55 protein-coding genes and 1 tRNA gene (1 of these 56 running past the window's edge) are annotated in these 55490 nt (G+C 64.2%); 19 read left to right on the top strand and 37 right to left on the bottom strand.

The annotated features are described in order from the left end of the window. A protein-coding gene (locus AV929_RS16660; RefSeq protein WP_196220005.1) for a class I SAM-dependent methyltransferase crosses the window boundary here: on the bottom strand, nt 1-687 show its 5' portion. The gene continues 42 nt to the left of window position 1, outside the view; 687 of the gene's 729 nt are visible here — the first part of the coding sequence; the start codon lies at nt 685-687; the stop codon falls past the left edge of the window. Next, a complete protein-coding gene (locus AV929_RS16665) occupies nt 684-1568 on the bottom strand; it encodes an aldo/keto reductase (protein ID WP_064288779.1) in 885 nt (294 codons plus the stop codon). Before AV929_RS16665 ends, AV929_RS16660 begins: the two co-directional genes overlap by 4 nt. A 127-nt stretch (nt 1569-1695) precedes the next feature. Between AV929_RS16665 and AV929_RS16670 the strand changes: the two genes are divergently transcribed. Further along, a complete protein-coding gene (locus tag AV929_RS16670) occupies nt 1696-2655 on the top strand; it encodes a S49 family peptidase (RefSeq protein ID WP_014041222.1) in 960 nt (319 codons plus the stop codon). After that, nucleotides 2648-3691 carry a DUF4350 domain-containing protein gene (locus AV929_RS16675; protein ID WP_064288780.1) on the top strand — a complete coding sequence of 348 codons (1044 nt, stop codon included), beginning with the start codon at nt 2648-2650 and terminating at the stop codon, nt 3689-3691. Before AV929_RS16670 ends, AV929_RS16675 begins: the two co-directional genes overlap by 8 nt. A gap of 33 nt (nt 3692-3724) precedes the next feature. On the opposite strand, the gene AV929_RS16680 is transcribed toward AV929_RS16675, so the two are convergent. The 6 genes from AV929_RS16680 to AV929_RS16705 are packed head-to-tail and all read right to left on the bottom strand — an operon-like array spanning nt 3725 to nt 10732. Then, a complete protein-coding gene (locus AV929_RS16680) occupies nt 3725-4255 on the bottom strand; it encodes a hypothetical protein (RefSeq protein ID WP_014041220.1) in 531 nt (176 codons plus the stop codon). Between the two features lie 42 nt (nt 4256-4297). Next, the gene (locus AV929_RS16685; RefSeq protein ID WP_064288931.1) at nt 4298-5614 is read right to left on the bottom strand and encodes an ABC transporter ATP-binding protein; all 1317 of its coding nucleotides are present in this window, start codon (nt 5612-5614) and stop codon (nt 4298-4300) included. Then, the gene (locus AV929_RS16690) at nt 5607-6785 is read right to left on the bottom strand and encodes an ABC transporter ATP-binding protein (protein WP_064288781.1); all 1179 of its coding nucleotides are present in this window, start codon (nt 6783-6785) and stop codon (nt 5607-5609) included. The genes AV929_RS16685 and AV929_RS16690 overlap by 8 nt, the downstream gene beginning before the upstream one ends. Continuing rightward, nucleotides 6785-7822 (bottom strand): ABC transporter permease, encoded by a 1038-nt coding sequence (locus tag AV929_RS16695; protein ID WP_064288782.1) that lies wholly within the window; start codon nt 7820-7822, stop codon nt 6785-6787. Before AV929_RS16695 ends, AV929_RS16690 begins: the two co-directional genes overlap by 1 nt. A gap of 3 nt (nt 7823-7825) precedes the next feature. Then, complete coding sequence (locus AV929_RS16700) at nt 7826-8779, bottom strand: ABC transporter permease (protein ID WP_008308066.1); 954 nt, start codon at nt 8777-8779, stop codon at nt 7826-7828. Between the two features lie 3 nt (nt 8780-8782). Further along, nucleotides 8783-10732, bottom strand: coding sequence for an ABC transporter substrate-binding protein (locus AV929_RS16705; RefSeq protein ID WP_064288783.1), 1950 nt, complete (start codon nt 10730-10732; stop codon nt 8783-8785). 210 nt (nt 10733-10942) lie between these two features. Here AV929_RS16705 and AV929_RS16710 point away from each other — a divergent pair, with 210 nt between their 5' ends. After that, a complete protein-coding gene (locus AV929_RS16710; protein WP_064288784.1) occupies nt 10943-12604 on the top strand; it encodes an aldehyde ferredoxin oxidoreductase family protein in 1662 nt (553 codons plus the stop codon). Nucleotides 12605-12778: 174 nt separating this feature from the next. On the opposite strand, the gene AV929_RS16715 is transcribed toward AV929_RS16710, so the two are convergent. The 3 genes from AV929_RS16715 to AV929_RS16725 all read right to left on the bottom strand — a co-directional run bounded on the left by AV929_RS16715 (nt 12779) and on the right by AV929_RS16725 (nt 15302). Continuing rightward, complete coding sequence (locus AV929_RS16715) at nt 12779-13105, bottom strand: NifU family protein (RefSeq protein WP_014041215.1); 327 nt, start codon at nt 13103-13105, stop codon at nt 12779-12781. 170 nt (nt 13106-13275) lie between these two features. Continuing rightward, nucleotides 13276-13698, bottom strand: a complete 423-nt coding sequence (locus AV929_RS16720) for a metal-dependent transcriptional regulator (RefSeq protein ID WP_064288785.1) — start codon at nt 13696-13698, stop codon at nt 13276-13278. 695 nt (nt 13699-14393) lie between these two features. Then, nucleotides 14394-15302, bottom strand: a complete 909-nt coding sequence (locus tag AV929_RS16725; RefSeq protein WP_008308075.1) for a serine/threonine-protein kinase RIO2 — start codon at nt 15300-15302, stop codon at nt 14394-14396. Nucleotides 15303-15963: 661 nt separating this feature from the next. On the opposite strand from AV929_RS16725, the gene AV929_RS16730 reads away from it, so the two are divergent. Further along, entirely contained in the window at nt 15964-17196 is a 1233-nt protein-coding gene (locus tag AV929_RS16730) for a DolP-mannose mannosyltransferase (protein ID WP_050007078.1), read from the top strand. Nucleotides 17197-17200: 4 nt separating this feature from the next. Here AV929_RS16730 and AV929_RS16735 read toward each other — a convergent pair whose 3' ends face one another. From AV929_RS16735 to AV929_RS16750, 4 genes are all read right to left on the bottom strand, one after another. After that, nucleotides 17201-18385, bottom strand: coding sequence for an AI-2E family transporter (locus tag AV929_RS16735; protein ID WP_064288786.1), 1185 nt, complete (start codon nt 18383-18385; stop codon nt 17201-17203). A gap of 103 nt (nt 18386-18488) precedes the next feature. Beyond that, the gene (locus AV929_RS16740) at nt 18489-18908 is read right to left on the bottom strand and encodes a thioesterase family protein (protein ID WP_014041210.1); all 420 of its coding nucleotides are present in this window, start codon (nt 18906-18908) and stop codon (nt 18489-18491) included. Continuing rightward, nucleotides 18905-19429, bottom strand: a complete 525-nt coding sequence (msrA, locus tag AV929_RS16745; RefSeq protein WP_023843406.1) for a peptide-methionine (S)-S-oxide reductase MsrA — start codon at nt 19427-19429, stop codon at nt 18905-18907. Before msrA ends, AV929_RS16740 begins: the two co-directional genes overlap by 4 nt. 64 nt (nt 19430-19493) lie before the next feature. Further along, entirely contained in the window at nt 19494-21131 is a 1638-nt protein-coding gene (locus tag AV929_RS16750; protein ID WP_064288787.1) for an NADH-quinone oxidoreductase subunit D, read from the bottom strand. Between the two features lie 88 nt (nt 21132-21219). On the opposite strand from AV929_RS16750, the gene AV929_RS16755 reads away from it, so the two are divergent. The 3 genes from AV929_RS16755 (at nt 21220) to AV929_RS16765 (ending at nt 23764) form a co-directional block, all read left to right on the top strand. Next, nucleotides 21220-21897 carry a helix-turn-helix domain-containing protein gene (locus AV929_RS16755; protein WP_064288788.1) on the top strand — a complete coding sequence of 226 codons (678 nt, stop codon included), beginning with the start codon at nt 21220-21222 and terminating at the stop codon, nt 21895-21897. Between the two features lie 145 nt (nt 21898-22042). Continuing rightward, nucleotides 22043-22519, top strand: a complete 477-nt coding sequence (locus tag AV929_RS16760; protein ID WP_050037027.1) for a cupin domain-containing protein — start codon at nt 22043-22045, stop codon at nt 22517-22519. 450 nt (nt 22520-22969) lie between these two features. After that, nucleotides 22970-23764: a biotin/lipoate A/B protein ligase family protein gene (locus AV929_RS16765; protein ID WP_014041205.1), complete on the top strand. Its 795-nt coding sequence runs from the start codon at nt 22970-22972 to the stop codon at nt 23762-23764. 75 nt (nt 23765-23839) lie between these two features. Here the strand turns inward: AV929_RS16765 and AV929_RS16770 are convergent, their stop codons facing one another. Beyond that, nucleotides 23840-24589 (bottom strand): helix-turn-helix domain-containing protein, encoded by a 750-nt coding sequence (locus AV929_RS16770; RefSeq protein WP_064288789.1) that lies wholly within the window; start codon nt 24587-24589, stop codon nt 23840-23842. A gap of 241 nt (nt 24590-24830) precedes the next feature. On the opposite strand from AV929_RS16770, the gene AV929_RS16775 reads away from it, so the two are divergent. From AV929_RS16775 to AV929_RS16785, 3 genes are all read left to right on the top strand, one after another. After that, a complete protein-coding gene (locus AV929_RS16775; protein WP_008308090.1) occupies nt 24831-25145 on the top strand; it encodes a hypothetical protein in 315 nt (104 codons plus the stop codon). 118 nt (nt 25146-25263) lie between these two features. Then, on the top strand, nt 25264-26097 hold the full coding sequence (locus tag AV929_RS16780) for a deoxyribonuclease IV (protein ID WP_064288790.1): 834 nt from the start codon (nt 25264-25266) through the stop codon (nt 26095-26097). 148 nt (nt 26098-26245) lie between these two features. Beyond that, entirely contained in the window at nt 26246-26992 is a 747-nt protein-coding gene (locus AV929_RS16785) for a class I SAM-dependent methyltransferase (protein ID WP_064288932.1), read from the top strand. On the opposite strand, the gene AV929_RS16790 is transcribed toward AV929_RS16785, so the two are convergent. From AV929_RS16790 to AV929_RS16810, 6 genes are all read right to left on the bottom strand, one after another. Next, nucleotides 26970-27560, bottom strand: a complete 591-nt coding sequence (locus AV929_RS16790) for a hypothetical protein (protein WP_014041201.1) — start codon at nt 27558-27560, stop codon at nt 26970-26972. The two genes, AV929_RS16785 and AV929_RS16790, sit on opposite strands and share 23 nt — an antisense overlap. After that, nucleotides 27553-27984: a CopD family protein gene (locus AV929_RS16795; RefSeq protein WP_064288791.1), complete on the bottom strand. Its 432-nt coding sequence runs from the start codon at nt 27982-27984 to the stop codon at nt 27553-27555. The genes AV929_RS16790 and AV929_RS16795 overlap by 8 nt, the downstream gene beginning before the upstream one ends. Nucleotides 27985-28023: 39 nt before the next feature. Continuing rightward, nucleotides 28024-28854, bottom strand: a complete 831-nt coding sequence (locus AV929_RS16800; protein WP_064288792.1) for a hypothetical protein — start codon at nt 28852-28854, stop codon at nt 28024-28026. A 138-nt stretch (nt 28855-28992) separates the two neighbouring features. Beyond that, a complete protein-coding gene (locus tag AV929_RS21970) occupies nt 28993-29148 on the bottom strand; it encodes a hypothetical protein (RefSeq protein ID WP_155120760.1) in 156 nt (51 codons plus the stop codon). 64 nt (nt 29149-29212) lie between these two features. Then, nucleotides 29213-29863, bottom strand: a complete 651-nt coding sequence (locus AV929_RS16805) for a hypothetical protein (RefSeq protein ID WP_196220002.1) — start codon at nt 29861-29863, stop codon at nt 29213-29215. Between the two features lie 82 nt (nt 29864-29945). After that, nucleotides 29946-31424, bottom strand: a complete 1479-nt coding sequence (locus AV929_RS16810; protein ID WP_064288793.1) for an NAD(P)/FAD-dependent oxidoreductase — start codon at nt 31422-31424, stop codon at nt 29946-29948. A gap of 170 nt (nt 31425-31594) precedes the next feature. Between AV929_RS16810 and AV929_RS16815 the strand changes: the two genes are divergently transcribed. From AV929_RS16815 to AV929_RS16825, 3 genes are all read left to right on the top strand, one after another. Then, nucleotides 31595-32620 (top strand): DUF2332 domain-containing protein, encoded by a 1026-nt coding sequence (locus tag AV929_RS16815; RefSeq protein WP_064288794.1) that lies wholly within the window; start codon nt 31595-31597, stop codon nt 32618-32620. 90 nt (nt 32621-32710) lie between these two features. After that, complete coding sequence (locus AV929_RS16820) at nt 32711-33409, top strand: alpha/beta hydrolase (RefSeq protein ID WP_014041195.1); 699 nt, start codon at nt 32711-32713, stop codon at nt 33407-33409. 87 nt (nt 33410-33496) lie between these two features. Continuing rightward, on the top strand, nt 33497-34492 hold the full coding sequence (locus AV929_RS16825; protein ID WP_014041194.1) for a TIGR00269 family protein: 996 nt from the start codon (nt 33497-33499) through the stop codon (nt 34490-34492). A gap of 104 nt (nt 34493-34596) precedes the next feature. Here AV929_RS16825 and ftsZ read toward each other — a convergent pair whose 3' ends face one another. The 3 genes from ftsZ to AV929_RS16840 form a co-directional block, all read right to left on the bottom strand. Then, nucleotides 34597-35835: a cell division protein FtsZ gene (ftsZ, locus tag AV929_RS16830; protein WP_005537569.1), complete on the bottom strand. Its 1239-nt coding sequence runs from the start codon at nt 35833-35835 to the stop codon at nt 34597-34599. A 2-nt stretch (nt 35836-35837) separates the two neighbouring features. Then, nucleotides 35838-36014: a ribbon-helix-helix domain-containing protein gene (locus AV929_RS16835; RefSeq protein ID WP_004515010.1), complete on the bottom strand. Its 177-nt coding sequence runs from the start codon at nt 36012-36014 to the stop codon at nt 35838-35840. 237 nt (nt 36015-36251) lie between these two features. Beyond that, nucleotides 36252-36878, bottom strand: coding sequence for a zinc ribbon domain-containing protein (locus AV929_RS16840; RefSeq protein ID WP_050037019.1), 627 nt, complete (start codon nt 36876-36878; stop codon nt 36252-36254). Nucleotides 36879-37144: 266 nt separating this feature from the next. On the opposite strand from AV929_RS16840, the gene AV929_RS16845 reads away from it, so the two are divergent. Continuing rightward, a tRNA-Tyr gene (locus AV929_RS16845) sits at nt 37145-37218 on the top strand. A gap of 137 nt (nt 37219-37355) precedes the next feature. Here the strand turns inward: AV929_RS16845 and AV929_RS16850 are convergent. After that, nucleotides 37356-38537, bottom strand: coding sequence for an alanine--glyoxylate aminotransferase family protein (locus tag AV929_RS16850; RefSeq protein ID WP_064288795.1), 1182 nt, complete (start codon nt 38535-38537; stop codon nt 37356-37358). Between the two features lie 257 nt (nt 38538-38794). Here AV929_RS16850 and AV929_RS22455 point away from each other — a divergent pair, with 257 nt between their 5' ends. Next, the gene (locus AV929_RS22455) at nt 38795-38944 is read left to right on the top strand and encodes a hypothetical protein (protein WP_023843402.1); all 150 of its coding nucleotides are present in this window, start codon (nt 38795-38797) and stop codon (nt 38942-38944) included. 118 nt (nt 38945-39062) lie between these two features. Further along, nucleotides 39063-40052 carry an aldo/keto reductase gene (locus AV929_RS16855; RefSeq protein ID WP_050007065.1) on the top strand — a complete coding sequence of 330 codons (990 nt, stop codon included), beginning with the start codon at nt 39063-39065 and terminating at the stop codon, nt 40050-40052. A 376-nt stretch (nt 40053-40428) separates the two neighbouring features. Here the strand turns inward: AV929_RS16855 and AV929_RS16860 are convergent, their stop codons facing one another. The 6 genes from AV929_RS16860 to AV929_RS16885 form a co-directional block, all read right to left on the bottom strand. Continuing rightward, nucleotides 40429-40764, bottom strand: a complete 336-nt coding sequence (locus tag AV929_RS16860) for a hypothetical protein (RefSeq protein ID WP_014041184.1) — start codon at nt 40762-40764, stop codon at nt 40429-40431. Between the two features lie 875 nt (nt 40765-41639). Then, nucleotides 41640-42356: an ABC transporter ATP-binding protein gene (locus AV929_RS16865; protein ID WP_050007063.1), complete on the bottom strand. Its 717-nt coding sequence runs from the start codon at nt 42354-42356 to the stop codon at nt 41640-41642. Continuing rightward, entirely contained in the window at nt 42353-43090 is a 738-nt protein-coding gene (locus AV929_RS16870; RefSeq protein WP_064288796.1) for an ABC transporter ATP-binding protein, read from the bottom strand. The genes AV929_RS16865 and AV929_RS16870 overlap by 4 nt, the downstream gene beginning before the upstream one ends. Next, complete coding sequence (locus tag AV929_RS16875; protein WP_050007062.1) at nt 43087-44208, bottom strand: branched-chain amino acid ABC transporter permease; 1122 nt, start codon at nt 44206-44208, stop codon at nt 43087-43089. Before AV929_RS16875 ends, AV929_RS16870 begins: the two co-directional genes overlap by 4 nt. Next, on the bottom strand, nt 44201-45088 hold the full coding sequence (locus tag AV929_RS16880) for a branched-chain amino acid ABC transporter permease (protein ID WP_011223971.1): 888 nt from the start codon (nt 45086-45088) through the stop codon (nt 44201-44203). Before AV929_RS16880 ends, AV929_RS16875 begins: the two co-directional genes overlap by 8 nt. Nucleotides 45089-45091: 3 nt before the next feature. Then, nucleotides 45092-46462, bottom strand: a complete 1371-nt coding sequence (locus AV929_RS16885; protein ID WP_064288797.1) for an ABC transporter substrate-binding protein — start codon at nt 46460-46462, stop codon at nt 45092-45094. A gap of 101 nt (nt 46463-46563) precedes the next feature. Between AV929_RS16885 and AV929_RS16890 the strand changes: the two genes are divergently transcribed. Further along, on the top strand, nt 46564-47703 hold the full coding sequence (locus AV929_RS16890; protein WP_064288798.1) for an acyl-CoA dehydrogenase family protein: 1140 nt from the start codon (nt 46564-46566) through the stop codon (nt 47701-47703). A gap of 30 nt (nt 47704-47733) precedes the next feature. Here AV929_RS16890 and AV929_RS16895 read toward each other — a convergent pair whose 3' ends face one another. Further along, nucleotides 47734-48177, bottom strand: a complete 444-nt coding sequence (locus AV929_RS16895; RefSeq protein ID WP_064288799.1) for a MaoC/PaaZ C-terminal domain-containing protein — start codon at nt 48175-48177, stop codon at nt 47734-47736. A gap of 276 nt (nt 48178-48453) precedes the next feature. Here AV929_RS16895 and AV929_RS16900 point away from each other — a divergent pair, with 276 nt between their 5' ends. Beyond that, a complete protein-coding gene (locus AV929_RS16900) occupies nt 48454-49263 on the top strand; it encodes an SDR family NAD(P)-dependent oxidoreductase (RefSeq protein ID WP_044952010.1) in 810 nt (269 codons plus the stop codon). Nucleotides 49264-49299: 36 nt separating this feature from the next. On the opposite strand, the gene AV929_RS16905 is transcribed toward AV929_RS16900, so the two are convergent. Beyond that, entirely contained in the window at nt 49300-50001 is a 702-nt protein-coding gene (locus AV929_RS16905; protein WP_064288800.1) for an HAD family hydrolase, read from the bottom strand. Nucleotides 50002-50169: 168 nt separating this feature from the next. Between AV929_RS16905 and AV929_RS16910 the strand changes: the two genes are divergently transcribed. Then, entirely contained in the window at nt 50170-51387 is a 1218-nt protein-coding gene (locus tag AV929_RS16910) for an acyl-CoA dehydrogenase family protein (protein ID WP_064288801.1), read from the top strand. A 27-nt stretch (nt 51388-51414) separates the two neighbouring features. Here AV929_RS16910 and AV929_RS16915 read toward each other — a convergent pair whose 3' ends face one another. From AV929_RS16915 to AV929_RS16925, 3 genes are all read right to left on the bottom strand, one after another. After that, entirely contained in the window at nt 51415-53379 is a 1965-nt protein-coding gene (locus tag AV929_RS16915) for a 3-hydroxyacyl-CoA dehydrogenase/enoyl-CoA hydratase family protein (protein ID WP_064288802.1), read from the bottom strand. Between the two features lie 169 nt (nt 53380-53548). Then, entirely contained in the window at nt 53549-54619 is a 1071-nt protein-coding gene (locus AV929_RS16920) for a phosphotransferase family protein (RefSeq protein WP_064288803.1), read from the bottom strand. Between the two features lie 43 nt (nt 54620-54662). Continuing rightward, nucleotides 54663-55457 carry an enoyl-CoA hydratase/isomerase family protein gene (locus tag AV929_RS16925; protein ID WP_064288804.1) on the bottom strand — a complete coding sequence of 265 codons (795 nt, stop codon included), beginning with the start codon at nt 55455-55457 and terminating at the stop codon, nt 54663-54665. Nucleotides 55458-55490: the final 33 nt, after the last annotated feature.

Consider the following 55490-nt stretch of genomic DNA (forward strand, 5'->3'; position numbering starts at 1 on the left):
TCGCTCGGAGCCGATAGCAGCAGCTATGTCGTCGGCCATCGCGGCCAGCGGTCCCCCAACTACGTCTGGAAGGTCGTCAGCGTACCCACGCACCACCTCCGCGTGGGCGTCCAAATGCGCCTCGGTCCAGGGCACAGGCTCCAGCAAGGTCTTCTTTCGCTCGACAGTCCAACCGTGGTCGGCGAACACCGCGGCCAGCACAGCGGGCGGGTAGAACGTCAGTGCCGGCTGGCCGTCGACGGCTCTGGCAGCGGCGTTTTCCAGCGCGAACAGTCGGTTGACAGACGCATCGGCGGGCGGCACCGCGTAGTCGTCGACAACGAGGTGGCCACCGGGTTTTGCGACCCGCGTCAGTTCGGCCGCGACGGCGTCCAGTGCAGTCGGCGGCAGGACGTTACAGAGTCCATGGGCGGTGACCAGATCGACGCTATCTGTCACGAGTGGCGTCGCCCGGAGGTCGGCCTCGACGACGACAAGCCGGTCGGCGTTCCCGTCGCCGACGCGCTCGCGGACCGTCGCGGCGTGATCGGCGTCGTTCGTCACCGCGTACACCCGATCCGCACCCTGGGCCAGCAGCCCCGCTGTCGTGTTCCCGACGCCGGCCCCGGCTTCGAGACAGACCTGGCCTTCGACCTGCCGGTCGGCGAGGGCGGCCGTCACCGTCTCCGGAACGCCGTCCACGCTCAGTGGTGCAGTTGCTCGGGCACCGGGCTGTCGTCGTGGCGCGCTTCCTCGATGAGCGCACGCTGGCGGGCCCCGTCCATTCCCTCCGAGCGGCTGGCGGCGTCGAGCACCATCGCCACGAGCTTCGGGTCGCCGGGGCTGACGACGGTATCGAGCCCCTGGGCGGCGGCGAAGTCGAACCGTTCACGGATGACTTCCGGCGTGTCGACCGGCTCGTACCAGTTCGCGTACGGGCGGTCGGCCTCGGCCAGTTCGTCGGTCGGCGGCCACGACCCCTTCGCGAAGGCCTTGATGCCCAGCGTGCCGATGCCCTCCGCCTCGCAGCGGTCCAGGACGGCCTCGTAGTCGTATTCGCTGTCGTCCTTGCCGGCGACGACGGGGTTCAGCGGGAACATCACCGTCTCCAGGTCGTCGATGCGGTCGATGGCGTCGAGGATGAGTTCGGGATTACCGTGGCTCGTCAGCCCGATGTGGTCGATTTTCCCCGCCGCTTTCGCCTCGCGTATCGCATCGAGTGCGCCGTCGTCGGCGGTGATGGTGTCCAGTTCGTCCTCGTACTCCAGGCCGTGAATCTGGTAGAGGTCGATAGTGTCGATGCCCAGGCGGTCCAGCGACCGGTCGATTTTCCGGGCCGCGTCCTCGTACCCGCGCTCCTGGGTCTTGCAGCCCAGGAAAATCTCCTCGCGGTGCTGGCGGAGCTTCGGCCCCAGTTTCAGCTCCGCGTCGCCGTAGGTCGGCGCGACGTCGAAGTGGTTGACGCCGTGGTCCAGCACGAGTTCGACCAGCTGGTTCGCCCCTTCCTGTTCGAGCCAGTTGAGTGCTATCGAGCCGAACGTCAGCACCGTGCTCTCCTGCCCAGTGTCGCCCAGTGCTCGGGTTTCCATACCGGTTGCACGACTCGGAGCCCAATAACCGTTGGTCGCTGCTCTCTCAGCCTGTCCAGTGCGGCAGACCGCAACAGGGGACGCCGACCGGGGTTTATTACTCCCGCAGTCCGAACGGGATGTATAGATGTTTGGGAGAGAACAACTGTTCTCGGCGATGACGGCGTCGTACGTGATCGCAGTCACGCTCGCCCTCGTCGTCGCCGCGATATTCGCGCCGGTCATCTGGAACGGCGTGCCAAGCGGTGGCGACGACGATCCGAGCGTCGCCGTCGTCACCCTTCGCGGCGGCACAACCGACGCTAACGTCAACGCCGTCAAGCAGGACCTCCGCGAAGCACGGAACAACGGCTCAATCGAGGCAGTCGTCCTCCGGGTCGACAGCCCCGGCGGGCCGGTCGACTCAAGCGAGGAGTTCTACCTCGCCGTGAACCGGACCGCCAGCGAGATGCCCGTCGTCGCCTACGTCGAGGGCACGGCCGCCTCGGGCGGCTATTACGGCATCGCTCCGGCCGACGAGATCGTGGTCAAGCCGAGTTCGAACGTCGGGAGTATCGGCGTCATCGTCCAGGCCCCGCTGAGCCTCATCGAGCAGGCCGAACAGCAGGGCGAGACGTTCGTCCGCTCGGGGCCGGACAAGGCCCAGATAAGCAAGGACGGCCTCCGAGAGGATATCGAGGTGCTCCAGCGCTCCTTCGTCGGGACGGTCATGCGTCACCGGGGCGAGCAACTGACCGTCTCCCGCGAGGAAGTCGCCAACGGCGGCACGTACCTCGGCGCACAGGCAACCCAGAACGGTTTCGCCGACCGCATCGGTGACTCCGAACTGGCCATCGAGCGGGCCGCCGCGCTCTCAGGCGACATCGAGGGCGACGGGTACGACGTGACATATCTGGGAAGCGGCGGTGCCCAATTCAACGCCATCATCGTCCCTGCCGGCGCTGAAACCGTGCAGGGCGCGAACAACGTGACCTATCTCGTCCATCCCGACGACAGCGAGACGATGTTCCGGGAACCGGTGAAGTACTACGCCGTCTGGGGAATCCCCGCCGAGGACAACAACGCAACGGTGATCCGCAATGACTGAGGGCCGTATCGTCAAGCCGCTCGCCGTGTTTATCGTCGTTCTCGTGGCGATACTGGGCGGCACGTTCCTCCTCGCAGTCGTTAATCCGGGGTCATCCGGCCCGCCGGACGGCCAGTCGATCGACGGCCAGTCTCCGTCGCAGTACCAGCCCGACGCCGTCAATGCCCCTGTCGACCCCGAAGAAGGGGAGATATCGGTCGACTCCGAGGCGAGTGACAAGCGAATACTCGTCGACACGGGCCACGGCAATCAGGTGTCCGAGTCCGAACTCGAACCGATTACCGAGGCCGTGTTCGAAGCGGGCCACACCGTTGAGTACGGCACCGCCGGCACTGCTTCGTTCGCCGATTCGCTGGGCCAGTACGACGGTGTGCTCATCGTCCAGCCGCTCGGCAGCTACTCGCAAGAAGAACGCGAAGCGCTACAGGAGTACACAGACGACGGTGGCCGTGTCGTCGTCCTCGCCGAACCGACACAGACCCGCCTGTCGACCGGCTTCACCCAGTCGACGACGACGGTGTCGTTCGGAGCCAACAACGCCACCGAGCGCTACGGCGTTCGGATGGGGTCCGAACAGCTGTACAATGTCGATGATTCGGCCAACGACAACAACTTCAAGGCCATCTATGCGTCGCCAAGCGACGACGGCGAACTGACCAACGGTGTCGAGACGATCACCTTCGACACCGCCGGCTACGCGGTGGTAAACGGCGATGCCGAGACGAAGTTCACCGCTGCCGATGGCACCCGGACGCTGGAGACGCGTCGCACCGGCACGTACGCGACAGTCGTCCGCAACGACAACATGGTGTTCGTCACTGACTCGACGTTCATACGCAGTTCCGAGATATACGACGCCGACAACGAGGTGTTCATCGGGAACCTGCTTTCGTTCCTGCTCGACGGTGAAGCACCCGACCCGGATGCCGGTGAGACCTTCGATGGCGGCTTCGGGACGGACGAGGAAGCTGTAACCCCGACTGAAACACCAGCAGAGCCGACTCCCACACCTGCACCGACCCCTCCCGGATCCTGATCCGCATCGCCCGGTGCGCGATTGCTCGCGTCTCTACTGATCGCTGATGCTGACTGTCGTCTCGCTGTACAGGCCACGCTCGGCAGCGTCGGTCACGCTCAGCCCTGCGCCGATGGTGTACTCCCCGGCCGGTGCGGGCTCCCACTCGTCGTCGCTGACCCGGAACATCCGGTCCCACTGTCGCCTGAACCGCTTTCGTTCGCCGCGGTCGAACTGGAGGCTACCGTCCTCGCTGGGCACGCTATCGACGTGGGACGCCTCGGGCACTCCATCGACGTACCACGTCCACGGCCGCGGCGAGTCCGTCGGGAGCGTTATCGGCACCGGAAGCGCGTTCTGCATCGTCACGACGAACGGCACCTCGGTTCCCGCCGGATACGACCGCTGTGGGACCTCGATGTCGACCGAGACGGCGCGGTAGCGGAGCCACGTCGGCACCAGACGGTCGCTCCAGGCCCCGCCGTCGATACTGCGTGCGGCCTGTGGCCGTGCCCCGCGCTCAGTGGGTGCCTGTGGCTCATCGTCGTCGCGGTGGAGCGCCCCCGAGTCGTAGATGCGACGCATTGTCGGATTGTGGACTGGCGTGCGCAAAAGCGTTGCTCGGGGCTACCCCGTCCGCGTCGGCGTGTCCGGTCGCTCGTCGTCGTGCAACAGGCAGGCGATGCGGTGGTCGTCACCGACGTCGAACAGCGCGGGGTCGGTTCGCTCGCAGGGGGAGCTGAAGGCGTCGTTCATCGCCGCCAGCGCGTCCTCGAAGGCCTCGTCGTGCAGGTGGTCGAGCGCCGCCGCGAGCACGTCCTCGGCCTCCCGGTCGCCGACCGTGTCCGGGAGGCCGAACTCGGCGCGGACCCGGGTTTCGAGTGCGGACCGCGAGAGCTGACTCAGGTCTTCGTCCTCGACGCCCTCTTGCACGGCGGTGACGGCCTCAAGCGAGTCGGCTTTGCGGAGCCGCTGTTTCAGGTCCATCAGTGACCGCCACTCGGACTGGGCCATGTCGGTGCCTTCGGGCTGGATGACCTTCGGACAGCGGGTGTGGAACCGACAGCCCGACGGGGGGTTCAGCGGCGACGGAACATCGCCGGAGAGGAAAATACGGTCCCCCTCCCAGCCGGGGTCCGGCTCCGGAATGGCCGACAGCAGCGCCTCGGCGTAGGGGTGATACGGCGGCTGGAACACGTCCTCGGTCGGGCCGACTTCGGCGAACTCCCCGAGATACAGGACGCCCACGCGGTCGGAGATGTGCTCGACGACAGAGAGGTCGTGGGCGATGACGATGTAGGAGAGGCCGAATTCGTCCTGCAAGTCCTCCAGCAGGTTCAGAATCTGGGCCTGCACGCTCACGTCCAGCGCCGAGACGGGTTCGTCACAGACGATGACCTCGGGGTCGACGGCGAGCGCGCGGGCGATACCGATGCGCTGGCGCTGACCGCCCGAGAACTCGTGGGGGTAGCGGTGTGTGTGACGCGGGCTCAGCCCGACGGTCTCAAGCAACTCTTTGACACGCTCGGTTCGCTCCTCGCCGTCCGCGATCCCGTGGATGTCCAGCGGTTCGCCGACGATGTCGCCGACCGTCAGCCGCGGATTGAGGCTGGCGAAAGGGTCTTGGAAGATGTACTGGATGTCCTTCCGGAGCGCCCGCAGGCGGTCGTCAGAAGCCCCCGTCAAGTCCTCGCCCTTGTAGCGGACTGAGCCGGCCGTGGGTTCGATGAGCCGCAGCAGCGTCTGGGCGAGCGTCGTCTTGCCACAGCCGGACTCGCCGACGATACCTAGCGTCTCACCGGGGTAGAGTTCCAGGTCGACGCCGTCCAGGGCTTTCACCTCCTGACTCCGGCCCAGCAGGGTGTCAACGATGGTCCCGCCAGACTCGTAGTATTTCGTGAGGCTCTCGACCTCCAGGATCGGGCTATCGGCCGTCTTAGCCATCCTGTTGCCCTCCCGAGTCGTCTGGGCCATCGCGGTCTAACAGGTCGGTGTCGAGACCGACCGGGTCGGAGTCGGCCTGGAGTGGTTCCGTGTCCGTGCGCCCGCCGCGGGGGTCGGGCTGGGTATCGTCTGGCGGACTCCCCCGGCCCCCTTTCACTTCGACTTCGTAGTCCAGTTCGCTATCGAGGTCCCCGGTGTAGGCCAGACAGGCCGCCGAGCGGTCGGACAGACCGACACCGTCGCCGGTTTCGGGGTCGACGAGCGGCGGCTGTTTGCGCGTACAGGCTTCCTCGGCGAAGGGACAGCGCGGGTGGAAGCTACAGCCAGAGGGGACCTCAACGAGGTCCGGCATCGTCCCGGGAATCGTCTGGAGCCGGTCCTGCCGGTCGCCGATGCGTGGGATGGCGCTCATCAGCCCGACGGTGTAGGGGTGTTTCGGGTCGTAGTACAGCTCCTCGACAGGGGCGTTCTCGACGGCGCGGCCGGCGTACATCACCATCACCCGGTCGCACATCTCCGCGATGACGCCGAGGTCGTGGGTGATGAGCTGAATGGCCGTGTCGTACTCGTCGGCGAGGCGGTCGAGGCGGTCCAGGATCTTCGCCTCGATGGTCACGTCCAGCGCCGTCGTCGGCTCGTCGGCGATGAGGAGGTCGGGGTCACAGGACAGCGCCATCGCGATGATGGCCCGCTGTTGCATCCCGCCGGAGAACTCGTGGGGGTAGTCGTCGTATCTGGCTTCCGGCTCCGGGATGCCAACGTCGTCGAGCAGCCGGATCGTGCGGTCCCGGGCCTCCGCGTCGCTGTAGTCGAGGTGGTGCCGGATGGCCTCGGAAATCTGCTCACCGACGGTGTACACCGGGTTCAGCGCGGTCTGGGCGTCCTGGAATATCATCGCGATGTCGTTGCCCCGCACGTCCCGCACCGCTGAGTCGGACAGTTCCATGAGGTCCTGGCCGTCAAAGCGGATCGTCCCGCTCTCGATACGGCCCGGTTCCTCGATGAGGCGCATCACTGACAGCGCGGTGACGCTCTTGCCCGCGCCGCTCTCGCCGACGACGCCGAACTTCTCGCCGCGGTCGATGCGAAAGGAGAGGTCGTCGACGGCGGTGACGACGCCTTCCTCGGTGTAGAAGTTCACCGTGAGGTCTTCGACTTCCAGCAGTGACATCAGACCTCGCCTCCAGTGGCTACGTCAGTACCTTCCTGCGCGTTGAGCGCGTCGTTGATGCCGTCACCGATGAGGTTCATCGACATCACGAACAGGAAGATCGCGCCGCCGGGGAACACGGTGACCCACCAGGGAATCGTCCCGCCGGGTCCCTGGACGATGGTCTCGCGGGTTGCGTCCAGCATCGTCCCCCACTCGGCGGACCCGGGCGGGAGGCCGAGGCCGAGGAAGCCAAGCGCCGCCACGCCGATGACGACCGTCCCGATGGAGAGCGAGGCCTGAACGACCAGCGGCGCGATAGCGTTGGGGACAACGTGTCTGAAGATGACGCGACGGTCACGCGCGCCCAGCGCCTTCGCGGCCATGACGTACTCGTTTTCCTTGACTTTCAGTATCTCACCGCGTATCAGTCGGGCGTAGCCGGCCCAGCCGAACACGGTGAACGCGAGCACCAGCTCCCAGTACCCCTTGCCGAGCACGGCGACGATAATCAACGCCAACAGGAGGCCGGGGAACGCGAAGATGAGGTCGAGCAGCCGCATCATCACTTCGTCGATCCGGCCGCCGTAGTAGCCCGCAATGGCACCGTACACCAGCCCGATGGCGGCGGTAATCGAGACCACGATGAAGCCAATCGAGAGGCTGAACCGACCGCCGTACAGCACGCGGGAGAACACGTCCCGGGCGGAGCCGTCGGTGCCGAACGGATGGGCCAGCGACGGGGCCTCGTACGCGCTCACGTCGAGACCCTGCACGTACAGAATCGCGCTCGGGTCGTAGGGGGCCAGCGAGAAGGGCTGGACTGTCACGCCCGCGATTGTCACTGGGCGTGCGAATACAGCCAGGATTCCCATCAGGGCAACAATATAGAGCCCGAGCATCGCGCTCCGGTTGTCACGGAACTCGCCCCAGGCGCGCTCCCAGCGACTCTCGGTTTCGGTGTCTCGTTCCTCTGTCCAGTCGGATAGCGGTTCGCGGGACTCGACGCGGTCGGAGTCGAACCCCGTTATGCGTATGCGTCCTCGTTCAGTACTCATTGGTCAGTCGTAGCGAATTCGTGGGTCTAACAGCGCGTACACAATGTCTGCGAGCAGGTTCGCCAGGATGATCGTCACACCGGTAAACAGCGTGATCGCCATGATGAGGTCGACTTCGCGGCCGGAGATCGCCTTGACGAAGGCTCGCCCCAGACCGGGCCAGGCGAACACTGATTCGACGACGACAGCGCCGGCGAAGATACTCGCCGTCAGGAACGCGGCGATGGTGGTCACCGAGATGAGCGAGTTCCGCAGGACGTGTTTCAACACGACCGTCCGCTCGGGCAGCCCCTTCGCCCGGGCCGCCGTGACGTACTCCTTGTTCATCTCCTCGGCCATCGACGACCGCATCACCCGCATCAGCGTGGCCGACGACGCCGTCCCGATGGTGACGCCCGGGAGGACGAGATACTTCAGCATTGCCGGCGAGAACAGCGGTTTGTTCGGAGCCAGCACCGGCCAGAGGTCGAGCCAGAGCGCGAACACGAGGATGAGCATCAGGCCGAGCCAGAAGTTCGGCAGCGAGATGCCCGACAGCGCGAACACCCGCGAGAGGTCGTCGCCCAGCGTGTCCTTGTTCACGGCGGCGTAGATGCCGGTCGGAATCGCGATGAGCAGGGCAATAACCCAGCCGAACAGGCCCAGTGCGATAGTCTGTGGTAACCGGTCCATAATGTACGGACCGACCGGCTGGTCGACGTTGATGACCGTCCCGAAATCGCCCTGGAGGACATTGGTTATCCAGGTGAAGTACTGCTGCCACACCGGGCCGTCGAGCCCGTATCTGGCGCGTATCGCCGCCTCCTCGGCGGCCGAAATCTGGGGGTTTAGCGCCACTAACTGGTCGATCGGGTCCCCTGGCGTCAGGTGGACCATCGCGAAGGTGAACACCGAGACTCCGAACAGTATCGGGATGGTCGTGAGCACCCGGACTGCGATGAAGCGTCTGAGGCCCATGGGTTACTCCCGGTTCAGATAGGCGACCTGCTGGTCTTCTGGGGCGTGGAGGCCGTAGGGCAGGATGCTGCTGGAGAACGTGTACGTGTTGTAGCCGACGTACTCCGTCGACAGCGCCGTCACGTTTGTCCCGAAGACAGTGTAGCTGTTCGGGGCCTGCTCGATAAGTCCCTGCCACACCTTGTCGTACTGCTCGCCCCGGAACTGTGAGTCTTCGACGGCCTCGACGGAGAACCGTGCCTCCGTCGCGATTTCGTCCAGTTCCGGCGTGTCAATCCGGTTGAAGTTACAGCACTGGCCGAAGTTGTCGATGGAGTTGACGGCGTCGTAGAAACTGCCGGGGTTGAACGTCCCCGAGAGGCCGATGAGGACGATGTTGCCCTGCTGGTAGTACTCGGAGCCGAGGATGCGCTGGATGAATGTTGTGAACTCGAAGTCCTCGACGCTGATGTCGAAAAACTCCGTGTTGCTCAGCACCTGCGCGATGAGTTCGGCCTCGCGCAGGCGGTCGTCCGTCGCGTTCGTCTCGATTGTGGCCTCGATTGGCGTCTCGACGCCGAGGTCGTCGACGGCCTCCTGCAGCAGTTCGGTCGCCGCCTCGGTGTTCTGCTCGGTCTGTGGGCGCAGTTCCTTGGTGAGTGCCTCGTAGTCCACCGTCCCCGCTTTGGCGGCCATTTCAGGTAGCGGCGTGTAGGCCGGATTCCGATACCCGTTGTAGATGTTCTCGGCGATCTGGGCACGGGGAATCAGCTGATTGACGCCCCGGCGGATGCGCGGGTCGTCCCACGGTGACTGGGTGACGGGGTACTGGAGGAAGTTGTACGCGCCGGCATTAGTCACGCTGAGCCGGAAGTCCTCGGCACTCCGGTACTCGCCGTACGTGCCGGTGTTGAGCCCGTAGGTGAGGTCGATCTCGCCGTTGTTGAGCGCCGCGGCACGGGTCGCGTTGTCCTGCACGATGGCGACCACGACTTCGTCGACGACCGGACTCGTCGGGAAGCCGTCCGGGCCGTCCCACCACTCCAGCGCGTCGAGGCCGAGGTCGTCGAGCCAGTAGTCGTCGAAGGAACTGAACTCGGCGCGTTCCTCGGTCTCGTAGGATTCGAACTGGTACGGTCCCGTCCCGATGGGGGTGTGGTCGTTGCGCGGGTCCGCGCCCGTGTCTGGGTATTCCTCGATGTGCTCCATCGGGTACACGTCGACCGGGAGCTGGTTGTCGGCTTCCGCATCGGGCTCTTGCCCGTAGATGTTGACCGTGTAGTCATCAACAACCTCGGCGTAGAGGAACGAGTCGAACGTCTGGGCCGAAATCGAGGAGTTCTCGACGACCTCGTAGGACCGGGCGACGTTCTCGGCGGTCATCTCCTCGCCGTTGTGGAATTTGACGCCCTCGTGGAGTTTGGCCTGGTACTTGATGCCGTAGGTACCGTCTTCGACGGCGTCGGGGGCCTCGTTGACACTCAGAACTTCACCGGCCTCCTGATTCCGGATGAGTATCTGGTCGTCGGCGACGAGGTTCCCGTCGTCGTCCGTATCAGCCGACACCATGTACGGTTCGTAGGCTCCGTCCTCGACTTCCTGTACGTCCACCCGTTCCCAGGACTTCGCTAGCCAGGGATAGACGGTGCCTGCGGCGTCCTGTGTGATGATACTCTCGTAGACGAGGCCGTGGACGTTCCCGGACGGCGCATTGGTGCTGTAGGACGGGTCAAAGGAGTCGATTCCGGCACCGAGGCCGAACCGGAGGGTCCCCCCGTCCTGAATCTCGTCGACATCGACGTCGACGCGCTCACGGACCGGGTCGGGAGCCCCACCGCCGCCTCCGCTACTGGCTCCGTCGTTGGTACCGGTGTTACAGCCGGCGAGTGCGGCCAGTGTGGCGGCACCCGTAGTCTGAAGCATCCGTCGTCGCGATACTGTCGGCGTTCCGCTGGCATCTGCATCTTGAGACATGAACACATCCCTCGGAGGGTAAGATATGTGTTATTGTTGATCATACTTATAGTGTAAACATGATATCATGAACTGCGACCGAAACCACAGTAAAACGCTATTACACCGATTATGGGTTTATTAGTGCCTCCTGATGGAGGTGGGAACGGCTTCAGTTGAACAGTCGCCCATGGCACAATCGATAAGATCATGGATAGTCAAGCAACAATCATGATATACTCAACGGGGCCGCTGCTGACAGTCGACCTGTCAGCGGGTGAGAGAAACACGGAGGAGATAGACGGCATCCTCGAACAGTACCTCGGTGGTCGCGGCGTCGGGACGCGGCTCGCCCACGAGCGGATCCCGTTCGACGTTGACCCGTTCGGATCGGAGAACCGACTGGTGTTCTCGACGGGGCCGATGCAGGCCGCCCAGATGAGCTTCACCGGCCGGATGAACTGCACCGGCGTCTCACCGCTGACTGACGGACTGCTCTCCTCGAACGCCGGCGGGTTCATGTCCAGGAACTTCGCCGATACCGGGTACAGCGCTGTCGAACTCACCGGCGAGAGCGACGAACTCGTCATCCTCCACGTTCGGGACGACGGCGTCGAGTTCGAGGCCGTCCCCGACCTCGCCGGCGCGACCGTTCCCGAGACGCTGGAGTACCTCGACGCCGAACACGGTATCGAGGCCGACCAGACGGCCGTTATCGGCCCGGCCGGCGAGAACCGGGTCCGGTTCGCGTCCATCATGACGAGCGGGGAGCGGGCGTTCGGTCGCGGCGGCCTCGGCGCGGTCATGGGCGCGAAAAACGTCAAGGGACTCACGTTCGCGGGCGATTCCCCACCGGACATCGAGGTTCCGCCGATACAGACGGACATTCACCGGGAAGCCGCCACAGCGGACCACATCATGAAACGGCAGGGAACCGTCTCGGTGATGGACCTCGCCAACGAGGTCGACGGGCTCCCGTCCTACTACTTCTCCGAGCAGTCCTTCGCGGGCGTGGAGGGCATCAACGGCGACGCCGTCGAATCGAAGAAGTACAAGAAGGGGACCTGCTCAGCGTGCGCGTTCGCCTGCAAGCTCCCGACGCAAGACAAGGAGCGCGGCGTCGAGACCGAAGGCCCCGAGTTCGAGGTGGCGATGGCGTTCGGGTCGAACTCCGGCGTCGACGACATCGTGGACGTGATGCAGTCCAACGAACTCTGTGACCGCCTCGGGATGGACGCCATCTCCGCCGGCAACACCGTCGCCGCGTATCTCGCCAGTGAGGACGCCTTCGGCGACACCGACCTGATTCACGAGACTGTCGAGAAGATTGCCCACCGAGAGGGTGTCGGCGACACCCTCGCGGAGGGCATCGACCGCTGTTACGACGACCTCGGTGTTGAGAACTGGACGGTCAAGGGGATGGACTTCGCGGCTCACGAGGGCCGTGTCCTTCACGGCCAGGGACTCTCCTACGCCGTCGCCAACCGCGGCGCGGACCACATGTATGCGACGTTCTACTCCGTCGAGTACCCACTCGTCCCCGACGAACAGGCGGTGGCTCCGGAGGGGACGCTCGGGAAAGCCGACGTGCTGGTCGAGCGGGAGAACCTGATGGCGCTGAACGACAGCGGCGTCGTCTGCAAGTTCTCGCGGGACTTCATGACTCCCGAGCGCTACGAACAACTCTTCGATGCCGACTTCGAGGACCTGATGGCCGTTGGCGCTCGCACCGTGACCCTCGAACGCCACTTCAACAACCAGCGCGGCTTCGACCGGACAGACGACGCGCTCCCCTACGAACTCCCGTCGTTCGAAGCAGCGCTCGACGAGTACTACGACGCACGCGGCTGGTCCGACGACGGCACGGTCCCCGAGAATACGCTGCCGGTCTAATTCTCGCCCCGGAATCCTCGCAGATAGCTACCTGACTCCGTCCACACACTGACGGCAGCCCGACCGGTCAACCGATCTCTCCTCGACGGCGAACGCTGTCCGGTGTGAATAAAACCCAGTCCCGGTCAGTACCGGGCAAATGTCGACAGTTGCGATCCGGATACGAGCGGGCGCTCAGAACGGCGGGCTGTAATCCTCGTACTCGTCCATCTCCTCCATGTCGTCGGTCTTCGAGGGCATGACCGCGGCGCGCGGTCCGCCAGAGCGGACGACTTCGACGTCTTCGAGCCCGTCGACGCTCTTGGGGAGTCGCTGTTCGATTGCCTTCATCGTCATCGGAGCGATGCCACACCCCGAACACGCGCCGCCGATAGCGACGGTGGCTGTGCCTGCGCTTTCGTCGACCTCGCGGACCTCGAAGTTGCCGCCGTGTTGCTGGATCTGCGGGACGTTGTTGCTCAAGTAGTTACGCGTCTGTCGTTCGAGTCCTTCTGCGCTCATGACACCTCTACCTACGCACCAACATATCATAAAACTGGTGTTTTTGGGGGGCCTAAAATATCATCTTTTAGGCCGCCAAAACCCAGAATCTTGGCAAGCCGAATTTTTACTATATCAATTCTATCAACTTTTCGCACGGCCTAAAATAGGTCTTGAACAGTACAGCCCCCTCACGCAGTGTCCCCATCGGAGGTCGTCGAGTCTGAATCGCTAACCTCCCGTGTACCCTCCGCCCCGGCGTCACAGGGGAGCGTAGCCGCCAACCGCTCGGCGACCATCGGACTGACCAGACCGGCCAGTTCCATCGCCTCCGTCTCGTGGTCGTCGAGATCTAGCACGCCTCGGAAGAACCACGAGACGGTCACGTACGTCTCGTGTAACTCTGTGGCTTCCTCGCGCCCCGATTCAGTTAACGTCACCCCATCGTAGGGCTCGTAGGAGACGAGACCGTCTTCGGCGAGTCGTTGGCACATCTCCGTCACCGCCGCCGGAGACCGATCGAGCATCTCCCCCAACTCTCCCGGTGCGACTGGCGGGTCGTCCCGGTGCTGTGCGATGTAGATCGCCAGCAAATACTCCGGTGCCGTTCTCATCGCTCCGCCGAATCCGCCCCATCCCCGCCGCTTGCTGCGGGCGTACTGGCCGTCGACTCCCCTGTCGACTGCTCACCGGTCCCGAAGACCACCGCGTAGGCCCAAGTCCATAGTCGAGCGCGCGACCGTTGCGGGCGTTTACCCATCGTTCGGTTCCCCCGATATCCCGCTATCGCTGTCGCCACTCATCAGGCAGACGCCCCCCAATAGTGTCGGCAGAGCACGGGCGGTCGAGCAACTGCTCGCCACTGGGACCTCGGGATATGGCCCGCGGTGCACGCCGCTACCCCGCGAAGGGTGCCGACGTCGTCCTCGACGATACGACACCGCTCGCCATCGAGTCCTCTGCGGGTCTCTCCCCGTTTGTGCCCCGCACGCAGTACCGTCGTCTGCCATATGTTTTAGGCCAACCTAATAATATAAAACGTCTGCGGTTTTTAGGACTGCCTAATCCAATCTGCGAAGTCGGTAAATGGAACAGTTGACTCCGCTGTCCGACGCAGCGAGTCCGTCGCGTGGCACTCAGCTTCGCTACCCGGAACACACCGCCTCTCTCACCGCTGTCTCGAATCGACCCGTTCAGTACGGTTTGACCGATTTGATATCGCATTATATGGTTTATTCAGCCCGCGATCGGCCAAGCTCCGACTCGTCCGTGAACAGCCAACAGAAGGTGCATAGCGGCTAAAACGTCGCTACTCGGTAAACTCGGTAATAGACTCGAACGCGTCGGTCGCCAGCCGTTCGGCGACTGCGTCCCTGTCCACGTCACTGATTTCCTGCGGGTACTTTCGTTCGAAGTAACTCACGATGTTCTCCACATCGCGGGTTAGCAGTTCCCTGGCGTTTTCGTGGTCGGTCGGGACGGCCTGGGGCCAGTCGAAGACGACGACACCCTCGTTCGTGACGAAGACGTTGTACTCGCTCATATCCGCGTGGACGTACCCCTCGCGGTAGGCCGTCTGCATCTCCTCAAGCACGAGATCCAGAATCGGCAGTACCTGTTCCGGTTCGAGTTTCGTTCGGGAGAGTTCGACGCCGTCTATCTTCTCCATGACAATCGCATGGCGGTTCGTGTCGATAGGCTGTGGGACTGATACGTCCGGATACAGCGTTTCGAGGGCATCGTACTCCCGTTCGGCGGCCTTCCGGGCGGTGTAGAGCCAGGAGACGTGGTCGCGGTCGGCAGTGTACTCCCGCTCTTTCATCACTTCGCGGAAATTGGTGTACCCTTCGCGGTGGTATTTCAGCGCTACCGGTTTGTACGACTGGGCCTCGTACACGTCGCTTTCCTTGCCGACGCCCAGCGGCGACCCAACTCCTTCGATAGTGTCGCGCTCGGCAAAGGTGTGCAGCGCAAGCGTGTCGTACCCCTCGAACGTGAGTTTGAACCCCTCGTACTGGATGGTCTTGCGCTCGACCAGCCCCCGGTCCGCACACCGGTCGAGCCGGTAGTCGACGTCCTCCGTCGTCAGCCGGGAGAATTCGGTCAACTTCTCGCGGGCGACGTACTCCGAGAACCGCATCCCCTGTTCGACGCCAGAGAGCAGATGGAAGTCCTCGGGTTCCAGCTCCGCCATCACTGAAGCCACGTTCTGGACCATTAGGGTTCTCTACTGGGCCAACTGGTAAAAGGCCGACGCGTTCGGCGGATGGCATCAATAAATTAGCATTCGCTATACAAAATCCTGTCTCGGCCTCGTCGCTGTTCGGTTTGCAATCGGGCTGATATGGGTATCTAGCTACTCCGATACGGACCTGATTTCGGTGTTTCGCGCCCAACAGCGTCTGAGACAATGTCCTGCCGAGTAGGAATACTTTAACCCACATGAGTACAGGTTCACATAGTAGTATTATCGGTCGGGTATCACCGCTGTATTACGTCTCTGTAGCTCAAATCACGACTGAGGACTCGTGAACGCTGGCTCTGACCGGTTGCAGGCTTCCTTTATATGAACGGTGTCTGAAAGGGGTTGCGAGCTACACATCAATCTACAAATACAATCCTAACTTCGGTAGCAGTATATGTAATGCGAACAGTAGCTGCCTTTGGCTACTGAATATATTCTAAATTAGTCTATACTTTTGGTCTCCTGAACACAAACAGCCCGTGTGAGCAGACGAAACAAAGATCAACTCAGAGATTTGCTTCGCTCGCTTGCCCTCCATCCCCACGATAGACGACTCGCGTTTCCGGTACTGTTTGCCGTCGGCACGCAACTGTACTTTTTCCTGACAATCACACTCGATTCCACTCGACCGCCTATGGCACCCGACGCTGGTATCTTCCAGCATCTCGGCTGGTATTTGACACGCGGAGGGCGGTTGTACGTCGACGCCTGGGAACCGAAGTTCCCGCTGTCCTACGAGACGACAGAGATACTGGCATTGCTGTCCGGTGGCGATATGTACCGACTCCACCTCCTCAGCGTGGTGCTGATGAGCGGCGCGGTGTGTGCAATCGTCGGACTCGTCGTGATACTGGTCTATGACATCACTGGCGACGATATCGCTGCGCCGCTGGCTGGCCTGTCGATGTTCCTGTTGCCGGGGTTTGCCGTCCGGCCGGCGTATGGGTTCAAAGCGAAATATCTCCTCGTTCTCTGTGGATTACTGGCGATATATCTGTACACGCGTGGCTACCCGGCACTGAGCGGCGTGGCTGCGGCAGCCAGTGTTGGATACTGGCAGGCTGGGGCCATCTTCCCGCTGATCGTGGTCGGTCTAGCGATCCAACGGCGCGACACGCGGGCGCTTGAGCGTGTCGTCGCCGGCGGTCTCGGCTTTACCGTCGTCATGTTGATGCCGGTGTTTCTCCTCTGGCATTCAGCCTCGGAGATGGTCGTTCAGGTTCTCCTCGTACCGTTACAAACGGAGGAACACGCGTCGTTGCTCGCTCGGTTCGTCGCCGGTGTCGTCCACTTTAAATGGGCGTCACCGTTCGTCTTGCTTGGCGGGCTCGGCCTCGCTCATACCGCTCGATGCTGTTTCACAGACACTGAGGGCGTTGCCGGGCGCACCGAATGGTGGATTCCGGTCGGCGCAGCGTGGTTCGCGTTTCTGATACTGTTCGTCGATTTCGAAACAGGCGGCTACACCGACCTCATTCCGGGGCTCGCGTTCGTCGCAATCGGTATCGGCATGATCGCGACGGTGCTTCGCGACCGACAACAGGCGCAGAATCTCGGCGTCGTCCTTGCGCTGGTCCTCGTCGTGAACGTCGCCTTCCTCGGTAGCGTCGGCGTCGTCTTCACACCCGTCGAGACGCCGGGACCGGTGCCGATGTCGGACCTCGAAACCCACGACCTTCCAGCGGCCTATGACGAGGCCGAACCAGTACCCGACGTCCGATACATCTACTGGCAACAGATCGAGCCGTCGACGTGTCACTACCGGCTCTCGCTGATGGAACTGCGGTGGCTCGACCGAGTCGACTCGTCGGTAGACAGTCGGTGTCTCGACTTCGGGACCGCCAGCGCTCGACTCGGGAACGGATAGCCCGTTACGACTCCGCGGAGTCGTAGTCGGAGAGCGACGTTTGCGTCGTTTCGACTGAGCCCGTGATGATGTAGGGAACGAGAATCCGGAAGAACTGGGCGGCAAGGACCAGCAGAATCGGGCCAAGGAAGATGCCGTAGAATCCGAACACGATCGGTCCGAAGATGTACGCGAACATCAACAGGCCAATGTGGGTCAGGTCGCCGCTGACGTACGGCCGAATCAGGAAATCCGGGATGGTGTCGACGACGACCAGCGTGACTGTGAGGAAGAGAACGACCCAAGCCAGGGCCGCCGTTTGTCCCGTGACGACAGCGGAGATCGCAAGCAGTGCAGCGACGGGCAGGTAGACGATTTTCATTCCGACGACAGGAACGAGACTCCCGATGCCGGTGAGTGCGCCGACGAGTGGTGCAAACGGAATCTGCACTGAGCCGGGAGCGACCAGATTGTACAGCGAGAACACGAAAATCCCGATTACACCAGTCACCAGTGCGTTCAGGATGTTCCCGAAGAGAATCGAGGACAGTTCCTCGTCGACTGCTGCCGCGTACTCCCTGAGGACGCCCGACCCGTCGAAGGTGTCGAGGAACCAGCCGACGAGGCGCGGTCCGTCGGTAAGCAGGTAGTACGTTCCAGCGAATACGATGAACACGCGCAGCAGTAGCGCCGTAAGCATGCTCACGGAGCCGATGAGCGTATCGGATATTTGCCCCAGCCACGACTGGACTGTCGCGTTTCGCAACAGGTCGATCACCTCAGCCGGTCCCATTGCCAGCAAATCGGTGAAGCCGAGGTCGGCGAGCGGCCCCGGCAGTGAACCACCCTGGAGATCCTGGAACTGCGCGAGGTACGCCGCGCCCAAGCCGCCCTCGCCGAAGAACGCCTGTAATTCGGGGACAATGAGGACGAGCGTGTAGCCGACCAGAACCACGAACGGCAGGAGAAAGAAGAAGATCGTGGCCGCCGCGTGGACCTGCTTCTGGTAGGGGACGGCTCGATTCAGGAACGAATCGGGCAGCGGAAGCCGCCCGAGCCGTCGATAGATCGGTCGGCTGGCGTAGTACAGGAAGACGGTAAACACGAGCGTCGGGAGGAACTGGGACAGGACGAACCCGACCACGAGGAGGAGTGCTACGCCTGCGAGGGCAAAGAGGGCGCGCCGTCCGAGGTCGGTACTATATTCCATATGTTTTCAATACAACATCTCGATGAAAAATAAAACCACCGGTCGGCTCGATGATTTCTAGCGTGGCGGAACGAAATGGGCGGCGTCACGCTATCGGCTGTGGCTACAGCCCCTCGAACTCCGTGATCGCCTCCCGCCAGTCTTCGGGGATCGGACGCGAGGATTCCGTGTCGCGATCGTACGTGACGACAGTCGTTTCCCCGGTCGCAGCCACACCGTCCTCGGTCCGGACCTCGTACTCGAAGGGGAAGCTCTTCCCGCCCAGACGGGGCACCCGGACGGCAACGGCGACGGAGTCACTGATCCGGACCGGCTGGATGTAATCGATTTCGAGGTTCGCGATGACCATGCCGGTGCCCGACTCGCTGCCCGAGAGCAGCGCTTCGCCACAGTCGACCACGTCGTGCAGGTAGTCGATGCGAGCCTCCTCGAAGTAGGTCGCGTACGTCGCGTTGTTGACGTGGCCGTACGTGTCGATGTCCGTGTACCGGACCTCGACTTCCGTCGTGTACTCGAAGCTCATGCCAGCAGTTCCGCGTGTTTCTCTTTGAGCTTCTCGATTTTCGGCGGGATGGTCAACTGACAGTAACTCTGGTCCGGATTCTTCTCGAAGTAGTCTTGATGGTACTTTTCCGCGGGATAGAACGTCTCCAGCGGCTCGACTTCGGTGACGATGTCGCTGTCGTAGCCCGGCTCTATCTCCTCGATGAGGGCTTCGACGGTTTCGCGCTGGGCCTCGTCGTGGTAGAACACGGCCGAGCGGTACTGCGTGCCGACGTCGTTGCCCTCCCGGTCTTTCGTCGTCGGGGTGTGCGTCGTGAAGTGGACCGCGAGCAGGTCCTCGTAGCTCACCTCGTCCGGATCGAAAGTGAGCTGGACGCACTCGGCGTGGCCCGTTTCCCCGCGGCAGACCGCCTCGTAGCTGGGGTCGGCGACGTGGCCGCCGGCGTAGCCCGAGACCACATCGGTCACGCCGTCGACCTGCTTGAACACCGATTCCGTACACCAGAAGCAACCGCCCGCGAATGTCGCTTGTTCAGTCATCACCGGACGTACGTGCCCGGCGTACAAAACTCACTGGCTGTGTTCGTCCCAGACGGACATCGGCCTACCGGTCGACCTCGCCCATGATAGTGTCCAGACTACCGATCGTCGCCACGAGGTCGGGGATGTACTCGCCGCGTGCCATCTCGGACAGTGCCTGGACGTGCGAGAAGGAGGGGCCGCGGATCTTGAACCGGGCTGGCGTCTCCGTCCCGTCCGAACGGATGTAGATGCCGAGTTCGCCCTTCGCGGCCTCGACGGCGCGGTAGAGTTCGGCGTCGGGGTCGGGCCGGAGCGTGCGGGGGACGTTGGCCTGAATCTCGCGGTCGTCCTCGGGCCAATCCTCCAGTAGGTCGACGCACTGGCGGATAATCTTCGCGGACTCCTCTACCTCGCGCAGGCGCACGAGCAGGCGCGAGAAGTTGTCGCCGCCCTGCTCGGTGACGACCGACCAGTCGAGTTCGTCGTAGTAGCCGTAGGGGTCGTCCCGCCGGAGGTCGTAGTCGACGCCGGAGGCTCGGGCGACCGGCCCGGTACAGCCATAGGCCTTCGCGGTCTCGGCCGGGAGGTGGCCCGTGTCAACCGTTCGCAGTTGGAGGATTTCGTTGCTGGTGAGCATGTCGTGGTACTCCGTGAGCTTGTGCGGCAGGTCGTCGAGGAACGCGCGTATCTTCTCGAAGAACGCCTCGCGGGGCTCGGGCAGGTCCCAGGCGACGCCGCCCAGCCGCAGGTAGTTGAACATCAGCCGCTGGCCGGTGAGGTCCTCGAGGATGTCCTGCACGAGTTCGCGGTCCCGGACCCCCCACTGGAAGGTGGCGGTGAACTCCCCGACCACGTCCAGCGCGTAGGTCGCGACCGCGAGCATGTGCGAGAGAATTCGCGAGAGTTCGCCGCCCATCGTCCGGATGACCTGGGCATACGCCGGCACCTCGATGTCGGCGAGGTCTTCGGCCGTGCGGGCGTAGGCCCACTCGTTCAACAGCCCGGCCCCGCCCCAGTCCCAACGGTCCGGGTAGGGCATGATCTGGTGGCGGTAGGCCCCCTGCTGGCACATCTGTTCCTCACAGCGGTGGATGTAGCCGATGTCTGGGTCGACGGCCGCCACCTGCTCACCGTCGAGCTGGACGTTCAGGTGGAGAACGCCGTGCGTCGAGGGATGGTGTGGCCCCATGTTGAGGTGCATCGTCTCCGGCCCCTCACGGCGGTCTTCGAGCAGGCGCTCGTGCTCCCGGAAGGAGACGATCTGTGGCTGGTCCTGATTGTAGTCCCGGCTCAGTGGGTGGCCCTGCCAGGTCTCGGGCAGGAGAATGCGCCGGAGGTCCGGATGGTCCTCGTACTCGATGCCGACCAGGTCGTAGGCCTCCCGCTCGTGCCACGCCGCCGTCGGGTACACGGGAACGGCTGACTCGCTGGTCGGCGACTCTCTGGGTGTCGGAACGACGACCGAGAGTTCCTGTGTCGGGTCGGCGTAGCGTCGCAGATGATAGATCGTCTCGAACCGGTCGGCGTACTCCTGGGCTGTGACGCAGGCGCAGTGGTCCAGACCGGCCTCGGTTCGCAGCGTTGAGAGGACGGTCTGGACCTCGTCAGCACGGATGACAGCAGCCGGGGCGTTCTCGTGGCGTTCGGTGGAAAGGACGTGGTCGGCGATCGGCTCGATAAGCGGATGGACATCGTCGGTTCGGTGGACTGTCTGGGCCATCTCCGTGACCGTGCGTTCGGCGTTTGCGTCCCTCGACCTGTCCCCTCATGCCCGAGGTTATTTTAAATACTGCTCGGAACAGCCAGGTATGAAATACGTCACGCTCTCGCTGTGGATGGCCCCTGAGGTCCGCCACTCGATGCACCAGTTCGTCGTTGAGCACGACGGCTACGAGGCGAGCTATCTCCTCCGGGGCAACGACATCGGTTCCGACCTCCAGACGCTGCTGTTTCATGTCGACGGCTTCCCGCCGGAGCCCTACCGGGCGGCGCTGGAACAGGCTGACACCGTCCGGGAGTACGCCATTTCGACGTGCCCCGACGAGACGTTCTACCTCTACGTACAGGACTCGCCGTCGACGACCGGCCACGACCTCGTCGACGCGCTCACACGGGCCGGCCTGGTCATCGTCTCGCCGGTCGCCTACCACGCCGATGGCACGGTCGGACTCACGCTGGTCGGTCCGGGCGGGACGGTCCAGCAGGCAATCGAGACGGTGCCAGACGGCGTCTCCGTCGACGTTCGGGAGGTGGGGGAGTACGACAGCCGGCGGCTCGACACCGGGGCGGCGCTCACCGACCGCCAGTTCGAGGCTGTCGCCGCCGCTGTCGACTGCGGGTACTACGCTGACCCCCGCGAGGGGAGCGTCGACGACGTCGCCGACGAACTGGGCTGTGCCCCCGGAACTGCCGCTGAACACCTCAGGAAGGCCGAGGCTCATGTGATGGCTGACGTACTCGAACAGCGTCCCGTACCAGCGGAGTAGTCCGCTCTACCCGGGGACCGCCGGAGCGGCTGACTACCGTATGTCTTCCCGGAAAAACTATAAACTCCGGAACAGTGCCTTCTAATGCTGGATTGCGAACGCATCACAGGGGCCAGCGGTAGCCCGACTCAGGACAACACCGACCATGAACACAGTAACTATCGACGACGTACCGGTCGAACGGAATCCGATGCAGGTACACGACATCCGCAAGCCCGTTTCCCGGAAACTCGGGACCGAGCATTTCGCGGCAAACTACTTCGAACTCGAACCTGGCGACTCCTTCTCGGGGAGCCTCCACCGCCACCACGACCAAGAAGAGGTGTTCTACATCGAACAGGGACAGACCACCTTCGAGGTCGGCCTCGACCGCGAGGAAGTCGATGTTTCGGGCGGCGAACTCATTCGCTTCGAGCCCGGCGAGTTTCAGGAAGGGTACAACTCCGGCGACGAGCGCGTCATCGGCTGGGCCTTTGGCGCGCCCGGTGCAACTCACGACTGGGACGAGCTAGAATCGAGAGCGCACTGCCCGGAGTGCGACGAAGAAACGACCCAGAGCGTCGCCCTCGCCGAGGGTCGGTTCGAACTCACCTGTACCGACTGCGGGAACGTCCAGGGCTAGGGCCTACTTCTATCGCTCTCGTGATTGGTAACAGGTGTTTGTACAGCCAGAAAGCCCCCGCTCGCTCGACTCCTGCGACTCGCTGCGCGCTCCCTCGCTCCTCAACGTCGCTCGTCAGTGCTTGCATCGCCTCGAACGTCGAGCGAGCGGCCCCTTTCAGTCCCACCCGTAGCCGGTTGGACAAAGAATGCTGGGCGGGACTGAAAGGGGCGTTGTCGGCGCTGTGCGCCGACTGCTCGGGAGACCGCAGGTCTCCCGGTGGGCGGCTGGACGAAGGCGGGCGATGTAAGCACCACAGGAACGACCGGAGGGTGTGACAAGGAGCGCAGCGAGCCCCCCGAGTTCAGCCGGCCGGGGCTTTCTGGCTCTTTGCATAAACAACGACCCCGTCAGTCATTCCACCCGTTGCTAGCCCGCAATTCATATCGCATCGCGTCACGAAGCCCAGGTATGTCACTGGCCGACCTGGAGTGGCGCGTCATCGGCGAGGAAACACGACCCGGACCGATGACGATGGCACTGGAAGCGGCCGCTGCCGAAACCGTCGCGGCTGGCGGTCCGGCAACGGTGCGGGTGTACACCTGGCCCGATACGCTGTCGCTGGGCTACGGACAGGACCCAGACACGATCGACTGGGCGTTCTGCGAGCGCGAGGATATTGGGGTAACACGACGACCCACCGGTGGCGGCGCAATTTATCACGACAGCGTGGCGGACATCTCGTACGGCATCATCGCGCCGGCCGACGCCGTGCCGGGCGATCTGATGGCGTGTTACGAGCAGTTCTGTGAGCCCGTTTTGGACGCGTTCGAGCGCATGGGCGTCGACGCGTCGTTTGCCGACGACGAGCGGTCGGCGGTCCACCAGCCGGCCTGTTACCTGCGGCAACTCCATCCGGCCCACGATATCGTCGGCCCCGACGGCCGCAAACTCAGCGGGAACGCGCAGTACCGCCAGAAGGACGCCGTCATTCAGCACGGTTCCCTGTCCGTCTCGCTGCGCCCCGACCGCCACTGCGGCTGTTTCACCGCCGACCCCGACTCGGAGCGGTTCACCGAACGTGTCGGGGCGATAGACGAATACGCCGATATCGACCGCGCCGAAGCCGTCGAGACGCTCCGCTCGACGCTGGCCGAGTGGGTCGACGCGACCGAGGGCTCGTGGACGGATGACGAACTCTTACGCGCACGCGAGCACGCGAGGGATAAATTCGACGCAGACGAGTGGATTCGCCGGTCGCCCTGACGCTGGCGGTGCGGTCCGGCGATGACGGCCGTGCCGGGCCACCACGAGCCGCGTCCTACCCTGAAAGATCGCCCTTCAGAGTGTTTCTTCGACAAACTGCGAGATAAGGCGGTCCTCGGCAGTCCGGAGCTGGTACTGCACGGTCGACCGGGGCTCGTCCAGTATCGATGCGAGGTCCTTGACCGAGACTTCCCGCGGCCGCTCGTAGTAGCCGTGGGTCACGGCGGCCTTCAGCACCCGCCACTGTTGGGGCGAGAAGTTCGTCGCGACCCGTTCGGTGGCCTTCCAGTTTCCAGCACTGGTGATGTGAGACACCGAGAGTGTGACGCCATCGCGGAGGCTCGATTCGATTCTGTCGTACACCTCGCCGATGGGGTTCGACCCCGGATAGAGGACGCGCCAGCGGTACTCGTCGCCAGTCCGCCGGGATTCGAAGATAGCCCCGTCACTGACGTGTCGGTGCAGGAAACTCGGCAGCGACTGACAGCCGCTGATTTCGCGACGCAACGTGTACACCGTCCGCGACGTTTCCCCGCGGTCCAGCACGTGGTACGTCCGCGTCGTATCACAGCTCACGACGTCGAAACACTCGTTACAGCGATCTTCGTCCAGGAAGACCTCGTCGAACGCACTCAGGGCCTCGGGCGTCCCCTTCGCGTGGTCCAGCCGCCACATATGGTCGTCACCGACGAAGATGGCCGAGGACCACACAGAGAGACTTTCGTGCTGCCGGAACACGTCCATCAGGCTATCGGCTCCCGCGTCGAACTGCAAGACGAACTCGAACTCGCGTGTTTCATCTACTGCGGCCTGTGATTCGGTCATTTGGCTATTACTAACTTATCGAGACCAGTATAAGTCGATTATCAGTCGACTGAAGACGCTCAAAACTAGATAGTTGGCTATTGATAAGAATATATTCGACAGCGAGGTCACCGATGTCGGTGCGGTGGTCGATTCATCGTGACCCTCACGCCTGCAATGACGGGCTACGAGGGCGGACTGTCCAACGTTCCTGACAACAGAGCTACGTCACCGTTTTGTGGCAACCCGGCCAAGCAGTGGCATGGTCTCGTCCCCCGCTGATGACGACGCTGCCGACACCTCCGCCGACCCTCAGGCAGCCGACGGCAGCGCCGCAACGCTTTCCGAGGAAGAACTGTACGCGGTTGTTCGGGTGGCTACCGAGGACGCAGTGCTTGGCGCGCTCGGCACGCTCATGTTGGTCGGTATCGGCATCGTACTGGCCTCTTGGGGCGCAGCGTTACTAATGTCAGCAACGCCGCTTCCAGCGGCCATCGGCGTGGTTCTCGTCCTGTTCGGTGCATACCTCGCGCTATCGAGCCTCCGCATGATCCCGCCCGTTCGCGAGTGGGTCTGAGGCGGTCGGGTATCCCTGTTCCCCGGTCTGTCGTCCCGCCCGGCGAAATCCGGACACGAGCTATAACCGACCGTGGCACTCCGGAACCTCTTTTGTCGGGCATCACTGACCGGTGTGCATGGTACGAGTCGGGGCACACACCTCTATCGCCGGCGGCGTCTACAACGCCGTCGAGGAACAGGTCGAGTACAGCGGCAACTGCGGGCAGATATTCTCCCATTCGCCACAGGTCTGGCAGGACCCGAACATCGACGACGACGAAGCCGAGCAGTTCCGCGACCTCGCAGCCGACCACGGCGTCGGCCCGTGGGTCATCCACTCGTCGTATCTGGTCAACCTCTGTACGCCCAAAGACGACCTCCGCGAGAAGTCCCTCGATTCGATGCAAAAGGAGGTCGACGCCGCCGCGAAGCTGGGCATCGAGTACGTCAACGTCCACCTCGGCGCTCACACCGGCGCGGGCGTCGACGGCGGCCTGGACAACGCCGCGAGCGTACTGGACGACCTCGACATCCCCGAGGGCGTCACCGTGCTGGTCGAGTCCGACGCCGGTAGCGGGACGAAACTCGGCGGCCAGTTCGAGCATCTGGCGACGGTCCGTGAACGCACAGACCAGGATATCGAGTTCTGTCTCGACACGGCCCACATGTTCGCCGCGGGCTACGACCTCTCGACACCCGAGGCCGTCGACGAGACGCTCGCGGAGTTCGACGAGGTCGTCGGTGTTGAGGACCTCGCCTGTGTCCACCTCAACGACTCGAAACACGAGTGCGGGACGAACAAGGACGAACACGCCCACATCGGCGAGGGCCACATCGGCGAGGACGGCATGCACGCGTTCGTCAACCACGACGCTATCCGCGACGTACCGCTGGTGCTTGAGACGCCGACCGAGAACGGCAAGAGTTTCGCCTGGAACATCGACCGCGTCAAGGAACTCCGCGGCGAATAGCCGCCATCGGGCGCAGTAGGTCCGACTTCTCTCGGTTCTGTGGCGCGGTGAGCGACCGCGTTCGACCGCGGTACTTTTGAGGGCGACTCGACTCTGACGAACTGTGCGCAGGTTCTCCGCCGACTACCTCGAAACTACCCGCCGGGGGATGTGGGCTGACTCCCGTGCGGCGCTCTCGGACCTGCAGTTAGACGAGTGCGAGCGCGTCCTCGACGTGGGCTGTGGGACCGGCGAGCTGACCCGCGTCCTCCGCGAGGAGACCGACGGAACGGTCGTCGGCCTCGACGCCGATACGGACCTGCTGGCCGCCGCCGGCGACCCGATCGTCTGCGGGGACGCGACGCGACTCCCCTTCGGCGACGACAGCTTCGACCTGGTGGTGTGTCAGGCGTTGCTCATCAACCTCCCTGACCCCGAAATCGCGGTGCGGGAGTTCGCCCGCGTCGCCACCGACCGCGTGGCCGCCATCGAGCCGAACAACGCCGCCGTCACCGTCGAGTCGACCGTCGACGCAGAGCCGACACTGGCCCGCCGCGCTCGCCGGCTGTTCCTCGATGGCGTGCGGACAGACGTGACCCTCGGTAGTGACGCCGCCGACGTGTTCAGCGATGCGGAGCTGACCGTCGTTTCGACGACGCAGTACGACCAGGAGCAGCGCATCGAGCCGCCCTACGACGACGCGGCGATGCAGGCGGCCCAGCGGAAAGCCACTGGAACCGGACTGGCACACAACCGCGAGACGATTCTCAACGGCGATGCGACGCCCGCCGAGTACGACGCGCTCCGCGAGCGCTGGCGGTCGATGGGCCGGGACGTAATCGAGCAGATGCAAGCGGAGGCCTACGAACGCCGCGAGACGGTCCCGTTCTTCGTTACCGTCGGCGAGGTTCAGTGACCTGCTCGTTCTCGGCTTCAGGGAGGAAATAGCCCGCCAGTCTGTAGACTGCGCCGTCCAGCAGGCTGGCGACCAGTCCGACGACGCCGCCGACGACAGCGGCGACACCGGCCCCGATGAGCAAGACAAGCAGCACCGCCTGCAGTCGGACCCCGCCGCTCTGTAGCGTCGGCACGAGTGCCACCGCGAACAGACCCAGCAGGAACGCGACGCCGGTGGCACAGCCGGCCGCAACTCCGTGGAGGACGAGCGTGCTGACTCCTGCCGAGTCAAGCGCCACCCGGCCGTGAACCCATCGGACCGCCAGGACGAACAGCGCCCAGAGGTAGCAGAAGACGGCCACGCCGACGAGGGTGTTCAGCCCGGCAAGCAGGTCGGCGAGGCCGCCGCTCGCGTGGGCGGCGAGGACGCCGAGCAGGACGAACAGGGCGGTGTCGAAGGTCGCGAGCGTCCACGTCACGAGCGATACCCGTCGCGCGTCGGCCCGTTCCGCGGTGTACGCTGGCTCGGTCTCGGTCCCGGTCGCTATCTCGCTTTCACCTCTCCGCTCACGCTGGTCCTCAGCCATGCGCGAGTACCTCCGCGAGGACGACGATGCTCAGGAGGACGGCCGCCGTCGCGCCGTAGGCCCGCGAGAGCGTTCGCCGAAGGGGTGGGGACAGGTCGCCGGATGTTGCCTCGCGGTCGCTGGCTTGAACGAGGAGGAGCGTCCGGACGACCGACCCGACGACGATGGCGACGACGACGATGAGTTTCGCCAGCAGGGTTCGTCCCCAATCGGTTCCGGGTCCTGGCGGCCCGAGCGTGCCGAGGTTGCCGACGCCGGTGAACACGAGCACGCCGACGCCGGCCCAGAACAGCCACTCGAACTGTCGCGCGGGCGCGAGCGAAGCGATAGCGCCGCTCCGATAGCTGTACCAGAGGAGGGTCGTGCCGCCGACGAGGACCGCCATCGCGAGGACGTGGAGGGTTCGAATCGGGAGGGCTGCCATAGCTGTCGCTTCACCGGCAGGTCGCAAAGAATCAGGGGGTCACTCCGACCGGTCGACTGTCACTACGTCCTCGCCCGTCGCCACGTTGTACCGTGTCGACGGGTCGACGGTCAGGCTGACGACGCCGCTGTCGAGTGCGTCCGGGCGCTCGAACCTGACGACTGTCGACCGGGCGGTGAAATCGCTGGTGTAGACACAGGGCTGTGTGTAACAGCCGAACGCGTGGATGCCGTCCGCCGTCTCCTCGATGCGTTTCAGGTGGGGGACGATCGAACCGGACCCCCAGCCGGTCTGGACGACGAGCACGGCGTGGCTCTCGAAGTCGGTGTCGGCGGCGAGACTGTAGGCGTCACCCCTGTCGTTTTCGAACCGTTCGATGTCGTCCGCATCCGTCAGCAGCGTCGCGTAGAGCTGGTCGTCGGTGTTGTCTTCGACGAACTCCAGCCCTTCGTCAGCAAACAGCGTCCCTCGCGTCGACGCCTGCTCGAACGACAGCGACGGCTCGGCCGGCATGTTTGCACAGAGATACAGCGGGTCGCGGTCGCCCTCGCCGGAGTCGTCGATGTTGCATTTGATGTCCTCGATTTCGTACGGCGGCGTATCGACCCGGTCCAGGTCGCCGGGCAGCCTGTTCGGCGTGTCCGTCGGCGTTTCGTCGTCGGTTTCGGTATCGGTGGCTTCGTCCTCCGTCTCGGTGTCGGTGGCTCCGTCGTCTGTCTCGGTGTCGGGAGCAGTTCCCGGCGACGGATGCGTGCGTGTTTCCGTGCCGCCGTCCCCACTGCCGTTCCCGCCCGGCGCGAGACAGCCGCTCAGGGCACCCATCGCCATGCCACCGACCAGTCCCAGGGTCGCTCGTCGCGTCCGTTGCATACGATTCCCTTCCCGTGGTGTGGGTGTATTCCTTCTGTTCGCTCAAAACCGCGTTGTAGTTGTCATGGGCTGTGTTCGCGCCCGGCGGTTCCGTGCGGGGCGTTGGCACCCACCGATAGACCCTTGCGGGGCGAGCAGCTACGGACGACACGTACCGATTCGCGTCTCCACATGATACCACCGCTCGTCCGCCGCTGTCCGGAGTGCCGACACGTTACCTGGAGCCGCCGGTTCGCTGCCGTCGACGACGGCGAGCTCGGCTCGGGGCTCGTCGAATGTCCCGCCTGCGGACATCGATTCTCGACGGTCGCCGCGCCCTGGCTGCAGTAATCGGCCTACCAAAGCCGGCGGCGACCGCCTACACCACGTCGCCCCGAACCGTCGCTCCCTCCTGCTGTGTCCGGTACTCTTTGACCGCGTCGGCGGCGTCGCCGGCCTCCGTCTCGTCCATCCCGAGCATCGACAGCGACTGGGTCAGCGTCGGGAAGACGAACTCGTTGTCACGGAGCTTCTGGAACGCCTCCGGCGACCGTTCGCCGTCGAGCCACAGGCAGGCCCCGCGCGGGTCCAGAATCTGCTCGTAGTCGTTTCGCATCTTCGCCCCCTTGAGCCGCTGGGTGACGTTGTCCTCGAAGGAGGCGTTACACACTTCCAGATGGACCGGCTCGTCGTCGTTCAGGAGGTGGGCGGCGAGGCACTTTTCGGGCGCGGCGTGGCCGTTGGCGTTCGCGCGGATGTACTCGGGATGCTCGTCGGCCCACGCGGCGCGGACGGTCTTGCCGACGCCGTCGACGCCGTGACTGCGCTGGAACTCCTCGGCGCGCTCCGGCGCGTCCTTGAACAGGATGTCCTTGGTGACGTACACGTCCAGTCGCTCGACCGGGTCCAGCCCGAGCGCCACGTCGCCGTACACCCACACCTCCCGGACCGGGACCGGCATCGTCTCCGCTTCGACCGTCGTGACGATCTCCTCGACGCGCTCGACTGCCTCCGGACGGTCCATACTCATTGTCCCCTCTACCGGTCGGGCGGCCTAAACGCTGACTCTCCGCGCCCGTCGCGTTGCGGCTCGCCATGCCACCTTGTGATGCTCACCGACGAACGTGATCGGCCGCGATTTTGCTCCCTTTGACGCAGGCGACGGTGCCAAGCCCCGGCCAGGTGGTGTCGCCCGCGAGGTAGAACCCCTCGATACCGATGTTCTGTGGCACAGCCCCCTGGTTCGCGTTTGCCCGCGTCTGCTTGTACCCGCCGACAGCCCCGCGGGGTCGCTTCGTGAACTGCTCGTAGGTGACCGGCGTCGCCACCTCGGAGACGACCGGGTCGGTCCCGAGGTCGGGATAGACGGTCCGGCCGCCCGCCAGCAGTTGCTCGCGAGCGGCCGCCTTCTGTTCCCCGTAGGCCGCCTCGTCAAGGCCTTGCCACGGCTCGACTGCACAGTGGGTGGATAGCATGACTGCCCGGTGCCCTGCCGGTGCGCTCACGTCGTCACCCGGCGCGGAGACGGAGACGAACATGTTGTTCCCGTTGCCCAGCGGTTCGTCGTAGGCCTGCAGAATTTGGTGGTGCGTCCGCTCGCGGCTGTCGACCTCGGCTGCCGGGACGCCGAGAAACAGCACGAGTGCGCTCCCCTCGTGGGCTTGCAGCATCGAACAGTAGTCGTCGAGTCTGTCGCCGACGACCGTCGGTGCGAGGCTTCTGGTAACGGGAACTGGGACAGTGCTGACGACCTGGTCTGCGTGGACCGGACCAGCCGCCGAGTCCACGCGAAAGCCGCCGTTGGAGCCGGTCACCGCAGTCACGGTTCGACCGGTCTCGACTCGCCCGCCGATGTCCGTGTACTGGTCGACGAAGGACTCCCAGAAGCCGTACATCCCGCCGGTCGCCCGGCCCAGCCCTGTCCGACGGATCGTCATTCCAAGGACAGCGTTTAACAGCGGCGCGTCGTCGAGCGTGGCATGGACCGTATCCTCGACGAGCATCGAGACGACTGCTCGGAGCGGTCGGTCGTCGTACACGCCGTGGGCGCGCATCGCGTCGGCCATCGTCCAGCGGAGATATCTGGCCAGCGGCAGGTCCCGAAGGCCGACCGCGCGGGCGTTCCGAACGAGATCGCCGACGCTCCGTATCGGCATCTTGACGTCTGTTCTGGTGAGCCGCCAGAGCCGCGCCGAGAGGTCGTCGATGAAGTCGTAGAACGCGAGATGTCGCTTGTCGTCGCCGAGTTTCGTACGCCGCTCGGCGTCCCAGTCAGTCTGGTCGCGGTACAGCGTCACTGTCCGGTCCGGCAGCCAGACGTCGTAGGCGTCCTGTCTCTCCATTGATGGGGATTCGAAGCCGACAGTCGACAACAGCTGGCCGCCGACACCCCCCGTGACAAAATCCACGAGTGTCGTCGCGCCGACATCGAACCGGAATCCCGCCCGCTCGTAGTAGCCCGCACAACCACCGACGCTGTGGTGCTGTTCGAGAACGACCGTCGAGTAGCCGTCTGCCTGCAATCGTGCGGCCGTGCTCATACCGGCGACACCGCCTCCGATGACGGCCACGTCCGCGGATTCAGTTCCCATGACGGCCCACCTGTGAGAGTATCCCGCACCCACTCGTCGCGGTGAGGACTGTGACTCGTCCGAGTTCGTTTTGCCGGCACAGACTCATTGGTCCAGCTACATGTGTGGCGGTCTAAATAGTATCTACCGGGAGCCGAACACTCATCTGCCAGTGCGGTGTCTCCGCCGTTATGTCATCCCTCCAGACGCAGTTCCGGGATCTGGCGACGTGGGCCGCGGACTCCTCCCCGCTGTACGCCCATCTCTGCCGCGAGGCGGCTGAAGACAGCGATATCCTCGACATCGCAGCGACCGTTCCCGAAGGTCGCCAGGCCCCGCATCTCCTGCTGGCTGCGGTGCAGTACCTGCTCGACCGGCATCCCAACCACCGGCTGGCCGAGTACTACCCGAGCATTACCCAGACGGCACACGACCCCGATGACGGGTGCTTCCCAGCGTTCCGCGAGTTCTGTCTCGACCGTGCCGACGATATCCGACCGCTCCTGCGGACCCGGCGCACGCAGACGAACGCGGTACGGCGCAGTGCGGTCCTCTACCCGGCCATCGCACAGGTGGCAAGCGCCGCCGACGGGCCGCTCGCGCTGGTGGAACTCGGTCCGAGCGCCGGCCTGAACCTGCTGTTTGACCGCTACCGCTACGATTACGACGGTTGCGTAGTGGGTAACAGCGACTCGCCGGTCACCATCGGGAGCAGCGTCCGACGTGGCGACCCGCCGCTTCCGGAAACGCCGCCCGCTATCCGCTCCCGGGTCGGTCTCGACCGCAATCCGCTCGACGTGACCGACGAGGCCGACAGGGACTGGCTCCGCGCGCTCGTCTGGCCCGAACACGGGGCGCGGCGCGCCGTTTTAGACGGTGCGCTGGCCGTTGCGCGGGACGACCCGCCCGAGCTTATCGAGGGCGATATGCTCGATGACCTGCCGGCGCTGCTCGACGAGATTCCGTCCGACGTCCCGGTCTGTGTCGTCAACACGCTCGTGCTGTATCAGGTCCCGGCGGAACTGAGCGAGGCGCTGACGGCGTTTCTCGAAGAGTTGATGGCCCAGCGCCCGCTGCACTGGCTCACCGGTCAGCGGGACCTGTCGGGCGGCGAGTCGGTGAGGCTGGACTGGAGGCGCTGGACTGATGACGGCATCGAAACGACACGTCTCGTCGACTACGAGCCACACGGGGCGTGGCTATCGTGGCGGCCCTGAGCGCACCAACTGGCTACCCACGCCGGCAACACGACGGGCGGCTGTCAGGCGTTCACCCGGGCTTATGTCTCCGCCGCGGGAACGTCGCGTATGCAGATTCGCGTGTACGACGAGGGGGCTACCCAGGACTGCCTGCTCGTCCTCGGCTGGGGGAACCGCTGCCGACACCAGAACGTCCAGTGGCTCGTCGACCAGCTTGCGGCGGCATACCGCGTCCACGCCGTCGAACTACCGACACATATCACCGACTACCGGCGGGAGTGGGTCGGTCCGGTTCAGGAGTACACCGCCGACCTCGGCAGGTTCGACCTGCTGGGCCACAGCGCGGGCGGGCTGACAGCGGCCCACATCGACGCCGATGGCATCGGCAATCGGGTGTACCTGAGCCCATGGTGGGACACCGACCTGCCGGCTCCGCGGTCGGTACTCGACGCTGTCGCGTCCCTGCCGATCACGAAACCGTTCATCCCTATCGATACCTTGGACGCCGATGCTATCGGCGACCTGGCGACGGCCCAGCAACTCGCGGAGGCTCCGTCGTCGGTTTCGCCCGCCTTCCTTCGGACGGTGTTTCGTGCCCAGCGGTCCCTGCCGCCGGCCCGGGACGCCGCCGCGGCGTTTTGCTCGCTCACGGACACAGTCGTCGACCCGCGTGCCGTCGGCGAGCGCCTGCCGGCCGACCGCATCCGGCTGTACGACGGCGGCCACGAACTGTTCTCGTCGAGCGGCCGCGAGGACACCGTCGAGATGGTCCTCGACGCGTTACAGCACGGCCCCGACACGCTGTGAGTGTGGCTGTGATCGATTCGGTACGACCTGGCCTGTCGTGGCCGAGACGAAACCCTCTCACCATTGCGGCCACGACTACTCGTCACGATGGAGTGCGACAAATGCGGCGAGAACGCGGTGTTACATGCGGCCTATTCCGGGCTTCACCTCTGTGAGTCTCATCTCTGCCGAGCGGTCACAAAACGGGTCCGCCGTCGCATCCGCGAGGACGGGCTCGTGTCCGACGACGCCACAGTCGAAGACCCCGAGACATGGGTAATTGGCCTTTCGGGCGGCAAAGACAGCGTCGTTCTCACGCAGATTCTGCACGACACGTTCGCCGAGGACCCCCGCATCGAACTGGTCGCCCTTTCTATTCACGAGGGCATCGAGGGATACCGCGACGCGAGTTTGGAGGCCTGCGAGGAACTGACCGACGACCTCGGCATCGAACACGTCACCGTCTCCTACGTCGAGGAGTTCGGCGTCCAGATGGACGACGTCGTCGAGGACGACCCCGAGGGGATGGCCGCCTGCGCCTACTGTGGTGTGTTCCGCCGTGACCTCCTCTCGAAGTACGCGGACGAACTCGACGCGGACAAACTGCTGACCGGCCACAACCTCGACGACGAGGCCGAGACGGCACTGATGAACTTCCTCGAAGGCGATATCTCACAGATCGCCAAGCATTTCGAAGCGTCGCTGGGACCGTTCGACTCGTCCGCCGACGCACCGACGGAGCAGACGCGTGAGGCGCAAGACCACCACATCCCACGGGCCAAGCCGCTCCGTGACATCCCGGAGAAGGAAGTCGCGCTGTACGCCCGGTTCGAAGATCTCCCGGCGCACATCACCGAATGTCCCCACGCCGAGGAGGCTTACCGCGGCGAGATACAGGAGCTCATGCTTGGCCTCGAAGAGAACCACCCCGGAACCCGCCACTCGATTATGGCCGGCTACGAAAAACTCGCCGCGTTAGCCGCCGACACCTACGGCGGCGAGAACAGCGACACCGACTACGGCGAGTGCGACAACTGCGGCGCACCGACGGCGCGGGACCTCTGCCGGAAGTGCAATCTGCTGGACGCGCTGGAAGCGGTCTGACGCGCGTGTCTGACATCCCGACGTACACGTATCGGTTCTGTATACTATTGTACCGATCGCGTCGCTCGCGGCCGTAGAAACCGAAAGAAAAGTCGTAGACGTCGCTACTTGTTCGTCCGGATGACGTCGAGTCCGTTGTTCTTCTCGCGCTGGTCCTGCCCGCCGTCGGTCTCGCTGTAGCCGGTGGTGCGACCGCCGCTGTTCTGACTCCCGCTGTTCGGGGCGGGGCTGTCGAAGCTTTCGACGTTGTCGGACGCGTCGAAGGACGTGTCGTCACCGACTTCCTGAATTGCTTCGCGGGACTTGTTGGCCTGCTTCTGGGTCGTCGGGCCGAGTACCTGGGCGGACTGGACGCCGGTCATGATGGCCATGACTCGCACCTTGCCCTTGTACTCTTCCTGAATCCGCGCGCCCCAGATGACGTTGGCGTCGGCCTCGAGCCGCTCGGTGATGTTCTGTGCGATGCCCTCGGCCTCCTTCAGCGTGAGGTCCGGGCCGCCAGTGATGTGGACCAGGCCACCGCTCGCACCGCGGTAGTCGACGTCAAGCAGCGGATGGTTCATCGCGTCCTTGACGACCTCCTCGGTCTTGTTCTTGTCCTGGGTCTCGCCGACCAGCATCACCGCGACGCCGCCCTGATTCATGATGGATGTCATGTCGGCGTAGTCGAGGTTGATGAGGCTCGGCTGGGTGATGGTCTCGGAGATGCCCTTGACGGTCTCGGCGATGATCTGGTCCATCACGGAGAACGCCTTGCCGATTGGCAGGTTCGGGACGTAATCGAGCAGGCGGTTGTTGTCCAGCACGATGATGGAGTCCGCCTCGTTGCGGAGCTTCTCCAGGCCTTCCTCGGCCTTGACCGTCCGCGCTCGCTCGACGTTGAACGGCGTCGACACCATGCCGACGACGATTGCGCCCTGTTCCTTGGCAATCTTCGAGACGACCGGGGCCGCGCCAGTCCCCGTGCCGCCACCCATGCCGGCGGTGACGAACACGAGGTCAGCGTCGCCCAGCACTTCCTTGATAGTCCCCTGTGCCATCTCCGTCGCGCGCTCGCCCATCGATGGGTCACCGCCGGCCCCGAGGCCGTTGGTGAGGGACTTGCCGACCAGAATCTTCGTGTCGGCTTCGATCATCTTGAGGTGCTGTTTGTCCGTGTTGATGGCCACGGTGTCAGCGCCCTCGACGCCGATGTTGTACAGGCGGTTGACCGTGTTGTTGCCGGCGCCACCACAGCCGACGATGACGATGCGCGGGTCTCCGAACCCGTCGACGTCCTCGTCGGACATCTTCTTCTTTTCTTGCTCGTCGCGTTCGAGGGCCTCGTTGACGATATCCTGCATCGTTACACCTTGGCCCAGGACCGCTTCTTTTCGGAGGCCTGTTCGGAGCCTTCTTCGGCGAGCATCTCCCGAACCGCCGAGCGAATCGCTTCGCTCCGATTGGGGTACTCGCCCGTCTCGACCATTTGTTCGACCTCTTCAATCTGCTGCTTCGGAATCCGTAGTGTCACACGCTCCATGTTTGGTAGTTTCCCCTTGGGTAAGACGGCCCGGACGGGACCTGTTTACGCCCCGCACGAGTGTTTACACAGCGAAACCGCAGTACGAGGGCGGCATCCCCTCGCGTTCGTCGCTGTGTAAGACGACCGTCTTACGCAGAATAAACCACTGACCCTGATGTATTAAAACTTACGGGCAGTGTCATACACTTTCCCGTTTACGGCGTCTGAGCGCGTCTATCGCGTGCAAACGCTGGTTTAGGTCTGGTCGAGGACATCCGCCGCAGGCGTTCGTCTCCCACAACCCGGGCAGAATCCCCAGTCCGACCGGAGTTCATCGCCGCAGTCACAGAACACCCGGCGGGACGCTTTCTCACCGCAGTTCGGGCAGTAAACGTGGTCAGAACCCAAGTTTTCACCACATTGCGCACACGTCTTACGTTCTTCCGTCTCGGCTCTGTCCCGTGTTTCCGCTTCTGTCTTACGCCCGCTCGTATCAGACGTTTGACTTTCGTCGTGGGACCGTCCGCTCTCGGTGCTTTCCCCTCGGCCGCCGGCGCGCTGTTGCTCGGTTTCGGCGCTCGCTGCCCCCGCGCTTACGCCGTCTAACGAGATGTTTACGTTGACATCCTGCGGTTGCGAGCGCGGTTGTCGCGTTTGCAGCCGGTCGGCGATGATACTGTCGACGCGGTCTTCGATGAGCTCGTCGATCGTCTCGGCGTCGGTCACGGACTCCGACGCCGCCGACGGTGGTTCCGACGCTGACGGTGACGCGTCTCCGAGATACTCCCGGAGTGCTTCGCGCATGACCTCGCTCTTCGAGGCGTCGAATGCCTCGAGTTGGTCGATGAGGTCGTCGTCAGCACGGAACGTTATCTTACTCATCGGGCTCGATGAGGGTATTATACAGGCTGGTATTTTAATCTTCCCGCGCTGTCTGACGCCCGTCAGCTACCGGCATGACGCGATACATCTCTGTTCGGTCGGACACCGTTCGTAGACCGTTTCGGTCCGCCTATCGGAAGATCGGAAGCGGGGTCAGACGTGTCTGACACCAGCCGGTGTGTCACTCCGCGTCGTGTGACCGTTCGGCGCACCCTCTACGAATAACAATCCTTAAGTCTGGACGGCGGGGTATTTTCGGGTGTCGACCGCCCTTAGCTCAGACTGGTAGAGCAGTCGACTGTAGATCGACTTGTCCCCCGTTCAAATCGGGGAGGGCGGACTTGGTTTTCAGTCGGTGTCGAGTGACTGTGAACAGGACTTGGTCTGTCGCATGACTTCGGACAACGGCGCTACGTGAGACAACCCTGTTCCAGCAGATCCGTGAAATAAAATCGTCGGGGACGGCTCAGTACAGCGTCAGAACCGCTCGCTCATCGCCGCCAGCCCAGCGTCCACGTCCACGGTCGCGCCCTGCTCTCCGAGCGCGTTGCCCAGTGCCGTCAGCAGGTAGCTGACGTTCTGCCGTCGGGCCGAATGGCCCATGCAGCCGATCCGCCAGATGTCGCCTGCCAGTGCGCCCAGACCGCTGGCGATTTCGAGGTCGTACTCGTCCAGCAGGTGCTGGATGACTGCGCCGTCGTCGACGCCGTCGGGCACGCGGACGGTGTTCAGGCTCGGGAGCCAGAAGTCGTCGGGGGCGTTCATCTCAAGTCCCATGCCCTCGACGCCGGCTTTCAGCGCGCCAGCGACGCGCAGGTGGCGGTCCCAGCGTTCTTCGATGCCTTCCTCGGCGACGAGGCGAAGCGCCTCACGGAGCGCATACACGTTCGTAATCGGGGCCGTGTGATGGTAGGCGCGTTCCTCGCCCCAGTACCCTTCCAGCAGCGAGATGTCCAGGTACCAAGAGCGGGCCTCTGACTCGCGGGAGAGGACCTTGTCCATCGCGTCGTCGTTGAGCGTGAGCGGGCTCGCACCCGGCGGACAGGAGAGGCACTTCTGCGGGCCGGAGTAGGCCACGTCGATGCCCCACTCGTCGACGCGGAGTTCGACGCCGCCCAGCGAGGTCACGCTGTCGGCGATGACCAGCGCGTCGTTCGCGTGGGCGATATCAGTGAGTTCGGGCACGGACGGCTGGAGGACGCCGGTGCTGGTCTCGGCGTGGACGAACCCGAACACGTCCGGACTGTGTTCGTCGAATGCCGCTTCGACCGCTGACGGGTCGAGCGGCTGGCCCCAGAGAGCGTCGACAGTGACGACGTCGCCGCCCGCGCGCTCGGCCATGCTTGCCATCCGGTCGCCGAAGTAACCGTTCGTCGGGACGAGCATCGTATCGCCCGGTTCAACGACGTTGCCGATGGCCGCCTCCATCGCCGCGGAGCCGGTCCCGGAGACCGGAATCGTCCACTTGTTGTCCGTTCGGAACGTGTACCGGAGGAGGTCCTGGACCTCGTCCATGATCTCGATGAACGAGGGGTCGAGGTGGCCGACCAGCGGCGTGCTCATCGCCTTGAGCACACGCGGGTGCACGTCGCTCGGGCCGGGACCCATCAGCGTTCGGTCCGGCGGTGTCAACTCATCGACAGTAGGTGCCTCATCCATAGCGTGTGTTACCTGATGACTGGGCATTAAAATCCGCGGTCACGACTCTCTGGTCAGGGCAAGGTCGGCTTCACAACTTCGCTGGGACGACAACCTCCCGTTCCAAAACCTCTCTCAAAGATCACGTTTGTGTTGCCAGTCACCAGCGGACACCACCCTCCCCCATAATCGTAACCGCAAGACAGCGACGATATGATGTGCATGAACGATCTGCCCTGTTTTTACTCTCGTACTGCGAAGGGAGTGTGTGGTCGTCGATGGGATTGTTCGATAACGCCGTGTCCCCTGGGGAGGAACCGAGACGCCGGTACACCTGTCTGGTGTGCCAGGCGTCGTTCGACGTTCAGTACCACTCGTGTCCGGACTGCGGTGCGTACGACATCCGCCGGACGAAGTGGCTCACGTAGCCCCCGGCGTCCACGTTGGCACGTCCACCGGACTGCCTGCTATCGGGCTACACTGCCCTTTTTTAGATTGGTGCCGCGTACCACAGCCACCAAGTGACCGCCGACGGTACGGCTATACGTGAACCGACGACAGTTAGGGACGACAGGGTACGACGTGACAGCTGTCGGACTTGGGACTTGGAATATCGGTGGTGACTGGGGCGACGTCTCGGCGGAGGAAGGCCGAGAAACGATCCGGACCGCGCTCGATGCTGGCGTCCGTTTCATCGACACCGCCGACGTGTACGGTGACGGCTTCAGCGAACAGCGCATCGCCGACGTGCTCGACGAACGCGAGGTCCGCGACGAGGTGACCGTCGCGACGAAGGCCGGTCGCCGACTCGACCCCCATACGGCCGAGCGCTACAACTACGACAACCTCTCCGAGCACGTCGACCGCTCGCGGGAGTACCTCGGGACCGACACGCTGGAACTCCTGCAACTGCACTGTCCGCCGACAGACGCCTACTACCGGCCCGAGACGTTCGACGCCCTGGCGCGGCTGAAAGACGAGGGGAAAGTCGAGCACTGCGGCGTCAGCGTCGAACGCGTCGAGGAAGCACTGAAAGCTATCGAGTATCCCGGCGTCGAGACTGTCCAGATAATCTTCAACATGTTCCGCCAGCGACCCGCGGAGCGGTTCTTCGAGGAGGCCAAGCGCCGCGACATCGGCGTCATCGTCCGTGTCCCGCTGGCCTCCGGACTCCTGACTGGCAAGCTCTCCCGGGACATGGAGTTCCCCGAGAACGACCACCGGAACTTCAACATCGAGGGCGAGGCGTTCGACCGCGGCGAAACCTTCGCCGGCCTCCCGGTGGACGCGGGCTTCGACGCCGTCGACGACCTCCGCGAGCACGTCCCCGAGCGGATGACGATGGCCCAGATGGCGTTGCGCTGGATTCTGGACCACGACGCGGTGTCGACCGTCATCCCCGGCTCGACCTCGCCGGAGCACGTCCGGGCGAACGCAGCAGTCAGCGAGATGGACCCGCTCTCGAATCAGGTCCACGGCGCGGTACGTGACATCTACGAGGCGTACGTCTTCGACGACGTCCACCACCGCTGGTAATCGCCTGCGTGACAGAACTGTTCGAGAAATGCGGATCGAACGGACGTCGAAGGCCGATGCCGGGTGGGCAAACCCGGCGTGAAACCGTCCCGTACAGGGGAGCATGGGACGGTGGGCGTCGGGAGAGTACGAGCACGCACTGTGCTCGCATACAGTCTTCCGTGCGATCCGATGTTTGTTATACAGCTCTTTACGTGGTGACAGTGGACAGACTGGGCGACAGGGGGACGCTACTGCACTTCGGTCACGTCAACTGGAAATCTATCGCCGTTGCACACCGAAACTGGTGCTCTGGAAGGAGTTGCAGCCGTTGGCTCCGATCATCATGACCGGTTCCGGCGAACTAGCCACCCGCTACCGGCCGGACTGTGGTGAATCACTCTTCGGTGGTGAGTTTCGGACCGGGCTTCCAGGTGTTGCCTTCGAGGACAACGAGGTCGTAGCGTTCGAGCACCTGAAGCGTATCGACGACCGCCTGAGCGTCGAAGGAGACGGCCATATCCTCGGGCAGCTGCTGGGCAATTGCACTGCGTGTCCCACCGTCCATCCGAACCACCGTATCAAGCAACTGTTCGAGGTCGTCGAGTAGCGAGACGAGCGACGTCGACCCCTCGTCTTCTGTCGCCAGTTTCGACATGACTTCGTCGTAATTCCCCGATATCTCCATCGATACTGACACGGTCTCGTCTTCGATGTCTTCTTCGTCTCCCATAGGGACAAATATATGCACACTTGTAGAAATACGTTTCCATATTTGTTACAACAGACGCATCTACCGGCTGTTTCACTGCAAAAGCGAGTTGTGTGGGTGTTATTGTCTCTCCAATATGTGTAGCTATAACCACGTTCGGGGGAACTTTTTTGGTCTAATATAGGACCAAAACCGTCCATTCAACAGTCGATATCTCTATCTAACTCTCAGTTATCGGAATAGTTGAATACATATCGAATATTTAGATCTATACCTCTGACCAAATCTGTTACCGTGGTCTCGGTAATATCACACCACCAAAGACGCACTGCCCTGTTGTGATCGTTCGGATAGGTCGAACGATATCGAAAGCGCCTGCGTCGTAGCGTAAGCCTGGCCCGGTGGCAGTCAACTAGTCCACGTCAACTGGTAACCCTGCCGCCGGACCGGTGTATCCGCTCCCACGGGCGACACACGCTCGGGCAGTCTGCCCTCGCTTGTCCTACTAGATAACAAAAGTACGGTTATTATTCCACTGTACTGAGAAGTCCCTGTTTCTCCCGCTGGACCGGGCTATCGGCGAGCCACAGTGCCGTGGAACACTGTCAGTTTCAGTATACGGAACAAGCAACACATCGATTGTGTTTGCTCCCGGTGCGCTCTGCGTTTGCCGGCAATGAACCGTCATCATAAGAGACCGCGGCAAGCGCGTACAGCTATATATGCGCCCATTTCGCGGGGCGGTGTAGTCCGATGGCTGGCCACCCGTTGCTTTCACTGTATTCGGTATCTGTTCGAGAATACGAACCGCCGACAGCGAAGTGCGACTGCACGAGTGGCAGTCGACGACGGACGTAGTGTTAACACGTCCGAGGATTCGGTTCGCCAGCGCTCGCTCAGTGGATGCCGACGTACGCCTCCGTGATGTAGTCGTTGTTCTGGAACTCCGCGGCGGAGCCACTGAGCTCGACCCGGCCGGATTCCAGCAGTGAGAGCCGGTGGGCGTGGCGCAGTGCGAACGTGGCGTTTTGCTCGACGAGCAGGAGCGTCTGACCCTGACCGTTCAGCGTCTCGATGGCCTCGCTGATGTCGTCGATGATGACAGGAGCCAGTCCGAGCGTCGGTTCATCGAGGACGAGTAGCTCCGGGTCGCCCATCAGCGCACGTCCGACGGCCAGCATCTGCTGTTCGCCGCCGCTCATGGTCTGGGTCTCCTGGTCCCGGCGGTCGTCGAGCCGCGGGAACAGGTCATACACCATGTCTAGGTCGGCCCGGACGGCATCGCGGTCCTCGCGGAACTGCGCGCCCATGCGCAGGTTCTCGTGGACCGAGAAAAACGGGAACAGGTCGCGGTCCTCGGTACAGTAGACGAGGCCGTCGGTGACCAACTGCTGTGGGTCGAGGTCGGCCACGTCTCGCCCGTTGAACCGAATCGTCCCGTCGTAGTCGAGGAAGCCGGCGACGGCGTCCAACAGGGTCGTCTTCCCCGCGCCGTTGGGGCCGACGATGCCGCCGATTTCCCCGCGCTCGACGGTCAGCGAAACGCCGTCAAGCGCCTGTGACTTGCCGTAGTACACGTCGAGGTCTTCGACTTCGAGCAGCGGGTCGCTCATTGGACCGCGTTCACCTCCCCGGCAAGGTAGGCGTCCTGAACCCGTTCGTCACCGACGATGTCGGCCGGGTCACCCGACGCGAGCTTCTGGCCGTTGTGCAACACGACGACCCGGTCGACGAGGTCCATCAGGCCGCGCATGTTGTGGTCGACGACGACCATGGTGATGCCCTGCTCGCGGAACGACTCGAACTGCTCTGAAAGCTGCCGGACCTCCGTCTGGTTCAAGCCGGCGAAGGGCTCGTCGAGCAAGAGGAGGTCCGGCTCCGTCGCCAGTGCCTTCGCGATTTCGAGGCGGCGAACGTCGGCGTGGGGCAGGGACCCGGGGTCGTCGTCGAGGGCGTCCTCGATGTCGACCTGGGCGGCGTAGCTCGCGATCGCCTCGTCGCTCGCGCCGCCGTCGAACGAGCGGACGCTGTTGGGGAAGGTGAACAGCTCGATGTTCTCTCGGACGGTCATCGACCCGATTGGATTGGACTCCTGAGAGACGCGCGACAGTCCACGGTTGACAATCTGGTGTGTCTTGTCGTCCGTAATATCTGTGCCGTCGAAGCGCACCGCCCCGGCGGTCACCGCGTAGATGCTCATGATGCAGTTGAACACGGTCGTCTTGCCGGAGCCGTTGGGGCCGATGAGGCCGAGTATCTCGCCGCTCTCGACGCCAAAGGAGAGGTCGTCGACGGCGACGAGGCCGCCGAACTGCTTGGTCAACCCGTCGACCGACAGCAGCGTCACCGTCGGTCACCTCCCAGCGCGCCGAGTGCACGCCAGAGGAGACGGAACAGTCCGTCCCGGGCGAACACCAGCACGAGGAGAACGAGCAGCCAGAGGGCGAGCCAGCGCAGTTCCTCGCCGAGGCCGACGAGGAACACGTCCCGGAGTCCGACGAACAGGAACGCGCCGCCGAGCGGCCCCAGAATCGAGCTCATACCGCCGATGACTGCCATCGCTATCATTTGGATGCTGTTGTCCACGATGACGAACGTCTGTGGGTCGACGCCCGCGTTGACGTGGGCGAGCAGGACCCCGCCGATACCCATCGGGACGGCGCTCAGCACGAACGACCAGAGCTTGAACTTCGTCGGGTCCAAGCCGGCCGCGGAGACGGCATCCTCGTTCTCGCGGATGGCGACCAGCACGGTCCCCACATCGGAGCGCCCGACGTAGGTCAGTGTGGCCGCAACGGCGAGCATCGGCACCACGACCATGTAGTACTGCAGCGTCAGGTCGTAGGTGAACACGTCGACGCGGATGCCCCGCAGGCCGTTCGTCCAGTGGCTCAGGGCCTTTGTCAGCCGGTAGAACAGCAGGACGGTGACGAAGGTGACGAGCGAGAAATACGGGCCACGGAGACGGAGCGAGGGGACGGCGATGGCCAGACCCAGCACCGTCGTCGCGAGTATCGACAGCGGGACTGTGACAAACAGCGATAGCTCCGGATTCAGATGGAGCACCAGCAAGCCGGTGGTGTAGCCGGCCGCCCCCGACAGCGCCGAGTGGCCGAAACTGATGTAGCCGGTGTAACCGCTCTGGATGTCCCACCCCATCGCGAAGACGGCCCACACCGCGCCGAGCGTGAGCGGCCTGAGGTAGTCCTGGCCCCACAGCGGCGCGGTGACGAGACCGCCGAAGGCCACCAGTAGCAACAGCAACTGCAGGCCGGTAATTTCGCCGAAACGCTCGCCGAGTGTGCGGTTGTACCGCTCCGCGACCGGCCAGAGCAGCCGCTCCGCTGGCTGGCCGACCGCTCCGATGACGCCGGCTCCCTGCGGGAGGACGCTGTCTCTCAGGACCGATTCGACGCGGCCAACGAGTCGGCCGATACCTCGGCCGGTCTGCTCTCGGTCACTCATGGACGAACTCCGTGCCGTACAGGCCCTGTGGCAGCACCAGCAGGACGACCACGAGGACCACCAGCGACATGATGCCGCGGACGCTCTGTCCGAGGAACTGTCCGGTCGCCGTCTGCAGGTAGCCGACGATGTAGGCCGCGGCGACCGACCCCTTGATGGAGCCGATGCCGCCCACGACGACGATGATGAACGCGAGGGCGAGCGGCTCCAGCCACATCGTCGGTTCGGCCGCCCCGATGCCGCCCAGGAACACGCCGGCGATGCCAGCCAGGCCGCCCGCGACCAGCCACGTACGGGCACGCACGCCCGACACGTCGACGCCGGTGAGCATGGCTCCGCGCTCGCTCATCGAGGTGGCGCGTATCGACCGCCCGCTGTCGGTCTTGGTGACGTAGTACCAGAGCAGCCCCATCGCGACCCACGAGACGACGAAGGCCGCGAGTTCGACGTACAGGATTCGGGTCCCGAGCGCCTGGACCTGCAGCACGCCCGGCACCACGCTGTACTGGTAGGGCTGGGCGTGGAACACGAGCGTGACGAGTTCGGTGAAGGCGATGGCGACCACGATGGTCGCGAGGAACGTGATGACGACGTTCTCCTCGATGGTCCGAACTAACACGACGTAGAGGCCGTAGGAGATGAGGCCGACGACGACGATAGTGAGCGGGAACGCGACTATTGGATGCAGCGTCACGCTCGCGAGGATGCTGTCCGAGACGAGACTCAGGTAGGTGTACGCGCCGGCCATTATCAGCGCACCGTGGGCGAGGTTCAACACGCCGCCGACGCCAAACACCATGGTGAAGCCGATAGCGATCAGGGCGTAGACGGCGCTGATGAGCGCGCCGTCGACGATGACGCTGGCAATGTCGCCCAGCATCGTTCACCCCATCCACGGTGGCGCGGCGTGTTCGGCGGTCCGCAGGCCCTCCGGGTAGACGCATTCCAGAGACCCACCCTCGCGCCACTGGGTAAGCGGGTAGTTCGTGATGATGCCGTCACTGTCCCGCTCTTCTCGGAGGTCGTGGGCGTACGTCTCGTCGGCCCCGTAGAACTGGACCCGCCCGGCCGCGCCGGTGAAGTCGGTCTGGAGCAGCGCGTCGACAATTGTATCGAGGTTGTTCTCCTGGTCGACGGTACCGGCGCGCTCGGCAGCGTTCTTGAAGACGTGTATCGCGTCGTAGGTGACAAAGCCCATGTACATCGGCTTGCTCGGCGGGTCATCGGCGTCGCCGTACGCCTCCATGTACGCCTCCGTGAACGGGACCGTCTTCGACGTGATGTCGGTGACACCCGCCGCGCCGGACTGGGTCGTCGTCTCGTAGGCCGCCGCGCCCTCGGTGAGTTCGTAGTAGGCCGGCAGCATCGACGCGACGTGCACTCCCTCGATGCCGAACTCGTACTCGCCCTGTGCCCAGCGGGCCGCCATCGGCCCGCCGTTGATGTGCGCGAAGAAGCGGAACATCGCGTCCGCACCCGCCGCGTCCACATCGTCTAGCACCGACCCGAATGAGGTGGTATCAGTTGCCAGCCCATTCACCATCGGCACGTCCAAGTCCGCCTCCTTCAGCAGGTCGACCAGCCGGTTCCGGAACACCGTCGTCCACTCGGCGTCGTCGGCGACGACAGCGAACGTGTTCCATCCGTGGCGGTCCGAGAGGTGGCCGGCGTACTGGCTGATGACCTCCGCCTGGAAGTGGGAGTTCACCGGCCCGACCCGGAACGTGTTCTTGTAGCGCTCGTAGTCGGACGCGACGAACTCCGTGACGGTACTCGGCGCGGCGGAGCCGGTGACCAGAAACGGCGTATTGAACTCCGACACGAGGTCCATGATAGACTGGGTCACCTCGCTGGAGAACGTGCCGACGATGGCGTCGACTTCCTCCTGTCGGACCAACTCGCCTGCGACGGTGCGCGCCTCGGACGGCGACGCCCGCGTGTCCTTCGTAACGAGTTCGACGGTCTGGTCGGCGATACCACCGTCGTCGTTGATTTCGGCGACCGCCATCTCCGCCGACCGCTTCGAGCCAACGCCGAGCGGGTTGTTCAGCGGTGCAAGGTGGCCGATGGTGACCGTCTCGGCGATGCCACCACCTCCATCGGGGTTCTCCCCACCACCGCCGCCATCACCGCTGCAGCCGGCGAACAGTCCGAGCGCCGCGCTCGCCCCGGCCGCTCTGACGAATGACCGACGACCGATGCTGTTGGTATATGCTGTGCTCCTGTCGCTGGGTGTGCTCGTTGGGTCTGCCATGGTTTACCCTCGGTGGGTGGTACCACGTTCCAAACCATACACATTAAAGATGCGGGAGAATTCGACCAAATCTATATTTGGGTGGCCGTCACACATTGCGTATGGCGTTTAGCTTGACGGCCGAGCAGACGGCAGTCCGAGAAGCGGTGCGCGAATTCGGCGAGAACGAAATCGAGCCGCTCGGAAAGGAATGCGACAGGGAGAAGCGCTACCCGGCGGAACTGATGGAGCAGGCGGCACAGTACGACCTCATCGCGCCGGAAGTCCCCGAGAAGTACGGCGGCGCGGGGATGGACAGCCTCACTGGCGTCGTCGTCACCGAGGAACTCTGGCGTGCCGACCCGGGTATCGGGAGCGCCATCGGCTCCCGTGGCTTCGGGGCGAGCATGATTCAGAAGTACGGCGACGAGTGGATGAAAGAGACGTGGCTGCCGCGCATCACCAGCGGCGAGTCGGCGTGTGCCAGCGCTATCAGCGAACCCGCCCACGGCTCGAACGTGGCCGGTATCGAGACCTACGCCGAACGCGACAGCGACGGCTGGGTCCTTAACGGCAATAAGATGTGGATTACGAACGGAACTGTCGCCGACGTGATGGTCGTGATGGCCAAGACTGACCCCGACGCCGGCCACGAGGGCATCAGCGCGTTCCTCGTGCCGACGGACACCGACGGCCTGCAGGCCGAGAAAATCGACAACAAGCTCGGCATCCGCGCGTCGGATCTGGCCGAAATCATCATCGACGACGTTCGCGTGCCCGAGGAGAACCTCATCGGAGAAGCGGGCGCTGGCTTCTACCAACTGATGGACTTCTTCGCGAGCGGGCGGGCAAACGTAGCCGCGCAGGCCGTCGGCACTGCACAGGCCGCCATCGACGACTCTATCGAGTACGCGAACGAGCGCGAGCAGTTCGGCCAGCCGATCAGCGAGTTCCAGGCCATCGAACACAAGGTTGCGGAGATGGCCACCAACGTCGAGGCTGCGCGGTCGCTTACCTATCGTGCCGCCAGCGCCATCGATTCGGGCAACCTCGATGTGGCGACAAAGCTGGCCAGCATGGCGAAGTTGTTCGCCAGCGAACACGCCGTCGACGTGGCCGACGAGGCGATTCAGGTCCATGGCGGTGCGGGCTACGTCACCGACCACAACGTCGAGCGGTACTACCGCGACGCCCGAATCACCAAAATCTACGAGGGGACCAGCGAGATTCAGAAGAACATCATCGCCGACCGCGTGCTGTAAGACTGCACCGAGGCTGGGAGACCGCACAGTCTACCGCCGGAGCGTCAGGAACTCGGCCGAGAAGACGGCTTCGTCGGCCTGATTCAGCGCGGTGACTTCGGTCCGGACGACGCCCGTCGCAACCGGGTGGTCTCGCCGCTCCTTGTCGACGATCTCGGCCTCGACGTGAACCGTATCCCCCAGAAACACCGGCTTGATGAATCGAAGCCGGTCGATACCGTAGAACGCGACCATGTGCCGCTTTTCGGCCTCGTCACGGGCCTGCCACAGGAGGCCAGTGACGACTGAAAACACCAGCGCGCCGTGGGCGATACGCTCGCCGTACCCCGAGTCGGCCATCCGCTCGGCGTTCGTGTGGAGGTGATTGAAGTCCCCGCTGACACCGGCGAAGTTGACCACGTCGGCCTCGGTGATGGTTCGCCCCGACGTGGTGAATCCCTCGCCAACCTCGACGGTTTCGAACTCACCGGCCATCGTACCGTCCCTCGCAAGCGACTGCGGAACGACGCTTCGGTTTCTGGTCTGGTCGCCACTGCCGCGTCCGCATCTGCCGGTTCCGGGACTGCGGTCTGCTACTGTTGCTGGACATACACGTCGTCACCGTGTCCCGCGCCGGTGTTAATGGTACCGGGGTTCTCCGGTCGTTCTCACCACCACCGCAAAGATACGAAGCACCTCAGCCTGTTCTGGCTGTTCAACTATATTCAACGGAATCCCGCAGAGGGGGCTCAGGACGTAGCTTTATTGGGGATGCCCGAGATGTCAGAAGCGATGTCAAAGCCACACACGGAGCGGTTTAGCCTGAAGGGTCAGCGGGCGATTATCACGGGCGCATCGAGCGGCATCGGCCGAGCAATCGCGGAGGAGTTCGCTGCCGACGGGGCCGACGTGGTTGTCTGCTCGCGCGAGCAGGACAACGTCGGCCCCGTCGCCGACGAGATCAACGACAGCGACCGGCCCGGCGAGGCGGTCGCTATCGAATGCGACGTGACAGACCGCGAGGCCGTCGAGGCGCTGGTGGAGGCGACCGTCGACGAGTTCGGCGGGCTGGACGTGCTCGTGAACAACGCCGGCGCGAGCTTCATGGCCGGGTTCGACGACATCAGCGAGAACGGCTGGAAGACCATCGTCGACATCAACCTCCACGGGACCTACCACTGCACGCAGGCGGCCGGCGACGCGCTGGCCGACGGCGACGGCGGGGCGGTCATCAATCTCTCCAGCGTCGCCGGCGAACAGGGCGCGCCGTACATGAGCCACTACGGGGCCGCGAAGGCCGGCGTCAGCAATCTCACGTCGACGCTGTCGGCGGAGTGGGCCGACCGCGACATCCGTATCAACTGCATCGCGCCGGGCTTCGTCGCCACGCCGGGCGTCGAGTCACAGATGGGCGTCAGCGCCGACAACATCGACCGCGAGGCCGTCGAGCGCCGCATCGGCCTCTCGGAGGAAATCGCCGACATCGCGCGGTTCCTCGCCAGCCCGGCGTCGTCGTACATCGTCGGCCAGACCATCACCGCCGCCGGCGTCCCGCGGCTCGAAGAGACGCCCGACATCTGAGCGCCGGGACCAGTACCGACGGCTGGGACCGCGGTGTCACTCCCCGGCCGAGATTCCGAGCCAGTCCGGCAATTCCCGGAGGTCGTCGAGCGCGATATCCACGGCGGGTCCGTCCTCAGCCCCGTAGGCGACCGTCCACAGTCCGGCCTCCGTCCCGCCGTCCATGTCGTGCTCGTAGCGGTCACCGATCATCACGGCCTGTGCCGGTGCGACTCCGGCCTTTCCCAGCGCCGTTTCGAACATCGCGGGGTCCGGCTTGGTTCGACCGACGGCCTCCGAAGCGGTGTACGAATCCATCGCGTCCCAGACGCCGAAGGTCCGCAACAGTTCCTTGCCCTCGTCGTCGTCTACATCGCTGATGACGCCCTGATGCAGCGGCGCGTCCGCCAGCGTCCCGATGGCCGCGACGGCATCGGGGTTGGGTTCGGCCCGTTCGTCGCGGATTCTCCGGAACAGCGATTCCCACTCGGTTTCCTCGGGGCTGACTGTCAGAATCTCGTCGACTGCCAGCCGGTAGCCCTCGCGGGCCGGCCGGAACGCCGTCCCGTCACGCTCGCCGAAGTACGTTCCGAGGACCGACCGCCACTGTTCGAGGGCCGCGTCGGCAGCAGCAGTCGCCGGGTACTCCGCACACAGGCGCTCGACAAACTCGCGGTGGGCCGCCCGGACGGACTCCATCCGAAGGATGACGCCCCCGATGTCCCAGAAGACGGCCTCGACGTCTGGACTCTCGCTCACGGCAGCGGCTTGGACTGGCCCGGGTATGAAACTACCGCCGACGCTCGGTGTCGTGGTGGGGACGCCGTGATGACGTACCGGAACACGACTCCGGCAAATAAACGGCCGACCACGCGTTCGCTGTGCTCCAACACTTATGCTGTCGACGTACGAGAACGAAAGTGTGCCATGATATCGTTCACCGATTCCGAGGCCGCGACTGAACTCGCCGAGCGCGCCAGAGCGTTGATGGACGAGGTCGTCATTCCGCGGGAGCGCGAACTCGCAGGCGGGACCGCGATCTCGGACGCGACGGTTCGGGACCTCCGCGCGGCCGCGCGAGAGTACGACGTGTACGCCCCCCAAATCCCCGAGGAACACGGTGGTATGGGCTATGACTTCCGGGACGTGTTGCCGACGTTCGAGGAAGCGGGTCGAAGCCTCCTCGGCCCGATTGCGATGCGGGTGGACGCGCCCGACGAGGGGAACATGCACCTGCTGGAGATGCAAGGGACGGACCTCCAGAAATCGGAGTACCTCGACCCGCTCGTCGAGGGCGAGATACAGTCCGGCTTCGCGATGACGGAGCCGATGCAGGGCGCGGGCTCGGACCCGAAGATGATACGCACCACGGCGCAGAAGGATGGCGACGAGTGGGTCATCGACGGCCACAAGTGGTGGACGACCGGTGGCGTCGACGCCGACATCCTGCTCGTCTTTGCCCGGACGGACGAGGACGTGCACCCGTATGAAGGGTGTTCGGTGTTCATCGTCCCGGCCGACGCCGACAGCGTGGACATCGTTCGGAACGTCCCGCACATGGGCAGCCAGGGCGACCCGAAGGGCCACGCCGAAATCGAGTTCAACGGCGTTCGCGTCCCCGAGGAGCACCTGCTGGGCGAGGAAGGCAACGGCTTCCAGCACGTCCAGCAACGCCTCGGCCCGGCGCGACTCACCCACTGTATGCGCTTCTCGGGGATGGCCGAGCGGGCGCTGTCCATCGCCAAGGCCTACACCACCGAACGGCAGGCCTTCGGCGACTCCGTGGCCGACAAACAGCACGTCCGCTTTGAAATCGCCGAACAGGAGACACAGATTCAGGCCGCGCGGGCGCTGGTCCGGGCCGCCGCGGACGCCATCTCCGCCGGGCAGGAGGCCCGCGTCGAGGTGTCGATGAGCAAGGTGTTCGCCGCCCGGGCGACACAGGACGCCATCGACACCGCGGTCCAGTTCTGTGGCGGCAACGGCATCGGCCGGGACCTCCCGCTGGCGGACTTCTACGAACTGGTCAGGACGTTCCGCATCGTCGACGGGGCCGACGAGGTTCACCTGCGTACCATCGCCCGCGAGGCGTTCGAGGACGTGGACAGCGAGGAACTGGAGCCAGTCCGTCGCTACCGGGAGTAGAACGCGGGCCGCCAGCGGAACGGGTCGCTATTGCCCCTCGAACTCCGGTTCGCGGTCGGCCGCAAAGGCCGCCGTCCCTTCCGCTACGTCGTCAGTGGTCAACAGGAGCGCAAAGGCCTGGCTCTCCATTTCGAGGCCGGCGTCGAGACTCTCGTCGGCCCCCTCGTTCATCACGCGCTTGGCTTTGCGGAGGGCAATCGGCGGCCCGGAGACGAGGTCCTCGACGAACTCCCCAACCACGCTGTCGAACTCGTCGGCGTCGACGGCCCGGTTGATGAGCCCCCAGTCGGCCGCCCGCTCGGCGGAGACGTGCTCGCCGCGGAAGACCAGTTCCTTCGCTCGGGCGTCGGTCAACATCCGAATCGCGCGCTGGGTCCCGCCGCCCCCGGGCAGCAGGCCGAGCGTGATTTCGGGGAAGCCGAACTCCGAGTCGGTCGTCGCCAGCCGGAGGTCACAGGCGAGGGCAAGCTCCAGGCCCGCCCCGAGACAGTAGCCGTCGATGCGCGCCAACGTCGGCCGCGGGTACTCGGCGACGGTCGTGAACACTTCCGTCGGTTCCGAAGTCTGTGCGGGGTCACGGTCCGCGAAGCCGGAGATGTCGGCCCCGGCGGAGAAGGCGCGGTCGCCGGCCCCTTCGAACACGACGGCTCGGACTTCGTCATCATCGACCGACGAGAGCAGGTCGACGACCTCGTCGGAGAGCGTTTCGCTGATGGCGTTCATCCGCGATGGCCGGTCGAGTTCCACTTCCAGCAGGCCATCGTCGTCGAGTTCCCAGTTGATGGTGTGGTAGTCACCCGGGCCGTCGCCGGTGTCGTACTCGTGGAAGCCCCGGCCTGCTTCCTTGCCGGTGTGGCCGGCCTCGACGAGTTCGACGAGGTAGTCGGCCGGCTCGTAGCGGTCGTCGCCGTGTTCGTCGTGGAGCGTCCGGAGCTTGTCGAGGACGGTGTCGAGACCGATGTCGTCGGCCCGTCGGCAGGTCCCTTCGGGGAAGCCCGCGCCGAGTTGCATCCCCGTGTCGATGGCTTCCGGCGTCGCCACGTTGTCGCCGACGAGCTTCGCGGCCTCGTTTGCCATCACCGACTCGACGCGGAGATGGTCAAAGCCGTCGGCGTCCTCTGGACCGTAGTCCGGCCCGTCGCCGTCGTCGTATTCGTAGTACCCTTCGCCGGTCTTGCGGCCGAGGGTCTCGTTCTCGACCTTCTCTTCCATGAGTGGCGGAATCGGCGTCCCGGCCTCCTTCCGGACGTGGTAACCGATGTCGATGCCGGTCAGGTCGCCGAGTTCGAACGGCCCCATCGGGTAGCCCCGCTCGTGGACCATCGCGGCGTCGGCCTGGCGGATGGTCGCCTCGCCCGCCGAGACCATCCAGGCCGGCTCGCTCATGAACGGCCCGAGGACGGAGTTGACGACGAACCCGCGCACGTCCTTGCGGACGTAAATCGGCGTCTTGCCGATGGACTCGACGAATTCGTAGCCGGCCTCGGCCGTCTCGTCGGTCGTCGCCTCGCCGTAGATGACCTCGACGAGGTCCATCTTCACCGGCGGATTGAAGAAGTGCAGACCCAGCACCGATTCCGGCCGCTCCGTCGCCTGGGCGATTTTCGTAATCGAGAGCGAGGAGCTGTTGGTCGCCAGCAGGGCGTCCTCCGGCGCGGCGGCGTCGACGGACTCGAAGATGTCCTGCTTCACCGAGAGCTGTTCCGGCCCGGCCTCAATGACCAGGTCCGCGTCGCTGACCGCCGCCTCCAGATCGGTCGTCGTCGCGACCCGCGCCGCCACGTCGTCGGGGTCCTCGTCGAGTCGCCCCTTCTCGGCGAGCTTTTCGAGCGACCACTCGATTTCGTCGTAGCCGTCTTCGACGATGTCTGCATCGATGTCACGCAACACGACGTCGTAGCCGGCGATAGCCGTGACCTCGGCGATACCGTGACCCATTGTTCCCGCACCGAGCACTGCAACTGTCGCTATCTCTGTCTGCTCTGCTCGCATACGCGTAGTGTCTACTGCAACACATATCAATCATCCCCCTAGCAGCAATCGTGGCTGGTGGTGTTGGTCACGGTGTCATCAGCCAGTCGGGGCTTTCTGGCTGTTTCAATCCACTTCAGAAAAACCGTCCACTCGCCCGGCAGATAATCTCAATCGTCTATCTTCGTTTTCAGAGCGGTTCGTCGCCCTCGATAATCCGAATCGCGCGGTCGGCCAGCGCCGGGACGCGGTTCTCCATCAGGGGATAGAACGGGTCGTCGGCGTTGCCTTCCAGATAGCGGCGGTAGAACATCTCGCCGAGAGCGGCGAGCTTGTACACGGCGAGCGTGCGGTAGAACCGCTCGTGTTCGAACGTCAGGCCGGTCTGGGCTTCCCAGCGGTCGACCAGGTCTTGCCGGGTCAGATACCCCGGCGCTTCGATGAACTCCATCGCGAGGTCGGGAATCTCCGGCTTCGGGTCCTTGGCGTCGCGCCAGTACGAGAGCAGCCAGCCGAGGTCTGCCCGTGGGTCGCCCAGTGTCGCCATCTCCCAGTCGAAGACAGCGGCGAGTTCGGGGTCAGCACCAGGGCCGAACATCACGTTGTCGAGTTTGTAATCGCCGTGAACCAGCGTCTCCGGATGGTCGTCGGGGCACTCGTCCTGTAGCCACGAGCCGACCCGCTCCAGTTCAGGGATGGTTCGGGATTCGGCCGTCCGCTCGAACGCCCACGCCAGTTGTTTCCCCCAGCGCGTGACCTGGCGCTTCGCATACCCTCTTGCACGGCCGAGGTCGGACAGGCCGACGGATTCGGGGTCTACTTCGTGGATGGCCGCGAGGGTGTCCACCAGTTCGGTGCCGACGGCCTCTCGGGCATCGTCGTTCGTGAAGCGTTCCGGCTCTTCGTCTCGGATGACGGTCCCCTCGACGCGGGCCATGACGTAGAAATCGCTCCCGATGACCTCGTGGTCATCGCAGGCTGTCACCGTCGGCGGGACCGGCACGGCTGTGTCCTGTAGCGCGTCGATGACGCGATACTCCCGCAACACGTCGTGGGCCGTCTCGGCGGTCTGGCCCGGCGGGGGCCGCCTGACGACCAGTTCCCGGTCGCCCCAGGTAACAAACAGCGTTTCGTTGGAGTGGCCTTGCTCGTGGCGCGCAACGTCGAACGTCTCGACCGGTCCTATTTCCCTCGTGAAAAACGATTCGAGGGCGTCCTCGTCGACCAGCCGTTGGTAGTAGTCGCTGCTGCGTTCCGTCATGGCACCTGCTTCACCCCCCTGTTATGAAAAACTGCGGGTCGTGTCACCGTCCGACGAACTCCGGTCGGCGGTCGGTCAGGAACGCCTCGACCCCTTCCTCGTGGTCGGCCGTCTCGAAGACGATACCTTGCGCCGTCGCCTCGTCACGCTGGGCGCGGTCGAAGGACTTCTCCAGCCCGTCCTGAAGCAGTCGTTTCGAGTGCCGGAGGGCAACGGTCGGCCCATTGGCGATACGGCCGACGGTCGCCTCGACTTCGGACTCGAACGCCGCGGCATCGTAGACGTGGTTGAACAGGCCCAGTTCTTGGGCGCGCTCGGCGTCCAGAATCTCGCCGGTGAACACCAGCTCCTTTGCGACGTTCGTCCCAACGACTCGCGGGAGCAGATACGATGTGCCGGCATCGACGCTGAGGCCGACCTGCCGGAACACGAAGCCGATGCTGGCCGACTCGCTCGCCAGTTGGATGTCACAGGCGATAGCGAGGTTCGCGCCGGCCCCGACGGCCGACCCGTCGACCTTTGCGACGGTCGGGACCGGCAGTGCGACGACCCTGGCGATGGTGTCGCGGGTCCGACGAGCCAGTTCGCTGACGGCGTCGTCGGTCGGGTCGTCGTTCGTGAGCCGCTCGCTCATTCCCTCGATGTCGCCGCCGGCCGAGAACGACTCGCCGGTGCCCTCGATGACGACACACCGAACATCGGACGCAGTCTCGATGGTATCGAGGTGGCGCTCCAAGGCGTCGTACACGGGCTGTGTGAGTGCGTTCCGCGTTTCCGGTTCGTTCAGCGTCAGCGTGGCGATGCCGTCGGTGATGGAGAGCAGTACGGACTCGCTCACTGGATATCACTCCGTTGTCGCTGCATGGGGTCG

The sequence above is a fragment of the Haloarcula sp. K1 genome (assembly GCF_001647155.1).
Classification (GTDB): Archaea; Halobacteriota; Halobacteria; order Halobacteriales; family Haloarculaceae; genus Haloarcula; species Haloarcula hispanica.

Bases quoted from the DNA above. Each gene is read 5' to 3' on its own strand.
- AV929_RS21970 (WP_155120760.1), bottom strand. From the start codon at position 29,148: ATGTCCGCAGGCGGGACATTCGACGAGCCCCGAGCCGAGCTCGCCGTC.
- AV929_RS16895 (WP_064288799.1), bottom strand. From the start codon at position 48,177: ATGGCCGGTGAGTTCGAAACCGTCGAGGTTGGCGAGGGATTCACCACG.
- AV929_RS16880 (WP_011223971.1), bottom strand. From the start codon at position 45,088: ATGCTGGGCGACATTGCCAGCGTCATCGTCGACGGCGCGCTCATCAGC.
- AV929_RS16760 (WP_050037027.1), top strand. From the start codon at position 22,043: ATGAACACAGTAACTATCGACGACGTACCGGTCGAACGGAATCCGATG.
- msrA (WP_023843406.1), bottom strand. From the start codon at position 19,429: ATGACTGAACAAGCGACATTCGCGGGCGGTTGCTTCTGGTGTACGGAA.
- AV929_RS16835 (WP_004515010.1), bottom strand. From the start codon at position 36,014: ATGGAGCGTGTGACACTACGGATTCCGAAGCAGCAGATTGAAGAGGTC.
- AV929_RS16785 (WP_064288932.1), top strand. From the start codon at position 26,246: ATGTGGGCTGACTCCCGTGCGGCGCTCTCGGACCTGCAGTTAGACGAG.
- AV929_RS16910 (WP_064288801.1), top strand. From the start codon at position 50,170: ATGATATCGTTCACCGATTCCGAGGCCGCGACTGAACTCGCCGAGCGC.
- AV929_RS22455 (WP_023843402.1), top strand. From the start codon at position 38,795: ATGGGATTGTTCGATAACGCCGTGTCCCCTGGGGAGGAACCGAGACGC.
- AV929_RS16705 (WP_064288783.1), bottom strand. From the start codon at position 10,732: ATGTCTCAAGATGCAGATGCCAGCGGAACGCCGACAGTATCGCGACGA.
- AV929_RS16865 (WP_050007063.1), bottom strand. From the start codon at position 42,356: ATGAGCGACCCGCTGCTCGAAGTCGAAGACCTCGACGTGTACTACGGC.
- AV929_RS16805 (WP_196220002.1), bottom strand. From the start codon at position 29,863: ATGAGTATGGACCGTCCGGAGGCAGTCGAGCGCGTCGAGGAGATCGTC.
- AV929_RS16725 (WP_008308075.1), bottom strand. From the start codon at position 15,302: ATGGTCCAGAACGTGGCTTCAGTGATGGCGGAGCTGGAACCCGAGGAC.
- AV929_RS16710 (WP_064288784.1), top strand. From the start codon at position 10,943: ATGATATACTCAACGGGGCCGCTGCTGACAGTCGACCTGTCAGCGGGT.
- AV929_RS16700 (WP_008308066.1), bottom strand. From the start codon at position 8,779: ATGGGCCTCAGACGCTTCATCGCAGTCCGGGTGCTCACGACCATCCCG.
- AV929_RS16730 (WP_050007078.1), top strand. From the start codon at position 15,964: ATGGCACCCGACGCTGGTATCTTCCAGCATCTCGGCTGGTATTTGACA.
- AV929_RS16840 (WP_050037019.1), bottom strand. From the start codon at position 36,878: ATGAGTAAGATAACGTTCCGTGCTGACGACGACCTCATCGACCAACTC.
- AV929_RS16670 (WP_014041222.1), top strand. From the start codon at position 1,696: ATGTTTGGGAGAGAACAACTGTTCTCGGCGATGACGGCGTCGTACGTG.
- AV929_RS16690 (WP_064288781.1), bottom strand. From the start codon at position 6,785: ATGTCACTGCTGGAAGTCGAAGACCTCACGGTGAACTTCTACACCGAG.
- AV929_RS16695 (WP_064288782.1), bottom strand. From the start codon at position 7,822: ATGAGTACTGAACGAGGACGCATACGCATAACGGGGTTCGACTCCGAC.
- AV929_RS16685 (WP_064288931.1), bottom strand. From the start codon at position 5,614: ATGGCTAAGACGGCCGATAGCCCGATCCTGGAGGTCGAGAGCCTCACG.
- AV929_RS16815 (WP_064288794.1), top strand. From the start codon at position 31,595: ATGTCATCCCTCCAGACGCAGTTCCGGGATCTGGCGACGTGGGCCGCG.
- AV929_RS16800 (WP_064288792.1), bottom strand. From the start codon at position 28,854: ATGCAACGGACGCGACGAGCGACCCTGGGACTGGTCGGTGGCATGGCG.
- ftsZ (WP_005537569.1), bottom strand. From the start codon at position 35,835: ATGCAGGATATCGTCAACGAGGCCCTCGAACGCGACGAGCAAGAAAAG.
- AV929_RS16765 (WP_014041205.1), top strand. From the start codon at position 22,970: ATGTCACTGGCCGACCTGGAGTGGCGCGTCATCGGCGAGGAAACACGA.
- AV929_RS16825 (WP_014041194.1), top strand. From the start codon at position 33,497: ATGGAGTGCGACAAATGCGGCGAGAACGCGGTGTTACATGCGGCCTAT.
- AV929_RS16720 (WP_064288785.1), bottom strand. From the start codon at position 13,698: ATGAGAACGGCACCGGAGTATTTGCTGGCGATCTACATCGCACAGCAC.
- AV929_RS16810 (WP_064288793.1), bottom strand. From the start codon at position 31,424: ATGGGAACTGAATCCGCGGACGTGGCCGTCATCGGAGGCGGTGTCGCC.
- AV929_RS16850 (WP_064288795.1), bottom strand. From the start codon at position 38,537: ATGGATGAGGCACCTACTGTCGATGAGTTGACACCGCCGGACCGAACG.
- AV929_RS16885 (WP_064288797.1), bottom strand. From the start codon at position 46,462: ATGGCAGACCCAACGAGCACACCCAGCGACAGGAGCACAGCATATACC.
- AV929_RS16770 (WP_064288789.1), bottom strand. From the start codon at position 24,589: ATGACCGAATCACAGGCCGCAGTAGATGAAACACGCGAGTTCGAGTTC.
- AV929_RS16755 (WP_064288788.1), top strand. From the start codon at position 21,220: ATGAAATACGTCACGCTCTCGCTGTGGATGGCCCCTGAGGTCCGCCAC.
- AV929_RS16680 (WP_014041220.1), bottom strand. From the start codon at position 4,255: ATGCGTCGCATCTACGACTCGGGGGCGCTCCACCGCGACGACGATGAG.
- AV929_RS16915 (WP_064288802.1), bottom strand. From the start codon at position 53,379: ATGCGAGCAGAGCAGACAGAGATAGCGACAGTTGCAGTGCTCGGTGCG.
- AV929_RS16900 (WP_044952010.1), top strand. From the start codon at position 48,454: ATGCCCGAGATGTCAGAAGCGATGTCAAAGCCACACACGGAGCGGTTT.
- AV929_RS16795 (WP_064288791.1), bottom strand. From the start codon at position 27,984: ATGGCAGCCCTCCCGATTCGAACCCTCCACGTCCTCGCGATGGCGGTC.
- AV929_RS16735 (WP_064288786.1), bottom strand. From the start codon at position 18,385: ATGGAATATAGTACCGACCTCGGACGGCGCGCCCTCTTTGCCCTCGCA.
- AV929_RS16890 (WP_064288798.1), top strand. From the start codon at position 46,564: ATGGCGTTTAGCTTGACGGCCGAGCAGACGGCAGTCCGAGAAGCGGTG.
- AV929_RS16920 (WP_064288803.1), bottom strand. From the start codon at position 54,619: ATGACGGAACGCAGCAGCGACTACTACCAACGGCTGGTCGACGAGGAC.
- AV929_RS16740 (WP_014041210.1), bottom strand. From the start codon at position 18,908: ATGAGCTTCGAGTACACGACGGAAGTCGAGGTCCGGTACACGGACATC.
- AV929_RS16820 (WP_014041195.1), top strand. From the start codon at position 32,711: ATGCAGATTCGCGTGTACGACGAGGGGGCTACCCAGGACTGCCTGCTC.
- AV929_RS16790 (WP_014041201.1), bottom strand. From the start codon at position 27,560: ATGGCTGAGGACCAGCGTGAGCGGAGAGGTGAAAGCGAGATAGCGACC.
- AV929_RS16775 (WP_008308090.1), top strand. From the start codon at position 24,831: ATGGTCTCGTCCCCCGCTGATGACGACGCTGCCGACACCTCCGCCGAC.
- AV929_RS16750 (WP_064288787.1), bottom strand. From the start codon at position 21,131: ATGGCCCAGACAGTCCACCGAACCGACGATGTCCATCCGCTTATCGAG.
- AV929_RS16675 (WP_064288780.1), top strand. From the start codon at position 2,648: ATGACTGAGGGCCGTATCGTCAAGCCGCTCGCCGTGTTTATCGTCGTT.
- AV929_RS16780 (WP_064288790.1), top strand. From the start codon at position 25,264: ATGGTACGAGTCGGGGCACACACCTCTATCGCCGGCGGCGTCTACAAC.
- AV929_RS16860 (WP_014041184.1), bottom strand. From the start codon at position 40,764: ATGGGAGACGAAGAAGACATCGAAGACGAGACCGTGTCAGTATCGATG.
- AV929_RS16875 (WP_050007062.1), bottom strand. From the start codon at position 44,208: ATGAGTGACCGAGAGCAGACCGGCCGAGGTATCGGCCGACTCGTTGGC.
- AV929_RS16665 (WP_064288779.1), bottom strand. From the start codon at position 1,568: ATGGAAACCCGAGCACTGGGCGACACTGGGCAGGAGAGCACGGTGCTG.
- AV929_RS16715 (WP_014041215.1), bottom strand. From the start codon at position 13,105: ATGAGCGCAGAAGGACTCGAACGACAGACGCGTAACTACTTGAGCAAC.